This window comes from Alicyclobacillus sp. SP_1 (assembly GCF_024706985.1).
GTDB lineage: Bacteria > Bacillota > Bacilli > Alicyclobacillales > Alicyclobacillaceae > Alicyclobacillus_I.
On the sequence record NZ_JAMCCX010000008.1, the window covers coordinates 57,672 to 100,534 of the forward strand.

The following is a 42,863-nucleotide window of genomic DNA, read 5'->3' on the forward strand; positions in this document are numbered from 1 at the left end:
CTATCATCTCTACCGCATCTTGTGGCGCTTCGGTCTATCCCAATGGGCCTCGGTCGTCTGGACAAGCCTCTATCTCTTAAATCCGCTCATCCTTCTCTATTCTGCCAACGGAATGTCGGACGCCATTGAGTGTGCAATACTCTTGGCGATGGTCGATGGTTTGGTCGAATACCTGCAGACCGACCGACTCGGAGCGTTGGTTCGAAGTGCCACCTGGCTGGCAGCGGCGTTTATGGTGCGCTACGAATCCGTCCCGATTGGCGCGTGTCTGGGCATCGCTTTGGTGCTTTCCATATGGATTCGTACTAAAAATTGGTATCGGGCGGAAGCGATTGGGTTGGCTCTTTTGTTTCCAATTGTGATGGCGGGGATTATCTGGATGTTGCTTGGAGCGATGATTATGCACAATCCGTTCTACTTTTTGAATTCGCGCTACTCGAATGGCGCTCAAATCAGCACCGGATCGTACAATTTTCCGCAGGTCTTGGCCGCACGTCATCACCTTGGCGTCACTCTCTATCAAGTGTTCCGATTTATGGACAATTTTTGGGCGTATGCTCCGGCTGCTGTCACCGTCGCCGTCCTACAATTTCGGCGCCGCACCGACTCGATTGGCATCTCATTGCTCGCCGCTTCGTTCGGTGCCCCGTTGCTACAGATAGTGCTCCTGTATTCTCATCGGTCTGCCGATTGGCAACGCTTTTTTATCTACTACATTCCGTTTGGATTTTTGCTGTTCGCATACGTGATTTGGAAACTGCCGATAAGATGGCGCTCATGGTTTGCTTGGATGGGATGCTTTGCACTTGTGGCGAGCAATTACGCCGCTCTCGAAGCGATGAAGTCGCCCGTGTGGGGCAACGGAGATACGAGCGTGTATCAAGCGGTCTTTGATAGCCAGCGGGGGTCACTGAAGGATAACGCGAATTACATGACGCTCGAACAAGGTGAAGTAGAAGCTCATTATATCAATGCGCATCCGCATCTGGTGGTGTTAATCAGTACATTTGACAGCCCGCTGGTGATGCCGTTTATTCGGAGGCCGGGGCAAATCATTTTTTCTGGAGAACCCTCTTATGATTCGATATTGGAAAATCCGCTAGGTCGTGCCAATGCTATTTTGACCGTGCCGAATAGCCCCCATTCGCTCGGCGCGGATACGAGCATCAATCGGATGTATCCTGGACTTTGGGCAGGACATGTGTCTTGGACCAAGCTCATTCACCAGTGGAAAAATGGCGACCGCCTGTATGCGGTCTTAAAGGATGCACCGTAATCGACTGGAATAGTGATGGAGAGTGATGATGGTGGCTATCGGGATGAACCAGCCGTCGAGAACTGCGCTTGGGTCGAAGAGTGTTCGGGTTAGTGCGCTCTCTCGATGGTGGTGGATCACGTTTTGGGTGGTCGGCACCGCGCTGCCATTCGGGCCGTTTCTGACCTCCATGGTCAAGGCCGCCTTGGCGGATACGCCTTACGCCTATCTGATGTGGATCCCGATTTTCTCCTTCGCGTGGGCCGCTTTGTCTCTGCGCCATGTGCCATCCTATAGTGACGACCGAGAGTTGAACGCCATTGTTGGGGTCTTTATCACGGTGACTTCCGGAATCTTTCTCTACTATGGGAGCTATCATTGGGCCTTTCGTTATGTGGCTAACGGTGATGCCTTGCTTTTGTGGCCGCTATGGGGACTGGGACTGGCTTGGTTGTTCTTTGGAGTCGGCGTCACCCGATTTCTGTGGAAGCCTCTCGCCTATCTCATGCTTTGTTGGACTCCCCTTTATACGGAAGTCGTTCGCTGGACCAACCCACGGCTAGAGACGATGGACAACGCCTTGATGAGAGGATTGTTTGACCACTTTTCCTGGGTTCGACTAGGTTCCACTTATGGAAGCTACGATGTATTTGGGCATAGCAAGTGGTCCCTGTTGATTGTCTCCAGCCCTTGCAGCGGAGCCGACAGCTTTTTGGCGATGGTCGTCTGGCTGCCAGTTCTTCTGGTTGCCTTTAAGGCAACTTGGCAGCAGCGGACCCTTCTCATCGTGCTCGGCGCCGTCATGGCAATATGTCTGAACTGGATGCGGCTCATCGGTTTGGTTGCCGCGACGCACTGGTTTGGGCCTGGGATTACCTTCGGATGGATTCACCCGGTTCTGGGAGCTGTTTTGTTCGCCGTGGCTTTAACGATGCTCTTGCTCATTGGGCATCGCCTTGGATTAAAGCCTAAGTCGCCACAAAAGGACCAGCAGCATCTGAAGACGCCAGGGGTTATGCGCAGTGGATTTGGAGCACTGTCCATTGCGACATTGACGGGACTTCTCCTTCCACTGTACCTGCCGGACTCGGGAACCGTGGTTACGCCCATCCCAACGAAGACAGAGCAAATTTCCCGTTTGATGCCAGCGAATATGCCTGGGTATCAGCGGCAGGTGTTGCTGCGTCAAAATGAGAGTTCCTTGTTTGGAGCGGGATCTTACGGAGAAGCTTACTCTTACATGAGCCGAGATGGATACGCACTGCTCGCTGAAGAGTTTCGAAGTTATCAGCTGTCCGCTTTGCAAAGTTACGGTGTAGACCATTGCTTACTGTTTCACGGCAATACTATTTTGGCATCCCGTCAATACAGTCTTCGTCGCGGTATCACGGCGGACGCATTCATCATTTCTCTGCCGGTTGTGGGTAAAGCCGGGCGGCCTTCCTTGTACGTGGATCTGTCGTATATTTATGCGGTTCAAACCAACGGCAAAACCGCCTACTTGCGAGCGGAATTTGCGGGTTCTCTGGTGAATTCCAGTCAGCGTCAAGGTGATAGGCACAATGTGGCGTCGTTACTTCCAGTTGCCTTCTCAGAGACTGGAGGAGCGCGATGGTCGCGCTCGAACAGCCATTGGTCAGCATCCGTTCAGGCAAGGGAAGACAAATTTTTTACCTTCGTCCAGACGTTTGCTAAATTCACTTTGCCGAATCCTTCAGCGACCCAGTGAGCTTGAGTGCGATAATCCTTAAATTTGTGAAAGTATGTATGGACAGCTGAAAACTTTATGCTAAACTTACCATAGTAACTAATATATTTGTTAGTTAATAAGAACAAGTTTGTTTCCTGTAGAGAACAAAAAGTCCACGAATTGTGGAAGAGTATGGGGGAACGGCGATGAAAACATGGACAAGTGCATGGCTTTCACTCTTTACCGTGGGTGCGTTGCTCGGCGCGGCGGCGTTGTCAGCACCAAATGCTTTGGCCGCGACAGGACCGGGGACGGGTTCAACTACAACGACGAGCGGACCTCTGGGTAGTTCGCGGACGAATCCTGCTCCGGGTTCACCAAGTCCGTCAAGTCCAGGAGGCTCATCGAATTCTGGACGTTCACAAAATACTACAGGTGGCTCATCAACTCCATCAAAACCACCAGGTCCAGCGGGCACATCAGGTAAGGGGTCTGGCTCTAAACAAGACGGAAAGTCTTCCAACGACAATTCTGGTTCGAGTAAATCGAATCAATCCAAGACGGGTACACAAGGCAATCCAACCCAAGCCCCAGGTGGAGTTAAACCTTTGGATGCTCCAGAGGTTCCTTACGCGGCGATATTTCCACTGATGGCGGTACTTGCGTTTGGTATTTACCGTTGGCGAGTCCGCAAGGCTTAAGCAGAATAAGTAAAGGCACAGGTATTCGATGAAACGTCGGCCGTTTCTCTTCTTTGACGGAGTGAGGTGAGCAGACGAAGGATTAAGAAGTAGCTGAGATGCTTTTCTTCTCTTTCGGTTGAATTTCTTGCCCGACTCTGGCGCAGGGCAACAGACTTCAATGGAGGTCGAACTTGCGGCGGCGAGGAAATCTGTGATAACCTGTAGCATGAAAATAGAACATGTGGATACTACGGAGGAGCCTGTCGCCAGGTTCCTTTTTTGTCTTCTCTGACGATTCCATGCGCGCTTTACTTTGGTGTGGGTGTGCGAAACGAATGTGAAGTTTCAAAGCGGCTTGAATACGGCAAGACTGGTCAGGAGCGAAGACATTGAATTCACCCGCGTTTACGATGGCAGAACAGATGGTTGAAATGCTCTTCTTTGTCTTTTTAGGTGGTTCAGTGGCTAGTGTTCTAGCCGAGAAATCAAACGTGCCAGATGTCGTCTGGTTCTTGCTCGTGGGCATGCTTCTCGGGCCGTCTGTGCTTAGCGTTCTTCACGTGCCCACAGAGTCTTTGTTAAACCAGAGCGTTTTGCTGCTGGGCGCTTCCTTCATTCTGTTTCACGGCGGTACCATGACCAATTTGCACGTTTTGCGCCGTATGTGGGTGAGCGTGCTGCTTCTGTCCACCGTGGGTGTCTTGGTAACGGCGGCGGTTGTGGCGGTGGCAGTACATGCCCTGTTTGCCCTTTCCTTTTCGACTGCGTTTCTGCTCGGGGCTGTGGTTGCCTCGACGGACCCCGCGTCGCTCATCCCGATTTTTCAGCGCTACCGAATTCGGGAGCGAGTGGCTCAAGCTATCATTGCAGAATCGGCTTTTACGGATGCCACCGGGGCGATTGTCACGACGGTTGTCTTTGCGACTCTTGTTCCTATGGCTGTGGGTGTGCCGAAGAGTGTTTCGGCAGCAGGGGTGGCACTACAGAGCGCACATCCCTCTATTGGTGAAACTGTTAGCCAGACAGCGCATATCACCTCACTTTTTGTGTCAGCGGCCCAGTTGGCACTGGGCGGCATGGTTGTTGGTGTGGTTATCGGCGGACTAACCGCGCTATTGCTGTCCCGCAGTCGGTCAGGGAACGTGCGTAGATTTCCGTTCATCCCCACGTCCCTCGCTGTAGTTTGCTGCGTCCTGGCAAGTCTGACGCTTGCGAATGTACTGCACGCCAGTCTCTTTATGAGTGTGTTTGTGGCGGGACTCACGGTCGCCAATGGTAATAAAGGTGCCCTCGCCACATCGCCGCTGACCGTTCAATCGATGGAATCTTTTCTCGACGTTCTGAATCTGCCGTTACGAATTCTCATCTTCATTTTTTTAGGTAGTCAAGTACAGCTGATGATTCTCTGGAAGTATGGTTGGAAAATAGCGGTTGTGACGCTCGTTTTTCTGTTCTTAGCGCGACCTATGACGGTTGGGTGTTCTCTCTTGCCAGACCGCTTTGCCAGATGGCAAGCTCGCGAATTACTGTTTTTCTGCTGGACGCGGGAAACTGGAGTTTTAGCCGCCGCTTTGATTGGCATGGTCACGAGTTCGGCTGTCGTGCCACATCCCGCCCTGCTCAAGAGTGTGACGTTGGTTTTTATCCTCGTTACCCTGTTGCTTCAAGCCAGCACGGCCCCTACGCTGGCGAAATGGTTACATCTGCGGGAAGAATCGAGTGGGTGATTTGGGACAGGAGTCTACGGCCATGCCAGAGAATGTTATTCTATCAGGTAGCATCACCAACGACATTTCGCGGACAGACGAGCGCTCAAGTTCAACGAGCAGCAGACAAAGGCTTTGAAACGGGGAGTGACGAGGAGTGTTGGAAGAGTTCAAAAAGTTCATTGCGCGGGGAAATGTGGTCGATCTCGCCATCGGCATCATCGTGGGTGGTGCCTTTGGCAAGGTCGTCTCATCGCTTGTCAATGACATCGTCATGCCGCCGCTTGGCCTCTTACTCGGCAAAGTGGATTTTTCCGACCTTTACATTAATTTGTCGCGCACCCATTACGCCACGTTCGAAAAAGCACAAGCTGCAGGTGCGCCGACCATTAACTATGGAGCGTTTCTCGGCAATGTGGTGGACTTCTTTATTATCTCTATCTGCATTTTTCTGGTCATTCGCCAAGTCAATCGCTTCCATCGTCAAAAACCAGAAACTCACCGGCCAGTTGAGCCGGAGACGAAAAGTTGCCCATACTGCATGTCCAACATTCCTTCTGCTGCTACTCGTTGCCCGAATTGCACGTCTCATCTCATTCACATTCGCTCATAAATGACCATGGCGCACCAGTATGTCACCGGGCACCATGGTTATCTTTCGCATGATTAGAAAACGTTTTTGAGAGCTTTGGTGGTCAGAATACGGAGCGATCACCAAAAATAAAGAGGGTTGCTGAGGGCCGCTAGCAGGGTGTCATCGACTTCAGCAAAATGTCTCCACACTTCGGCGTAGAGAAAGCTCTGACCAAAGGTCGGAAACGTGTGCAGAACTTCGGTGGAATCTTCCGAAGATGTGGTACTCCAGACGATGCCGGGGGCACCGACCAAGCGGACTTCGTCTCCCGGCTGTAAGTTGCTTGCGCAGAGGGAGACCATCTTTTGATTGCTCTCCGAAGCCCGCTCCTCCGATGCACTGAGGCGGTCGCGCCATATACCGTATTGTTGGACACAAAATCGTTTCAAAGGGACCTATGGACCACCATCTGGGTCACGGTTTTGACCACGATACTTCTTTTGTCTTAGCCTGGCTGATTGCTATCTATCTGCGGTTCAACAAAGGAAGACTGGCGAAAATCGTCTCTTCTCTATACATCGTTCCGATGTTCATTCCGGTCGTCATTGCCTCGTATGCGCTGGTTGAGTTTTGGAATGACGGTGGCATTGGAACGGCTCTGGAAAGTCAAAGCTCGCATCGGCCTAACTTGGACAGATATGTATCACCCCTCCGAAGAATTATTGCGTGAATTAGAACCTGAGTATCTTTGTCTCATGTAGCGATTTCTGCAGCCAGCGTTCATTCAAGCCTGCGCTCAGGCAGAACGCGACGAACATCATACGCTCAACGAGACGCTCAATCGGCTTTGGCCGATTCGCGTCGAGCAGCCGGAATTGCGGCATCACTTTGCGTCCGACCACTTGTTTCATGGGGCGCGGTCCGTTCATACATTCGCCAATCGCGGCATCAACCTGTGCGTCTGGACGGTCGACGAAGTGTACGACATGAATGCAATGCTCCGCTGTGGAGTTCACGGTATCATTTCCAATCGCATCGACCGTCTCGTATCGCTCGTCAAATCCGCGTGTCCAGAGCGGCCCAATGGCACCTCTCTCTAGCCCTCCGAATCGAAACCTCCCTTCGCCTTGCGGTATACCCCAGTTTTCGGTGGGTATGATAATCCCACCAGAACTGGGGGTGATATTTTGACCGTAGCGCAGCAGGTGAAGACCACCGTGGCATCGCTCAAAAGTGCGCAAGCCAATCTTGAGACGTTTGCCCTCTCCACCCAAAATCAGCAGGCAAAGCAAATGTACACCGAGGCAGCAAAAACCGCGCAAACGCTGGTGGATACGCTCGAACAGCGCGTTTCCCAGATAGAACAAGAGGAGCCGACTTACGCCGGCTTTTAAGTTCGTGGTTGAATTCCGCACAAACGTGGTCTCGTCAGTATGGCCGAGGAGGGAGACACGTTCTCCCTCTCTGTCTGGAGGGTCAAGATGCCAGTCTGGTTAAATATTTTGCTGCGGGCACTCGTCTCGTTTTTGGCGGTCTTTTTATTCACCCGCCTGATTGGCAAACGACAATTGTCGCAAATTACGTTTTTTGAATATACGGTCGGTATTGCCATCGGGGACATGGCGGCCATCATTGCGGACGACATTCAGGATGTCTGGTACAAGGGCGTTTTGCCGATGTTCGTCTACACGGCGTTGCCCATTGGCCTAAGTATTTTAGCCATGAAGAGCAAAGTTGCCCGCAACATCGTTGAAGGGCGAGCGAGGGTTCTTGTCAAAGACGGAAAAATCATGGAAGACAACTTAAAAAAAGAGCGTATGTCGGTCGATGAACTGCTTGAACAATTGCGCTCCCGCGGCGCATTTCAGGCTGCAGACGTGGAGTTTGCACTGATGGAGTCGAATGGCCAGGTCAACGTTTTGTTGAAGTCGGAAAATCAGCCCCTGACCGCCAAAAGTATCGGGCGGCCGATGGCTCCTGTCACCGCACCGCAAGCGGTCATTATGGATGGCAGCATGGTCGATGAGGGTCTCGCGGCGCTCGGATTCAACCGCCGCTGGCTTCATGCGGAACTGGAGAAGCAAGGTGTAACGGTAGACAACGTCTTTCTCGGTCAGGTGGATGGCACAGGGCAGTTGTATGTCGATTTGTATGACGACAAGATTCAAGTTCCCGTTCCACAAACTCTAAAATTGACGTTTGTCACTTTAAAGAAAGTTCAAGCAGACCTCGAACTCTATGCTTTGTCCGTAGAAAATGTGGAGGCAAAACGCGATTATGCTCGCGGCGCCGTCATACTAAAGTCTTTATTGCGGCGCTTGCAACCGTTTCTCGATGGCGCTGGCAGTGGATTGTAAGATGTGCTTCGTTCAGACACAAGGAGGGAGAGCGCATGGCACAAGCCAACGCAAAAAAATTGACACCGATACAGCGGGAATATCAGGCTCTGGCCAAAGCCTATGAGCCGTCTCGCCCGTTGTTGCAAAATTTCATTCGGGCATTCGTGGTCGGCGGCGCGATTTCCGTTCTCGGCCAGGGCCTGGAAGACATGTTCATTCACTACTTTGGGTTTACACAAAAGACCGCAGGCAATCCAACCGTCGCCATTCTCATACTACTGGCAGCTCTTGCGACCGGGCTCGGGGTGTTCGACAAACTTGCCTCTTTTGCGGGTGCGGGAACGGCCGTTCCAGTCACTGGATTCGCCAATTCCATTGTTTCAACAGCCCTCGAGCACAAGAGTGAGGGGTATGTCCTCGGAGTCGGTGGGAATATGTTCAAATTGGCCGGATCCGTTCTCGTGTTTGGCGTCGTCGCCGCATTTTTCATCGGGATCATCCGCAGTTTACCAGGACTTGGAGGTTGACTTGTGCTCATTGGACACCAGAGTTGGAAGTTCTCCACCCGTCCTCAAATTCTCTCCACGGCTGTGGTTGGAGGGCCGTTTGAAGCACAAGGACCGTTGGCAGAGGATTTTGACATTCTCCATGGAGATTTATTGCTGCAACAGAAAAGTTGGGAACAAGCGGAGCAGATGCTCCTTCACGAGGCGTGCGACAAAGCTATCGAGAAAGCGCACCTGACCAAAGACCGCATTCAGTTCTTTCTCAGTGGCGACCTGATGAATCAAATCATCTCTTCGTCGTTTGCCGCGAGAACTTTGGCCAGCCCGTACCTCGGAATTTTCGGTGCTTGCTCCACTTCGATGGAAGGCTTGGCTTTGGCGGCACTGTTAGTGGACAAGCAGTGCGCGCGCTATGTGATGACGGCGACCGCGAGTCACAACGCGTCTGCTGAGAAGCAATATCGGTATCCTACAGAGTACGGGTCGCAAAAGCCACCTACAGCTCAGTGGACTGTGACTGCGGGGGGTGCGGCGGTCGTTGGAGCCGTCGAAGCAGCAGCGAACGAGGCGGTGGATGGTAGCGTGATCGACCCGATTGCGAAGGATGAGGAGACAAAAGGTCGACTGGCGGTCACCAGCGCCACGGTTGGGCGGGTGGTGGATATGGGCTTGACGGACCCGTTCAACATGGGTGCAGCGATGGCTCCGGCAGCTCTTGCGACCATCGAGGCGCACTTTCGAGATTTGGACGTGGGCGAAGAACATTATGATTTGGTGGTCACGGGCGATTTGGGGAAAGTGGGTGCCAAGATTCTCGGCGAACTGATGGTGCGGCATGGTATACACATCCCCGATGACCGATATGCGGACTGCGGTCTGCTTATTTACGGAGACAACCCTGCGGTCTGGTCGGGAGGCAGCGGTTGTGGTTGTTCCGCTTCAGTGACATACGGACACCTGTTTCGTGAACTACGGCGAGGGCGTTGGAAACGTATCTTGGTGGTGGCTACGGGGGCCCTGCTGTCGCCGCTATCCTTTCAGCAAGGGGAGAGTATCCCTTGCATTGCCCATGCGGTCGCTATCGAACGAGACGGAGATACGCCCTGACAAGCAGTCGGTGTGGAGCGGTTGCAGTGGCTTTTTGGCAGTGAGTATGGGAGCGAGGGGGCGGAGTTTACCATGATATACGTATGGGCTTTTCTGGTTGGTGGATTCATCTGTTTGATTGGCCAATTTCTGATGGATGTGATGAAGTTGACGCCGGCCCACACCGTGTCCACGCTGGTCGTTGCTGGCGCGATTCTTGGTGGTCTTGGCTGGTACGACAAAATCACGGAATTTGCAGGAGCCGGGGCCACGGTTCCGATTACGTCCTTTGGCAATGCACTGGTCAACGGAGCTCTGATGGAAGCGAAAACTCAGGGGTTGGTCGGTGTTTTGACGGGGATTTTCGAAGTCACGAGTGCTGGTATTTCTGCAGCGATTGTATTTGGTTTTTTAGCGGCGGTCGTCTTCAAACCGAAGGGGTGACATGCGCCCCTAGCGGCATGCTCAAGATGGGCGGTCTTCTTGCGGCCGTCGATCATCGTACTCTTCGCTTTTTTGCGAAGACGGCCTTGTTGGACGCTTCTACGACATCCATGTGCATCATAAAATTCTTCGAATTAGTTTCAACTAACTCTTGATGTTATATAAATCAAACTATATAATAGGCGACAGTAAAGTTGACTAGATGAGTCAACAATGCGCGGCGCTGGTCGCGCTAACAGGAGTCGTATCTTGGACCGAGCTCAGTCGCTCACCGAACCACTGACGATTCACCTATGAAGGAGTTGCAGAAATGGCTACTGATTCGACAAAATCTCCGATGCAACGAGCGGCGGGCGTAGGGTTAAAAGCATTTCTTCTTGCAATTGGCCCTGGACTGGTGGTCATGTTGGCAGATTCGGACGTGGGCAGCGTCATCACCGCTGCACAGAGTGGAGCGGAGTGGGGATACAAATTACTACTCTTACAATTTATTTTAATGCCCATTCTCTACATGGTTCAGGAACTCACCGTCCGCCTTGGGATTTTTACAAAGAAGGGACACGGGGAGTTAATTCGTGAGACGTTTGGGGGAGTGTGGTCGTACGTTTCACTGACAGGACTAGGGTTGTCCGCAGCCGGAGGACTGCTTACCGAATTTACGGGTTTTGCTGGTGTGTGCAGCCTTTTTGGCATTGGACGATGGGTGGGGGTTGTGCTCGGTATTGTCTTTTTGCTTCTCGTCGTTTACACCGGTGCTTACCGCAAAGTTGAGCGAATCGCCATTTTGGTCGGTCTGTTTGAACTTGTGTTTTTCGGCATTGCCATTGTCAGTCACCCGAATCTGCACGATATGATAACGAGTCTCGCAGACATGCCTATAGGTAACAACGGTTACTTGTTGCTGGTGTCTGCCAGCATTGGAGCGGTCATCATGCCGTTTATGATTTTTTATCAACAGTCGGCTGTGACCGATAAAGGCTTGGGGCCTGCCTCGTATAAACATGCCAAAATAGACACGGCCATCGGCGCCGTTTTGACACAGGCTATCATGGCGGCGGTTCTGATTGCGACTGCCGCGACGATTGGCCGCGTGCATCCGAATGTACCCCTTAACACAGTCGGTCAGTTGTCGACTGCGTTAACGCCGTTTCTCGGCCACCAGTTAGGGCGCGATGTCTATGCGTTTGGCATGATTGGAGCAGGCGCGGTAGCGGCTATCGTCGAATCGCTAGGGTTTGCTTGGGGCTTTGGTGAGGTTACCCGGGTCAAACATTCTCTGGAGCATCACGTCATGGAGGCACCTTGGTTTTACGGTGTTTTCACATTCATCGTGCTGGCCGCTGGAACGATGGTCATTGTCGTGCGCAATTTGGTCTCTCTCGACATTTTGGTGGAAGTCGTCAATGCGTTTTTGTTGCCGCTGGTGCTCGGCTTTTTGGTCGCTCTCGCCATCAAGGCTCTACCAGACGGCGTTCGTCTTCGCGGCTGGTACAAGTGGGTGGTGATTGTTGTCGTTGTTGTCACCGCGGGTCTCGGTGTCTACGGCGGGTTGACGGTCATCCCGGGGTTTCCCGGACTCTAATTCTTCGGACCCGCACCAAGACGTTCGTAGTACGATGAAGGGAATTCTGTTACATTCGTTATCGACGTCATTCCGGCATCAGGAGGGATGCAGATGAAGCTCGGCCACTGGTTGAATCGCGTGCAACAGGGGCGCCCGCTCGTCCACAACATCACAAATTTAGTCGTGATGAACACGGTTGCGAACACGCTACTCGCGGTCGGTGCCGCTCCAGTCATGGCGCATGCCGTGGAAGAGGTCGCGGACATGACGCGTATCTCTAAAGCGCTCTGTCTCAACATTGGCACCGTTGATGCAGATGTTGTCACAGCCATGCGGCTCGCTGGCTGTGAGGCCAATCGCTGTGGAGTGCCAGTGGTGTTCGATCCGGTCGGGACCGGCGCGACTCCCTTTCGCACAGACTCTGTCGAACGCTTGGTCGCTGAAGTACAGGTAGACATTTTGCGCGGCAATGCTGGCGAAATAGGGCAATTGGTTGGTTCTGGGGGTAGCGTGATCGGCGTGGATTCACACGGCACCAACGCAGACTTACCGGAAGCGATGCGACGATATGCGCTCGCGTTTGGAACGGTCTTGGTGGCAACGGGTGCGGTCGATATTGTCACGGATGGGGAGACAATTTGGAAGCTGTACAATGGCCATCCCATGTTGGCGAGGGTCACGGGGATGGGTTGCGCGCTGACTGGGCTTGTCGGGGCGTTTGTCGGCGTGGTCAGCCGAGGAGGTCAAGCGAATTTTGAAACAGCGGGAAATTGGCGTGCCTCCCAGGCCATTTTACCGTCGAATTCGGCGGCTACCCTGCGGGTGTATGCGGAGGCCGCGATGGCCGCCATCACTTGTCTCAACGTGGCCGCAGAACTGGCCGCGGAACGTGCCGACGGACCCGGGTCGTTTTATATCGCCTTGCTCGACGCACTCTATCAAATGACGCCTGCAACCATTGAGAGCCGACTGCGAAAGGAGCAGATGAAATGACGGACCATGGACGCCTGATATCTTCGCGTTCTTTGGCTGACCGATTGCGCGTTTACGTCGTGACGGATGGGCGCGAGGATGAGACCAGCTTGCTCGACGCAGTCGCGTCGGCGCTGGAAGGGGGCGCGACTACCGTGCAATTGCGTCAAAAAAATGCAGATGGTGGACGCCTCGTTGCGATTGGACGGGAAATTCGCAAAATCACCGCGCGCTTTGGAGCACTTTACGTCGTCAATGATCGCTTGGATGTAGCTCTGTTGACGGAGGCGGATGGATTGCACGTCGGTCAGACGGATATCTCCTGCCGCGATGCCCGGAGTCTTATGCCGCATGGGATTCTCGGGGTTTCGGTCGGCACCGTCGAAGAGGCGCTGGCCGCCATCCGCGACGGTGCCGATTACCTGGGTGTGGGGGCCATCTTTCCAACCGCCACGAAGCAAGATGCGGACCTCTGTGGATTGGACGGACTGGCCGCGATTCGCGCCGCCGTGACGGCCGACACAGCCGGCTCGAAGAGTCGAGAGCGAACTGCACTCGTGGCCATTGGCGGAATTACGGTGGACAATGCGATTCAAGTCCGCGCGGCGGGAGCCGACGGAGTGGCGGTCGTCTCTGCTGTGATGGGCGCCCGTAGCGCGGCCGATGCAGCTCGAAGGCTCATCGAGATGATGCAGGAGTCTATCGGTGTAGGAAGTCTTTCGTCAGGAAATACGCAGTGACTGAGAAAATTTGAGGCACCTCTCCGCTCCGTATCATCGCCCCAAACTCGTGAAAAGGTATCAGGTGCACCTCAAGCTCCTCGGTACTGTCTAAATGTTGTTCTTCCGTGCACACTGCCCGCTGGAACAAGTAAGTGCGGGAGCGATTGTTGGAAGTGGCTGGATTCGGGTAAAACTCGCCGAGCAGTATCGGTGATTCGAGAGAACGGTAACCCGTCTCTTCCGCCACCTCACGAACAATGGCTTCCCTCGGGTCTTCTCCGGGCTCCATCATCCCTCCTGGAATTTCCAGAAGAAAGTCCCCAATCCCATGCCGATATTGTTTCACCAACACTATCTCGTCCTTTTCCGTCAACACGACGGCATTCACCCAATCGGTGTATTCCTGAATATACGAGTCAATCTCCATACCGCTTGGAAGTCGGCAGTGGTCTCTTCTTGTGCGAATGTACGGGGCGTTTTCCACGACGTATTGACTCGATAGCACGGTCCATTTTTTCATCGCAAGGCTCCTTTAAGGTTCTCATCGTGACAAACTTTGCCGACGCCCGCCATTGCCCTTGCTGGGCGAAACAGGTCCTGTCCATAAGTTTATCACAGGACTTGTCGTCCTCAGTTGACGAATCTCTCTTATGTAGTAATATAGCAATATAGATATATTAATATATTCATATTGAGGTGACTGCCATGAAGTGCACCATCGCGTCTCCGTAAGGTGATCACGTTTCCTTCAATCGGTTCGTCCAGATGTGCTCAACAGAGTTGGGGGATTGAAATTGTTTGCATCCGGAGCTCTTGGCGTCGATGTTCTTTGCATGGCTGTTTTCTTACTGGCCTCACTGGTCGCGCTGTGTTGGCAAAAGGCAGTTTGGGTTGGTCATAGTGCCGGGATGCTGGCGTCGGCAGGACTTGCTGTTGCTGGTCTCTTCGGATTGCTCCAACCACAGTTGCATAAGACACAAGCGCAGCTCATGGTGCGCTCGAGTATCCATTCGTTCACGAGCATCGTCTATCGAACGAATCCTCTTTCCGACTTCTTTCTCTTGCTCATCGGCTCCGTCGGACTGTTGGTCTCGCTATACGGAGTTGGCTACGTGCGAGAGTATCGACAGGAGAAAGGAGCCGTTTCGGTTTCGTTATTGCTCGCGGGTGTGTTGGCGTTTTTGGCCAGTATGGCCTCGGTGGTCCTCGCTGGAGACGTGTTTACTTTTCTGGTTTCTTGGGAGTCCATGTCCATTTTGTCCTTTTTCCTCGTCATGTATGAGCACGAGCGCTCCGAAATACAGAGAGCAGGCTTCATCTACGTGGTGATGACTCACTTAGGCACTGTTTTTCTCACCGTGGGCTTCTTTGTCATGGCGCATTACGCCCATAGTTACCAATTCTCTGAGTTTTCCAAGTTGGACATGCCTACCACGGCAAAGAGCCTAGTGTTGTTGATGATGCTCGTAGGTTTTGGCACGAAAGCCGGGTTGATTCCCTTTCATATCTGGTTGCCGAGAGCTCACCCCGTAGCGCCCAGTCACGTCTCCGCACTGATGTCTGGAGTCATGATTAAAACGGCACTGTACGGTTTTTTAATGGTCGTCTTTTTATTCTTTGGGGTTGGCCAAATTCCGCTTTGGTGGGGGATGGTGGTCGCCGCAATCGGCGTGCCAAGCGCCGTGTTGGGAATTTTGTATGCTCTTCTCCAACATGAGCAAAAGCGGATGCTCGCTTACAGCAGCATCGAGAATATGGGGTTGTTGTTTATGGGAGTCGGCGTCTCCATGCTTCTCTTTTCGCTTCATCAACCAGACTTTGCAGCATTCGCTTTACTAGCCGTCTTGGTGCACAGTCTCAATCATGCGCTATTCAAGAGTTTGTCTTTTTTGTCGGCAGGCAGTGTCCTCGCGTCGACCCATACCCAGAACTTGAATCTGCTCGGAGGGCTGATGCGCAAAATGCCCTGGACGGCTGTCTTTGCACTGATTGCAGCTTTGTCCATTTCTTCCATGCCACCACTCAATGGGTTTGTCGGAGAGTGGATGTTGTTTCAGTCGTTTGTGATGCTTGCTATTATCCGAGCTTCTCTATGGGTACACATCGTTGCAATCTTGCTGCTCTTCGCCCTCACTGGCACGGGCGCCTTGGTGGCCATGGCCTTTGTTCGCTCCTTCGGAATGACCTTTCTCGGCATGCCACGTAGTGAAGCTGTTACAAACGCCAAAGAGGTGTCATGGACCATGCGCATTGGCATGGGAGCGCTGGCGCTGGCCTGCGTCCTCCTCGGAGTTTACCCATTTTGGCTGCTCAGGCTGCTGGAGCCGTCTATTCGCTTATTGACGTTGGTCGATCCGGTCGGTGTCTCACCAAGTATAGGCATGAACAACATCTCATGGTTGACCATGATACCTGCGCCGATTCACAGTACCATCGGGAACTTTGAGCCACTGTCTATCGTGCTCGCGCTGCTTGTCATGGCTTTGCTGTCGCTTTGGTTGTTTCGCCGTTATGGGAACAGGGCCAGTGGCAAGAAGGCACGAACGGTCGGTCCGGTTTGGTCGGGCGGCATGACGGTCGATGGGCGCATGGCGTACACCGCGAGTGGCTACAGTAAGCCGGTTCGAATCGCTTTTCAACAGCTCTTCCGCACTTCGCGGCAACTTTCCGTGACGGAAGGAGACGAACATTTCCCCAAACGGCTGCTCTATGTGCATCGTATCCCGCCGTTTGCGGAGACCTATCTGTATCGACCGCTGGTATCGGCACTGCTGGTGGCAGCCAATGTCATCCGCAAAGTCCAGAACGGGCAAGTACAAAGCTACATGGCCTACTTGTTTCTGACGCTACTGTTCGTTCTCTTTCTTGTGAGGTGACTTTGTGATGATGACCGCATTCGTCAACGTATTACAAGTTCTACTGTTGTTGGTCTTTGCGCCAGCCTTGCAGGGAGTCATTAAGAAGTGCAAGTCTTGGCTGCAAGGACGAACAGGTCCATCCGTATGGCAACCTTATCGGGATGCATGGAAGTATTTGCATAAGGACGAAATCGTTTCGGAGCACGCGTCCCCAATTTTCCTTATCACTCCATACATCGTTTTTGCGGCTACAGCTACCGCGGTCACTTTGGTGCCCGTTTTCCTCGACAGTAGCTTACTGGCGAGTACCAGTACGCTACTACTGGCCGTCTACTTGTTGGGATTGGCCCGCTTTTTCACGGCTCTGTCCGGCATCGACACGGGCAGTTCTTTCGGGGCAATGGCATCGAGTCGAGATATGTTTGTGTCTCTGCCCGCTGAGCCAGCGCTGTTTCTGACCTTGCTGGCGCTCGTTCTCTCCGATCACACGCTGAACATTGTGACCGTGACGGCTCACACCATCTTGCACCCTGGGATTCTTTTGTCGCCCGTCTTTTATCTTGTTCTTTTGGCGTTCTTCTTAGTTCTATTGACAGAAACCGGGCGGTTGCCAGTGGACAATCCGGACACGCATCTGGAGTTGACCATGATTCATGAAGGAATGCTCTTGGAGTACTCAGGAAAACGGCTCGCGCTCATGATGTGGAGCGCGGAGCTAAAACAGATCTTTCTCTATACCCTGTTTATCGATTTGTGCGTGCCGTGGGGAATGGCCGATGACCGCGCCACACCGCTTCGCCTCTTACTTGGAGTGGCGTTGTTTTTCATCAAACTATTGTTCGTCGGCCTCGTCGTGGCGTTCGTGGAAATGTCCTACGCCAAAATTCGACTGTTCCGAGTTCCACGATTGTTGGCGGCTGCCATGACTCTTTCGCTAATCGCGATTGTCGCTCAGTATTTGCTGTGAATATCGAATGGGTCGAGTTTGCATTCATTCTTTGAGAGAGAAGCGTGTGCGGTGGTTTCCTTACAGGTACTTTCGGTTGGCTTGATGCTCACCACGATTTCTTTGCTCTATTGGAAACGCATTGTGACTGCAATTCGCATTCTGGCACTCCAATCGTTTTTTCTCGGATTCATCGCTATCTGGATGGCTGCGAGGACAGGAACCTCCGACTTGTACGTCATTGCCGCCTTGACCATTTTGGTGAAGGGTCTCGGAATTCCCTGGGTACTGAACTACACATTGAAGAAGATTGATATCCACCGTGAGACAGAGAAGCTCATTGGACGAGAGTTGTCCTTGTTGGCAGGGGGAGCACTGCTGGTGGTGGCTTATGTCACCACATCAAAGTTGAAAATCTCTGGAATGGATGTGCCGCATGGTGTGCTGGCCATTTCGATTGCCATGTTGCTCATTGGATTGCTCATGATGATGACGCACAAAAAAGCCATCATGCAAGGTATTGGATTAGTGGTCATGGAGAATGGTCTGTTCCTTGCGGCTCTGTTGTTGACATACGGAATGCCGTTTTTAGTGGATATCGGCGTATTTCTGGATATTTTTGTTGCAGTCATCTTGATCAGCATGCTGACTTATCGCATGGACCGAGTTTTTCAAAGCACGAATACGGACCATTTACGCCGATTGCGAGGGTGAATTCTATTGAATCTCGTCGACTTATGGGTACCTAGTGTCGTACTGTTACCGATTGTTGTGGGTCTCACTTGTGTCTTTCTTCCCTGGCGTCGCGCCTTGGAGGTCGTGCATCTCGTAGGGGTGACGATGACGTGTGTTCTGCTGTTGTGGCTCGTAAGCCATGTTGTTCAGGCAGGAGCTATGACGACCGACCACCTCTTCTTCCACGTAGACGCTTTGAGTGCGGTTCTGCTGCTGATTTTGGCACTGGTCGGATGGACGGCAGGCCTCCACTCCATAGGTTACATTCGGCGCGAATGGTCCGAAAAGGCATTGAATATGCGTCAAATTCGTGCGTACTACGCGCTCTATCACGGATTTTTCGCGACGATGATCTTTGTTGTCGTCGTCAATAATCTCGGTTTGCTGTGGGTGGGTATGGAAGCCACCACAGTGGTATCTGCCTTTTTGGTCGCAATTTACCACAAAGCTGAGGCGATTGAAGCCACATGGAAATACTTGCTCCTTTGCAGTGCCGGAATTGCATTGGCTTTACTCGGGGTCATTCTTCTCTATGCCTCTTCGATTGTCCGCCTCGGCGTTCGCAGTCAAGGCTTGGATTGGACCGTCTTGTCCAATCCGAATTTACACTTGCAACCGCAACTGGTGCTCTTGTCTTTCGCATTTATCTTAGTTGGGTTTGGCACCAAAGTGGGACTTGCACCGATGCACTTTTGGTTGCCAGATGCTCATAGCCAGGCACCGTCACCCATCAGTGCATTACTATCTGGCGCACTGCTCAATTGTGCCATGTTTGCGCTGATTCGCTTCGCGGTGGTCGCAGAAGATACGTTGTCGGGACATTGGGTTCAACATCTCTTGATCGGATTCGGGCTATTGTCCGTCTTCGTTGCGTTCCCATTTCTTCTGGTACAGCGAGACTTTAAACGAATGCTCGCTTTCTCGACGGTGGAACACATGGGGATTATTGCGGTTGCAATGGGCATTGGAGGTCCGCTTGGTTATTCTGCTGCCCTGTTTCAGATGTTCAACCACTCGATGGGCAAATCCATGCTGTTCCTCGGGGCAGGGAATGTAGTTCAGCAGTATCGGACGAAGCAGATGGGGCGCATGGTCGGTGTGCTGCGGAGGATGCCGTTCACTGGAGTGGTGTTGCTCATCGGTCTGTTGACGGTGACGGGAGTGCCGCCTTTCAGCGTATTTACAAGCGAATTCACGATTTTTGTAGCGGGCTTTCAAAACCGGGACATTCTGCCTACGATTGTGCTCATGGCTTTGATTGCACTCGTGTTTGCAGCCATGCTCTATCATTTGCTGCGCATGGTGTTTGGTGAGCATGAGCGCGTGAAATCGCCTGAACTTCCACTGAGCCGCTGGTCAACCTGGCCGCTTCTCTTGCCTATGGTGTTGGTCGTGACGATGGGCGTCTATGCTCCGCAATCGTTCTCGGAACTCATTCAACATGCATCAGATATTCTAGCGCGTATTCCCTCATAAAGGAGCATGGGTAAGAATGAACGCAGACAAGGGGTTTCGTGGCATTCGAACGGTGGAGTCTGAACCATACCAATTACCAGGTGCCGTAACTGATATTCTTCTTCAGGGAGGTCGATTCCTGAATGCAGTGGCGACGGACGAACGGCATCGGAAAGACGTCGTGGCGTTTGTGCTGAGGTACTTCTTTGCCACCGAATGTGGCGCTACCGCCTCTTCTGCATACACCGCAGTCTCGGCGCGAATTCCAGCTGAACGTCCCTCGTATGCTTCCGTCACCTCCATCCTGCCAGCGGCAGCGTGGGCCGAACGTGAATCGCACGATCTCTTTGGACTGGTACCCGTAGGTCACCCAGACCTTCGTCCGTTGGTTTTGCACGAACATTGGCCACAAGGAGTATATCCGCTGCGAAAGGACTATCCACTGGAGAGAAGACAAACCTACGTGGATGCCTCCTGGACCTATCCTAAGGTGGACGGCGAAGGTGTTTTCGAAGTGCCTGTTGGGCCCATTCATGCCGGCATCATTGAACCCGGTCATTTTCGTTTTCAGGTGATGGGTGATTCGGTCCTTCACCTCGAACCAAAATTGTTCTATACCCATCGCGGGCTGGAAAAACGTGTGGAAGGACTGGATGTATCATCTGGTTTGCCGTTTGCCGAGCAAGTTTGTGGCGTCTGTAGTGTCTCTCACGCCATCTCCTACGCAACGGCTGCGGAAAGTCTCAGTGGTGTGACCATCCCCATTCGCGCCAGCTACTTGCGCGTTCTCGTGGCGGAACTTGAACGACTTTATAATCATGTGGGCGATCTCGGCAATATCTGCGCCGGTATTGGCTATGCATACGGAAGTACAGCGGGATCCGCCCTGAAAGAGCAACTTCTGCGAGCCAATGCGGCCTTGACCGGACACCGCTACCTGAAAGGGTCTGTCGCCTTGGGCGGGATGGCTGTCGATGTTACGGAGAGACAACTACTGGAACTCGAGCGAGCGCTCTCGCGGATAGAACCGCGGGTCGAAGACTTAGTGCAGGCTGTTGTTACCGATGATGTTGTTCAAAATCGCTTTCGCAAGACAGGCGTGCTGTCGGTGCAAAACGCATTGAACTTGGGGGTTGTTGGACCCGCCGCCAGGGCCAGCGGACTCCCGCTCGACGTACGCCGTGACCAACCGTATTTGGCCTACGACGCGTTGCAGTTTGAGGTGCCTGTTCAGGCTGAGGGAGATGTCTTTGCACGCTATTGGCAGCGTTTGTTAGAGGCGCGACAGTCATTTTCGCTGATTCGCCAGGTATTGAACAGGCTTCCAGAGGGGCCCGTGAAGGAGCCAATTGAAGACTATCCAAAAGAATCCTATGCCGTTGGGGTGACCGAGTCGCCACGAGGAGAAAATTTTCATTTTCTGGCGACCGATGAGGCGGGGCGCATCGCCAGATATCATGTGCGGTCTGCCACATATGCCAATTGGCCCGCCGTTGCAAAAGCCGTGCAAGGTAACATTGTTCCCGACTTTCCGCTCATTAACAAGAGCTTTGAGCTCTGCTATGCGTGCTGTGACCGGTGATGGGGCTGGGTGAACAGTCCGTTACGTGTGAACAGTCCGTTACGTGTAAAGGAGGAGACCGAAGATGCTGGGTCCATTGAGAAAGCGCTGGAACTTGGGTCATCTGACAGAAGCCGATGAGCATTTGGAGCGACGTTTGAAAGCCGCCAGTTGTCGCTTGTTTGGACGGTCATTGCACGTCCGTCATGTGGACTCTGGCTCGTGCAATGGCTGTGAATTTGAAGCCATGGCCCTGTTAAACCCACTGTACGACATGCAGCGTTTTGGCTTAGATTTCGTAGCATCACCCCGCCACGCGGATTTGCTTCTTGTCACCGGGGGGGTGACGCGAAATCTCGAGCAAGCGGTAGTGCGGACTTTCGAAGCAACGCCTCTTCCGAAGCTGTTGGTTGCGGTTGGTGCATGCGCCTTGGATGGAGGTATGATAGGGCCGACGTATGCCAATCGCGGAGGCGTGGACAAGCTCTTCCCGGTGACGGTCTATGTGCCCGGCTGTCCACCTTCGCCGATGGATATCTTGGATGGTATGGTCACCGCGGTTGAACGTGCCGAAGAATGGGATTCACAAAAAAGGACGTGATGTGACATGGCGCAGGAATTGCAGGCGTTCAAAGCGGATTTTTTCAAAGCGCTCGCAAACCCACTTCGCATACGCATCCTTGAGTTACTGCGAGATGGGGACAAGTACGTGCATGAAATTCAGGAACACATGGGCATTGAGAGTGCCGTCGTATCGCAGCAACTCGCCATTCTGCGCGCTAAGAATATCGTCATCGGAGTGAAAGAAGGCACGCGAGTGATGTACTCTGTGAAAGATCCACTTCTATTCGACCTGCTGGATGTGGCAAAACGCATCTTTCACAATAGTCTCAGCGATACTATCCAAATGTTGCAGGAGATGAACGACGAGGAGTTGGGACCGTGAGGAATCAGGTGGAGTGGCCTAGCGAATTCCCTCAGTTTTTATGGGGAACGGCAACTGCCAGTCATCAGGTGGAAGGCGGCAACCGAAATGACTGGACGTTGTGGGAGGATGCGGGACGCATTAAGCGTCAGGAAAAATCAGGCCAAGCCAGTGGGCATTGGGAAAGGGCAGAGTCAGACTTCTCGTTGTTTGCAGAACTCGGGGTTAACGCCTATCGATTTTCGGTCGAGTGGAGTCGCGTTGAACCGCGGCAAGGGGAATTCGACGTCGAGGCGCTGTCAAAATATCGACAGATGGTTCAACAAATGCGCGACCACGGTATGGAGCCGTGTTTGACATTGCATCATTTCACATTGCCGCAATGGTTTGCGATGGATGGAGGATTTTTGCAGCCGGACGGCCCGAGGATGTTCTTGCGCTACGTGCGGCGTGTGGTGGAAACGATGGGGTCTCTCGTCCGTCTCTATGTCACCATCAACGAGCCGATGGTCTATGCGGTCAACAGTTATCTTTACGGCGTATGGCCGCCAGGACAACATAACTTAGCTCGCACTCTGCGTGTCTCCAACCAGTTGATTGCTGCGCATAAAGGCGCATATCATCTCATTAAGACGGTTCAGCCTGGAGCGCTGGTTGGCCTTGCTCATCACATCAATCTATTCGAGCCATGGTCCACTTCCCCCGCAGACGTAGTTCTCGCACGGACACTCCATCACCTGTTTAATCGTCGCGTCATCCTCGCGGTGGGAGATCTCCAGGACTATTTAGGGATTAACTATTATACACGTTCCTTTGCCACGATTCGCCATCCTTTTACGCCGCAGTCGAGTCGGGGCGAGAATGGCTCGCGCGCTGAACTCGGTTTGACGGACATGGGGTGGGACATTTATCCGGAAGGGTTGGAGCAGGCTCTCTTGGAGGCACGAGCATTCAATCGGCCAATCCTTATTACAGAAAACGGAATTTCTACGCCGGATGATGCATTGCGCATTCGTTATTTGGACGCCCATTTAGATGCGATGCATCGCGCCATTGAAAAAGGGGTGAATGTCCGCGGGTATTTTTATTGGTCGGCGCTCGACAACTTTGAGTGGGATGAAGGCTTTGCGCCGCGCTTTGGACTGATTGAGGTGAACTATGACACGATGGAACGAGTGATGCGAAAAAGTGCTTATCACTACCGAGATCGGATATTACAGAGTGCAGCTAGAGGAATGAAGTAAGCGTTCATTGGGGTGGAGTACTTTTGGCGCACCCTGTCTCGAAGGAAGAGAGCAGTCGTCGTTTTTGTAAAAGTCTCTTGACAATTCGGTGATATGGCGTAGAATGTGAGAAACCGTAAGAAAGCGTTTTCTACTCGTTGTATCGCCGCCATCTCAACATAATCGAATTCTCGTATGTAGCATGTGGTTTCGAATCCATAGTCGAATTGCATTCAGCATGGTTGATGGTATCATCGCCAACTGTCCGCGCAGGGAAAGCGCTCGTCACGACACGCTGCTTAGTTTCTGAAAAAAGGCATTATGAGTGGTTTGAATGTTGTTTTCTCTAATGGCAGTAAGCATCCAAGATTCGGAATGTGCTGTGGCGGCAGTAGAAGTTGCGTTTGCCGCAAATGTAGCTCTTGTCGTTGGACTAATGTGGTTTCGAAACCATGTAAAAAATGAGAGTCAACTTTCTGCACGAGCGCGGTCCAAAGTGCGAGCTTGGTGCATCTTGAACAACAGGTTGGAGAGTATTTCAAAGAGGACTTCACGTTAAAGACTGAGCATCATTGGCTTTGTTTCTGAGTCTCTCCTTTCTTACGGTGGGTTGACTGGTTTGTGTCAGTATGTCGCGGTTACAAAGGCATAGGTTTGAAGACTGGTATGTTTTTCTACGCTTCGGGTTGTGTGAATGGTGGCAAAGTACAAGAAATAACAAGCATCATTTGGACTAGGGGGCTCATTTATGAACAAGACTACAAAATGGCTGGCAGTCGGTGCCACATCCATGGCCATGCTGGGTATGGTTGCTGGTTGCGGAACGTCGAGTACATCGAATACGTCGACCAGCAACACGAGCACGGGTGCCGCCACGAGTTCATCCAAACCCATTGACCTGACAGTCATGAGTTGGAACGTAGCAGCAAACACGCTGCAAGGCGATGCCAAGTTGTACGAGAAACTGCACCCTAACGTGCACATTCACGTCATTGTCGAGGATAGTACTACGAACACATACACCAAACTGAACACGGAATTAGCTGCAGGTTCGGGCGTTCCCGATATTATGAGCATTGAGTCGAGTATGGCGCCAAGTTTCATCAGCAAATTCCCGAATTCGTTCATGAACGTCACGAATCAGGTTGCTAATTTGAAGAGTGACTTTCCGTCACCTAAGTGGGCAGCCTTGACCTACGATGGAAAGATCTATGGAGTTCCTTGGGATATTGGCCCAACCATGGTGTTTTATCGCCGAGACATGTTCAAGGCGGCTGGCATTCAGGCGAAAGATATCAAGACTTGGAACGACTACATCCAGGCTGGACTCAAGTTGCAGAAACACTTTGGAGACAAAGTCAAGTTGACCGCTTGGGGCAGCGGATCGACCGGATTGTTTAAAGTAATGATGAACGAGCAAGGGAAGTTCATCTTTAACAAGGACGGACAAATCACTGTCAATGACAAGGCCGGCGTTCGTGCGTTGAAGGTGATGCAAGAGCTGTATCAAGATAAACTGATTTCTGTCGTGCCTTACGCCAATGCATGGGACGACACGATTCAGCAGTTCGTCAACAACGAGATTGCGACGGCACCTGCAGCCATTTGGTACGTGGGAACGATTGAACAGTCGGCGCCGAGCCAGGCCGGCAAGTGGGGTGTATTCCCGACGCCAGCGTTCACGGCCAATGGAAATCACGCGGCCAATTTGGGTGGCTCCAATTTGCTCATCTCGAAAAATACGCCACATCCAAAAACTGCATTCTCCTTTGCGAAATTCTGCATGACGAACACCAAAGCATTGAATATATCGATGAAATACGGCATTTTCCCGTCATATGAGCCGTATTACACAAACAATCCGCTGATTTCTAAGCCGTTGTCCTTCTTTGGCGGACAAAAAGTGTTCCAGATTGCGGCCAACGAAGTTCCGAATATTGCCCCAGCATACCATACCGCAGGGTTTGAGGCGGCGCACAGTATCCTTGTCAACGTATTCCAACAAGCGGTGCTACAAAATCAACCGGCGCAGCAGGCATTGGACAGTGCAGCGAAGCAGATTGCAAGTCAGACCGGACAAAAAATTGCCACAGGGTCTTGAGCATCGTGACACGGCTGATTCGCCTCTGACCCAATAACCAGCTTGCCGTGTAAGCAGACAGTGGTGGGGGCCCGCTCTCAGTGTGGACGTAAAGTTTCAGTGTTTGGTGAGAGGTGCTGTGGGTGCGTGCAATCCACTGGTCAATCCGTGTTTCGACCTATAAACAGGGATGGAACATGGCAGCCAAGAAGATTGCCCGCATCCGTGGCATGCGACTTCTAAAGGTTGGGAGAGGAATGGTATGGCGGTAGGTTCACCCCAGTCCCTGGACATCGACGTTCAGCCGAAGTCCGGCAATGTGCGGCAAATGGCTACGCCGTACCTTTTTTTGCTGCCGTTCTTGATTGTGTTTACGGTTTTTTTGGTGGGCCCAATCCTTTACGCAGCATTCGTCAGTCTGTCGAGTTGGCAGGGAGGGGCACTCGCCTTTCGAGGCTTGTTTCAGTATCAAAAGTTGTTTGCGGATACTGAATTTTGGCACTCCTTGTTGAATGTCGTCGTGATTCTTGTCATCCAAGTGCCAGTCATGCTTATCCTCGCCGCCATCTTCGCGTCTCTGTTAAACTCAAAGAGGCTCAAGTTTCGCGCCTTCTTTCAACTCGGATTTTTTGTGCCAATTCTCATCGACATCGTCGCATACTCCTTGGTCTTTTCGTTCTTACTTGAGAAGCACGGCATCATCAATTCGATTCTTGGCGTATTTGGTTTTCCGGCCATCAACTGGCTGCTTCATCCCATTGCCGCCAAGGTCGCCATTATGATCGCCCTAACGTGGCATTGGACGGGTTACAACGTGGTCATTCTCCTCGGCGGGATGCAAGGCATACCATCCGAGGTCTATGAAGCAGCGCGTGTCGATGGAGCGGGATCGATTCGGCAATGGTGGTCCATCACCTTGCCGCTGCTGGTACCCATCTTGGTTTTTGAGTCGGTGTTGTCGACCATCGGTACCTTGCAGTTATTCGTAGAACCGTACATTCTCACGTCGGGTGGTCCAGACAACGCGACGCTGACTCCGGTACTGTATCTGTACCAAGTGGCTTTCCAGCAATTCCACTTTGGATACGCATCGGCCGTCGCATTCATCTTGGCAATTCTCATTGCTATCTTGTCCTTTATTCAATTTCGCGTGGCACGGGGAGGTGCTGCAGCGTGATTCAACGTCGGATTGGAGATATCGTGTTACATTTGGTTGTCGTGCTCGGATTCATCGCGTCTGTCTATCCAATTTACTGGATGTTCATCTCAGCAACGCACACCAATGAGGAAATTCTCAGCGGACATCATCAGTTGTGGTTTGGTTCGGCGCTTGCCGCCAATTTTGCTGCTCTGCTCAGCAACACGGATGTAAACATCTTTCGAGCAATCGGTAACAGTTTGTTTATTTCCATTGTCTCGACAGCCATCGCGGTTGTCTTGTCGGCCATGGCGGGGTACGCTTTTGCTATCTACCGCTTTCGCGTGTCGAACTTTCTGTTCATCGTAGTGATTATCTCTTTGATGATCCCGGCGCAGGTCACGCTCATCCCGCTGTTTATTCTGATGAGTCACTTGCATCTTATCAATACCTGGTGGGCCATCATTTTGCCCGCGCTTGTGAATGTGTTTGGAGTATTTCTGATGCGTCAAGCATTTTCCGGGTTTCCTGAAGAACTGCTGGATGCTGCACGAATGGATGGATTGACGGAGGGGCGTATTTTTTGGCGGATTGTCATGCCGCTCATGCGGCCCACACTGTCCGCTCTCGCCATCATTGCCTTTTTGGCATCTTGGACTAATCTGCTCTGGCCTTTGGTCGTGCTGAATTCTGCTTCTGCGTACACCATCCCTGTGGCCCTCAGTACACTCGAAAATTCGATGACGGTTCCGAATTACGGGGAAGTGATGCTGGCGGCCAGTATAGCGACCATCCCGATGCTCGTCCTGTTTTTGTTCCTGCGCCGCAACTTCGTATCTGGAATTATGGCCGGGTTCAACCGTTGACGGACGCAGTCAGTTTGTCACAGAAAGTGGGTCCACATTACGATGACATCCAGACGAGAGGTAGCGAGGCAAGCTAAAGTGTCGCCGACGACGGTGTCACGGGTGACGAACGGAAATGGATATGTATCTCCTGAAGCGCGCCGCCGAGTCCTGGACGCAGTGCGCGAATTAAACTACTTTCCGAATAAGACGGCGCGCAGTCTGCGAATGCAATCATCGATGGAAATCGCCTGCATTACGCATAATATTGTCAATCCGTTCTACGGAGAGATGGTTCTAGGTATTGAAGAAGTCGCGGTTCGGCATGGCTACTCTCTGTCGATTTACATTGAGAATTTTGATGAGCGCGACTATCAGCGTATGTTTCACGAAAACTCTTATGAGGGTTTAATCGTGCTGTCTCCGGTGGAACTCAATCGTGTCCTGGGGCTGTCCGAGTTGAAAGAGGTTCTGCCGACTGTCGTCTACTGGGACTGGTCCGGAGAATCCCCTCTGTCGGCAGTGACTGTGGATTTGCGCACGGCCATGCGACAGTTGACGAACCATCTGATTGTGCGAGGGCATCGAGATATCGTGTTTCTCGGTCATGAGACCATGACGCCGGAAGAGAATCCGCGCTATCTGGGATATCTGGACGCGCATGCGGAGCGTGGTCTGTCGGTTTCCTCTGAAAATGTACAGTTGGTCGAAGGTTGGCATGACTCGTCGACCGATGGATATCAGTTTCTGCGCAAAGTTCTGCAACGCCATTCGCCGTTTACTGCCGTTGCCGCTTCCACGGACATGTTGGCTATTGGTGCGATGAAGGCGCTCGCCGAATTTGGACTTCGCGTCCCGGAGGATGTTTCAGTCGTTGGGTGCGACAACTTAGAGTTGTCTGCTCTGGTCACACCGTCTTTGACGACTGTCAACATACCACGGCGCGCCATCGGGCGAGCGCTGATGAACGCACTCCTGAACAAATTAGGGAACTCATCCGAGGCCTACGAGACACAATTTGATACGACATTGGTGCTTCGAGATTCTGTTCGAACGGTGCCACGTGTTGCAATGGAGGAGTGAACGTCATGTTGTACAGCGCACTTCGTCCCCGATTGGGGAACCGCAGAATTTACCTGCTTCAAGACGACTGGCATTTTGCCAAACTGCAACCGGTTCCAGAAGGAATGCTACCGATTGGCCCGCTTTCGACGGCTGAAAGAGAAGGAGACTACTCATGGGAATCCGTGCGGCTGCCGCACGTTCCGGATGAGTTACCCGCGATGGGAATTCCTGAAGACAGCGCTCGGGGAGTATATTTCTATCAAAAGTCATTTGACCTGACGTTGGCCGCTGAAGAACGCGCCTTTCTGATTTTTGAGGGTGCGATGACGGTGGCGGACGTAGAACTGAACGGAACTTTTTTAGGGAGACATCTTGGAGGCTATACGGCCTTTTCTTACGATATCACCGACGCTCTTTCATCTTCGTCGCGACAACACTTGATGGTGCGTCTAGACAGCCGCATTCAACCAGGGGTTCCACCAGAAGGAGGTCTGATGGATTATCGGATTTTTGGAGGTATCTACCGGAACGTCTATTTGATGGTCACTTCCGCCACGCATGTCAAGAATCTCGAATTGACCACACTTCATGAGAAAAACGGCGCAGTACACGTGCGTGCGGACGTGACGTTGACCACTCCAACTCAGTCCATCCATAGTGAAAATGAGCAATCTGCAAACCTCACAGCATTGTCTTCCTTCCCGTGTCGGATTGAATTGGATGTTTGCGACGAAAACGGTCGGGTGGTACATACGGAGACGCATTCGTTCGAAGTTGGGTCGCCCGAAGGACAGTCTTCCTGGGAATTTGTCGTGCGTGGCGTGCAGCTCTGGTCTGTGAGTCGTCCCACCATGTATAAAATCATTTTTCGATTAGTCGATGACCGCGATGTCATCTGTGACGATGGCGAGATTCCCTTCGGATTTCGCACCATTTCGATACATAATGGAAAAATCGCTGTCAATGGCCAAGCCATGTCACTCGTCGGCTTGAACCGACATCAGTCGTTCCCATTTCTCGGATATGCGGCCCCCGAGCGTCTGCAGCGCCGAGACGCTGAAGTACTTAAGTACGAACTGGGGCTGAACTATGTTCGCACGTCTCATTATCCGCAAGACCCGGCGTTTCTTGACGCTTGTGATGAGTTAGGGCTGTTGGTTTTTATGGAAATCCCCGGTTGGCAGTATGTCGGAGATGAAGATTGGCAAAGCGTCTCTATCCTCCACGTGCGAGAAATGATTGAGCGGCATCGGCATCATCCTTCTATTTTCATGTGGGGTGTTCGCATTAATGAATCGTTCGATCACGATGATTTCTATGCTCAGACCAATGCGACAGCTCGGAGGCTGGATGCGAGCAGACCAACTGGCGGTGTTCGCAACTTTCGAAACAGCACATTTTTGGAGGATGTTTTTACCTTCAACGATTTCTCCATGCAGTTGCTGCCAAGTGTCCATACCCCGCAGATGGTGACCGAATTCCTTGGTCATATGTATCCCACCAAGATGACGGACAATGAGAATCGTCTCATTCAGCACGCACGCTATCATGCACAAATCCTCAGTCAACTCGGCGAGAGAGAAGACCTTGCGGGAGCCTCCGGCTGGTGCGCGTTCGATTATCCGACGATGTCGTTTTTTGGCGGCGGGAACCAAATATGTCACCACGGCGTGATGGACCAATTTCGGTTGCCGAAGTTCGCCGCTGCAGTGTACAGGAGTCAAAAGTCACCACAGGACGAAATTGTGCTCGAACCAGGCACCTACTTGACCTTTGAGGCCGCCAATCACCCGCAGTTGCTGCAAGAACTGGAGTCGCTCGACCACATGGAAAGCGTGATTAAATCCGACGGATATGCGGCGCCAATCTACGTGTTTAGCAACTGCGACAGCTTGGAGGTTGTCTTCAATGGGCGCTCGCGCGGGCGGATTCATCCCGACAGAAGAAACTTCCCTGGTTTAGCACACCCGCCGTTTGTCGTTCACTTGCAAGCATACAAACTGTTTGGCACGTTAGAAATCCGTGGCTATCTTGGAGAGAAGATGGTCATAGAAAAAACAATTCAATCCCCGAGACCCATTTGCCAGTTGCAAGTACATGCCGACCATACTTCATTGGACGCGGACGGTGTCGATATGTCACGCATCTGGGTGGAAGCGGTCGACGCCAATGGAACTCGAGGCCCTTATGCCAATCGAGTGATTCATTGGACTTTAGAAACTGTAAATAAAGAAAGTGAAGTATGGAATGTAGAGAAGCAGGCTCAACCGTCGGATGCCCGATTGATTGGAGAAAACCCCTTAGCACTGGAAGCCGGACGAGCCGCACTTTACCTACGTGCGGGGACAAAGCCAGAGCGGTTGCGTATCACTGTTCAGTCACCGGGGCTCGCAGACGACTTTGTGGAGGTTGACGTCGTGAAGGCAAGAGAGGTTCCGAAACTCTGAGAACAGGGTCTGGTCCAGAGATTGAATGCAGCGCCTGAGGGTTTGCGCTTCTGCGCATGATGGACTAACAACATTGAGGGGACGGGGATAAGCGGCGTAACCCTTCTAACGAACAACCATAAGGGGCTTGAAAGTAGGGTGTCTTACCAAAGTGCCCTCTACTTTCAAGCTTTGTTCTTTGTTGTGCAATCGTTTGCGCGACAGCCACCTCTTCGAGATGACTTGTTAGCAGTGCTGCGAAGTTGCATAACGGCGGCACGTTACGAGTGACTTCGGAGTGAGTTATAAATCCTTGGTTATTTCCTGATTAAAATTCAATGTAAGCGCTCTTATTGTGGTTCAATTTGTAATTTATCAATATCGATGTCTTGATTGTTCGTAAAATTCTCGCAAAGGTATTGCGAGAGGAAAAAGATTAAGATATACTTTTTGAACAAACGTTTGCACAACGCGTCGGAGTGTGATGCAAACGCATTCACAAAGCATTTATCCGACATTTGTTGTGTGGCGATTCTAAATGAATGATAGGGGGCCATCCAATGAGATGGGGAAAGTCAGCTACTGCAGTGGCGTCGTTGGCGGTTATGGCTGGGTTGGTTGCTGGGTGCGGCAGTTCGACTGGGTCTAGCACCTCCTCGGCATCCACGAGCACGGGTACTGGGAGCCATACAGCTCCCGCGGTGTCTACAAATGTTCCGAAAGGCATCTCGCTGACCTTGTGGGTGTGGCAGGGCAAGCCTATCTACACTACGGTCGTACATTTGGCACAAAAGTGGGCAAAAGAGCATGGAGACACAGTGAAAATTGTCGATCAAAGTAAAAATCCTAACGGTTTCCAATTTTACGGAACGGCAGCGCGCACCGGAAAGGGACCGGATGTGTTGTTTGGGATTCCTCATGACAACAACGGTCTATTCGCCGAAGAAGGACTCATTTCTCCAGTTCCTAAGAACATCTTTCACGCGTCTCAGTATAATTCCACAGTAGTAAGCGCTCTCACCGTGAATGGAAAGGTATATTCTATTCCGGATTACGACCAGACTCTGGCACTGATGTACAACAAAAAAATGATTAAGACACCGCCAAAGACGTGGTCAGAGTTTGTGAAAGATGCCAACCAATATGGATTTATGTTCTCACAGCATAACTTGTACGACAACTACGGTTTCATTGGTGGCATGGGAGGGTACGTGTTTAAGGAATCGAACGGGTCTCTTAATCCGAATGACATTGGATTAAACAATGCAGGCGCCATCAAAGGATGGGAGCTACTTCACAACATGGATGCAAAGTACCATTGGATGAACCCGAGTACAACAGGAGCAATTGCGACTGCTAAATTTACTGCCGGACAACTCGGCATGACCATCAATGGACCATGGGAAATTGCAGACTTGAACAAAGCAAAAGGGCTTGACTATGGCATCGCTGATTTGCCGACATTGCCAAACGGCAAACACATGACACCATTTCTTGGTGTCATTACCACGATAGTCAATTCGCAGAGCAAATATCAGGCGGCAGATTGGAGCCTTGCCAAAGCGCTTGCGACACCTGCTGCACAGATGAAGTACTTCGAAGAAGAGCAGCAAATTCCTGTGTCGAAAAGTGTGCTTGCATCGCCTCAAATTCAGAACGATAAAGTCTTTAAAGCTTTCGCGGATGAGATTAAGTACGCGGTACCGATGCCTAATATCCCGCAAATGCAGTCGGTCTGGAGTGCGATGGCAGTCATCAAGGACATCATCAATGGCAAAGTAACACCGACAGCGGGTGCCAACGACTTCGTAGCCGACATCAAGAAAGGCGAAGAGGTGCAATCAGCATAAATTTGACTTGAGAATCGATTGACGGTCCGTTCCGTGACTATTCCTGAGCACTTGATGTCGGGGAGGGGCGACCTTCCCCGACCGCCATGGAGGTGAAATGGGTGTCCACGTACCCAGGGAATTCGGCAGGTGTATTTTTGAATGGGTCTCCTTTCAAGAAGAAGAAGACAAACAAGGTTGCCTATGCGTATATGTCCCCGGCAATTTTAGGTATCAGCATTCTCAGCATTGCTCCGATTCTCTACACGGTCTACATCGCTTTTACGAATTACAGCGCGATTCATTTTTTGAACTTCAAGTGGGTTGGCATTCAGAACTTCATTGCTCTCTTCGATCCGCACGATCCGCTCGAAAGTGTTTTTATCCCCACGCTGATCTGGACATTCATCTGGGCCATTCTGACCACGTTGTTGAACTATTTTGCGGGGTTGCTGCTTGCGGTCTTGCTTAACAATCGGCATATGAAAGAAGCGGCTGTTTACCGTGCAATTCTCATCATTCCCTGGGCCGTACCGTCGCTCATCAGCATTCTCGCCTGGCAGGGCTTGTTAAATCACGATTATGGACAAATCAACGCCTTGTTACACGTGTTTGGTATACCGCGCATCGACTGGCTAGGTTCTCCATTTTGGGCTAGGTTTGCTTGTATTATGGTTAATCTCTGGGCTGGATTTCCATATATGATGACGGTCTGTCTCGGCGCGTTGCAAGCAGTGCCCCAAGAAATATATGAATCAGCGTCTATTGACGGCGCGAGTCGGTGGCAGTCGATGCGTTACATTACTGTGCCTGAGGTTTGGAAAATCACACTGCCATTGGTGATTCCATCGTTTGCATTCAACTTTAACAATTTCAACGCAGTGTACCTCCTCACGGGTGGAGGACCTCCACGGCCGACCAATCCGTTTGCGGGCTACACAGACATTCTAGCGTCAGCCGCTTACAAGATGACTCTGACGTTTGACAAATACGACTGGGCTGCGGCCATTTCAATCGTTCTCTTTGTAATTGTTGGTTTTTTGACTTGGGTCAACATGAAATACACGCGCGCCTTTGAGGAGGTGGACTGACTATGAGCACCAATGCTGGACAAGTGACGCTTCCCTTCGATGACTTAAATGCGAAGCAGTTGAAAATGCGCAAAATGACTTCAAATGAACGAGTGATGCTTTGGGTCTCTAGGATTGTCGTGTGGTTTATCATCCTCCTGACCATCATTCCGATGTGGTTTGTCGCGGAAGCCTCGTTCAATCCAACCAATTCGTACTTCTCCTTAAGCATTATTCCGTCTCACCCGTCCTTCTACAACTACTCCTACCTGTTTCACCATACTCAATTTATGCTTTGGGTTCGGAATAGTTTAATTGTTGGACTTGGCATTGGGTTTGGTCAAGTGCTCATCACCGCCGGCTCCGCATTCGCATTTTCGCGCATGCGTTTTTGGGGTCGAAAATACGGGTTGATGACGCTCATCATCCTGCAGATGTTTCCGAACTTCTTGGCGTTGCCGGCAATTTACATTGGTCTCTCCAAATTGAACGCTATCAATGACCTGTGGTCGTATATGCTGGTTTTGCTGGGGGGTAGCGCCTTTAACATCTGGCTTTTAAAGCGCTATTTTGACACCGTTCCAAAGGAGTTGGATGAAGCCGCACTGATGGATGGTGCAAATTCCTGGCAGCGCTTCACACGCATTATTCTGCCACTGTCTTTGCCGATGCTCGTGGTCATTTTCATCTTTACGCTGATGGGAGCGTTTGGTGAGTACATTCTGGCAGGGACAATTCTGCAAACACCGGGTAACTATACACTAGGACTCGGCATGTATGGCCTCATCAGCGGACAGTATGCCAAAAATTGGGGTGAATTTGCTGCGGCAGCATTGCTTTCAGCCATTCCGTTGACTGTCATTTTCGGCTTACTGCAAAGGTTCATTGCGAGGGGGCTTGTAGCGGGATCGGTCAAAGGATAAATTCAAGTCGTCAAAAGATAGGACTCGGAACGATTTTGCAAAGTGGGGTGAAACTGGACGATGACGACGATTCGAGATGTGGCCGAACGAGCCCGGGTTTCGCCTTCAACGGTGTCTCGCGTGATGTCGGATTCTCCGCGTATTTCGGAGGAGACGAAAGAACGCGTTCGCAGTGCGATTCGAGATTTGAACTATCATCCGAACGTGGTGGCGCAAGGACTGGTCAAGCGGACGAGCGGCTCTATCGCCATTATCCACTCTGGTATCTCCGAGTTCTTTGAGAACGCCTTTTTCAGCGAAGTGCTCGGTGGTATTGATTCTGTGCTGCGCCACGAAGATAGCGACCTGTTGCTGTCAGCAGCGTCCAACGACGAAATAGCTACACTTGAGCGTGTCATTCGCAGCGGACGAGCAGCAGGGGTCATTTTGCTGAGGAGCCGGGTGTCCGATCCGCTGATTGACCGCGTGCATCAATTGAAAGTGCCAGCCGTGCTACTCGGGCGTCCCATGGACGGTGCAGCGAATGTCTCCTACGTGGACAACGATAATGTTCAAGCGGCTTACGAGGCGACCACGCATTTGTTGAAGTTGGGGCATCGGGAGATTGGGTTTCTCGGCGGATCGGACGAACTAGTGGTGACCGTTGACCGCATGAAAGGATACCGCAATGCCTTGATGGATTTTGGACTGCAGGTGGACGCGCGCCTTTGCGTGCCGAGTTTCTTCCTGGAACGTGGAGGATACTTGGGAATGATGCGCCTACTGGCGCTGTCGACCCGACCGACCGCCATCGTAGCCTCTGATGATATTTTAGCCATTGGTGCCATGCGGGCTGCAGTGGAACTTGGATACCGCATTCCGGATGATATCGCCATTGTTGGATTTAACAACATTGGATTGACAGATTTGGTCAACCCGCCTCTGTCGACCATCGATGTTCAGATGTCTGAGCTCGGACGAGCGGCTGCAGCGATGTTGCTGCGGCAGATTCGCACCCCATCGGTGGGTAGCGAGCACGCCATTCTGCCTCACCGATTGGTCATCCGCAAGTCGTGCGGGGCAAAGTTAGAAAATTCCTTGGCAGAGGAGTGCTAGAGATGCCACCGAAACATAGACGAAGCACCGTCGTTATGGGTTCGCAGGTCGCTAGGAGATATCCTCTCTACTGTCATCACGCTCGGGAACCGTATGCTTCGGCGCTCACATCGACGTCGGCACGTATCGTTCTTTGGCTGGAGGCTGGATTTGCCGAACACGTCACGATTCATTACGGGGACCGCTATCAAGCGGAACTTCCCGAGGCGGCCGCCATGGAGCGAGTTGGGAGTGCACAAGGGTACGACATCTATCGAGCTATCGTTCCCTGTCGGACGCATCGCCTCCAATACGCGTTTTGTACGCATCGAGGGGCGGATCATCCCGAATGGTGGCTGGGTGAGTCCAGAGCGACCTGCGGTGAACGGCCGCGCTCGGGTCTGTTCCAGCTGCCGTATCTGTGCGAGCGGGACGTATTCGTAGTTCCAGACTGGGTGAATTCCTCCGTCTGTTATCAGGTGTTTCCTGACCGATTTCATCGAGTTGAGCAAAGCCAGCCTGTTACAACGGTCGCAGCACAGCATGACCGAGAGCACGACAGCGGACATCCACTGGGATGGTCCGACTGGTCGAGCAAGCCGGGGCCTAAAAGTCGCTTCGGAGGCAATCTCGCTGGACTTCTTGAAAAACTTCCTTATTTGCAGGAACTTGGCGTCAATCTCTTGTACCTCACGCCGATTTTTCGGTCTCCGTCCAACCACAAATATGATACGACTGACTATTATGAGATCGATCCCGATTTTGGAGACAAGGCCCTCTTCCGGTCGGTCGTTCAGGAGGCGCATGAACGCGGCATACGCGTCGTGATGGACGCGGTCTTCAATCACTGTGGGGAGGAGTTTGGCCGCTTTCAAGATGTCGTTCGTCACGGCGAAGACTCTCCATATTTTGATTGGTTTTTCATTCATGGCAAGAAGGTGGAATTCGAGAAGGTCAATTACGAGACCTTTGCCAACCGGACGCGGAACATGCCCAAACTAAATGTTGCCAATCCAGATGTGGAGCGTTATTTGCTGGATGTAGCGCGCTACTGGATGGACGAATGCGATATCGATGGCTGGAGGCTGGATGTGGCCAACGAGATCGACCACGTGTTTTGGAAAAAATTTCGCCGTGTGGTCAAGGCCGCAAAACCCGACGCTCTGATCATTGGAGAAGTATGGCACGACAGTTTGCCATGGTTGAATGGCGACGAATTCGACGGTGTGATGAATTATGTCTTTCGGGACGCGGTCTTGGACTGTCTCGTCGAGAAGACGCTGTCGCCGGGGGAATTCGCTGGTCGTATGAGCGCGCTGCTCGTCCAATATCCCGAGGCTGCCACACGCTCTATGTTCAATCTGCTCGGCAGTCACGACACCGCCAGGGTGCGCACGATTGCGAAGGGGGATGTGGATGCAGTGGTCCGCGCCATGGCGTTTCAATTCACATTTCCCGGCATCCCTATGATTTACTACGGCGATGAAGTTGGAATGTTGGGTGGACCAGACCCCGACTGTCGTCGGGGCATGGTTTTTGAGCCAAGCAAACAACATATGCGTCTGCTCGAAGCGGTGCGTTGTCTCGCAAGACTACGGCGGTCCGAAAGAGCACTGCACGGTCCGCATGTGCAGTTTTTGTGTAGCACGGCATCTCACTTGCGTTTTCGGCGCACATCACTGGATGGATTGTCGGCGATAGAAGTCGTTTTCCATCTTGGGAAGCGAGGGTCTCGTCCATTGCCTTTGAGTGTACCGGCAGACCGAGTGGTCTGGTCCAGTTCCGAGGCTGCGCAAGATGTCGGCCAGCTTCCGGCGGGAGCAGTGGCGATAGTCCGTGTGTAGCGCATGTACGGGCCTCCTAGTGCACAGGTGGAGACTTAAAATAGATAGTTTTGGAGCGTGAAGAGATTGCTATCGAGTGAAACGATTCGCCCAGACCGAGCACAGCCGTCGCCAAGCGAAGCGATTTGGTCTGGGATTGGCCAGGTGACGGATGTGGTCGAGACCGCAACTTATCTGCGATGCGTGGGCGAGCGGGGACGTTGGCTGTTCCAAGCAGTCGCGAACGGTGTTCTCCGTCTGAGGTTGACTCAGACGGAACAGGATGACTTGGACAGCACTGCGGCACTGGTTCCCGACGCGATGAGACCAGAGCCATTTTGTCTTCAACACAGTTCGGAGTTTATTGAGGCGTCCGCTGACGGCATTTTTTTGACAGTCCCGCGGGATGGTAGTGGCCTCACGGTGGCGCCGAGAGAGGGTGATGCTCCTTTTTTTCAAATAGAGCAAATGCTCCTAAACGAGTTAGGTGAAAAAACGGTGCGCATCCGCTCGCATCCTAAAGACCGACTCTTTGGACTCGGAGAGAAGCCCGGGCCATTGAACAAACAAGGCGAGCGCTACACCATGTGGAACTCCGATGTGTACGCTCCGCATGTACCGGAGATGGAGTCGCTGTATGTCTCCATCCCATTTGTTCTTCACATGCACCATGAAACTGGGGTGGTCTATGGGTTGTTCCTTGACTGCCCCGGGAAGAGTGTGTGGGATGCAAGGGTACACCCGGGGACCTACGAAGTGACTGTGACAACTGGGGACTTCGATGCGTACCTATTTTCCGGGGATTCTGTAAAAGAAGTTATTTCGCGATACACGACGCTGACAGGCCGCATGCCCATGCCCCCGGTCTGGGCTCTCGGTTACCATCAATCGCGCTACGGATATCAGAGTGCGGAAGATGTCCTCGCGGTGGCAGAGACCATGCGAGAGAAGCACATTCCCTGTGATGCCATTCATTTGGACATTCACTACATGCGAGGTTACCGTTCATTTACGTTTGATGAAGACCGCTTTTCTAACCCTAGGTCACTCGTGTGTGAGATGACATCGCGCGGTATTCACTTAGTTCCGATTGTCGATCCCGGTGTTAAAGTAGACGATACTTTCTCGATATATCATCAGGGTTTGGCGGAGGATTGTTTTTGCAAATATCGAGATGGAACCGTCTTTTTCGGGGACGTTTGGCCTGAAGAGAGTGTCTTTCCTGATTTCACGAACGCTCGCGTCCGTGATTGGTGGGCTGGATTGCAACATTTTTATACCGACCTTGGGATAGAAGGAATCTGGAACGACATGAATGAGCCAGCCGTCTTTAATGAGACAAAGACGATGGATGTCGAAGTCATGCATCAAAATGATGGTCATCCCAAAACTCACGGAGAACTTCACAACCTCTACGGGTTGTACAATGCTCGCGCGACCTATGAAGGTCTCGTTAGTCAGTTGGGGGACAAGCGGCCATTTGTGCTGACCCGAGCGGGATATGCCGGGGTTCAGCGCTACGCCGCAGTATGGACGGGGGACAACCGCTCGTTTTGGGAACATATGGAGATGTCGATTTCCATGTTGCTCAACATGGGTCTGTCTGGCATCCCGTTTGCTGGTGCAGATGTTGGCGGATTTGCCCACCATGCGACAGGAGAGTTACTGGCTCGTTGGACACAAATGGGAGCGTTTCTCCCGTTTTTTAGAAATCATAGTGCGCTCGATTCCGTTCGTCAGGAACCATGGCAATTTGGACCGGAAGTTGAAGCGATTTGTCGGCATAGCATTGAGCGGCGCTATCGCTTGATTCCCTATCTCTATGCAGTATTCCGTGAGGCAGCAGAAACAGGCGTGCCTATTGTCCGCCCACTGTTCTTGGAATTCCCGCATGATTCTGCCACACACCAACTTTCTGACCAGTTCTTAGTGGGACCGTCCGTTCTCGTTGCGCCTGTTCTCCGTCCAGGTGTCAGAAAGCGGTTGGTCTATCTCCCGGCAGGTGATTGGTATGCACTCGATGGTCAACATGTCGGTCGGTTCCGAGGCGAACAGTATCATCTGGTCGACGCGCCCCTGGAATCCATTCCGGTTTTTGTACAGGCGGGGAGTGTGCTTCCGGAACATGAACTGCAGCAGCATCTTCAATTTTCTAGCGTGAAGTCGATGACTCTAGTTGTCTATGGGGCTCCATCACACGTTGTGCCGCCTGAGAAATGTACGTCAAATGGTCAGGCATCTACTTCCTTCACATCACGAGAAGGTGATCTCGGAGCAATGTCGTCCACTCGAACTTCGAGAATTTATGAAGATGATGGAGAGACGTTCGCGTACCAGAGCGGATCGTACAATGATTTGCGCATTACCGTGACTTCTGGCGTTGATGCGGTGAGTGCGGAGGATAAGCGAGTCTCGGCACAGTCCCGCGCATTAAGAAGTACAGACATTGAGGTTGGTAGTGATAAAGTCCAGAACCTTTGTGTCTCGTTCCGCTATGAGCATCAAGGTTACACGCCGTCGTACCGCTTTCGTACCTACCGATTCGAGGGACTAAGTGACACACATTCCCTATACGTGAATCACTCCACTTTCCCTTTAATGTATCAATCGAAAGAGGAGTTCGAGCAAACCGAGTGTGGTTGGACTATTCTCGGGGGAGAGCAAGTAAAGGATGTCGCCAGTCAGGAGTCGCGTTCTTCTGATCGCCTCGTACACGATGTGCTGTTGGTCAAGGTCCCCGTGAATATTTTGGCCGGAGAGTTTCACATTGGTGGTCGTGTTTCGAAGGAAATACCTGGTCGATAACAAGGTCTGCGACTCGCCGATGAATTTGTCCAGAGATTGATTTTTTGTATGTTAAACTGGCAACAGGGGGACTCGCAGAGAGACTGGCGGGTCCCGCATTATTATGAAGGAATCCGGTACAGTCATGACAACGTTGGGTGGACTCATCAGTGCGACCGCAGTGTCAGAAGGAGTTGTGGGGTTTGGGGCATCGGAGTAAAGAGCTAGTTCATCTTGGTTTCATCGGCGCGGGCAACATCGGCAAGGTGCATATGGAAGCGTTCCAAGCATTACAAGGGGTCGAATTGACGGCTGTCACGGATGCGATTCGACCGCTGGCAGAGGCTAGCCAAAAACAGTTTAACATTCTCCGCGTTTACGACACAGCGGCCGAATTATTGAAGGACTCTTCTATGGATGCCGTGGTTATTGGAGTTCCCAATCATCTTCATGCGCCTCTGGCAGTGGCAGCACTGGAAGCGGGGAAGAATGTTTTGTTAGAAAAACCGATGGCACTTGACGCTGGAGAAGCGAAGGCCATCGTGAGGGCGGAACGCGAATCGGGCAAGAGGTTGATGATGGGTCATCAAATGCGATGGTCCTCGCCAGCAATGGAAGTCAAACGGCAGGTCGATGCCGGAAGCCTAGGGAGAATCTACACCGCTAAAGCTGGTTGGATACGGCGCAAGGGGATTCCAGGCTGGGGGACCTGGTTTACCCGTAAAGGGGAGGCTGGTGGGGGACCGCTCATCGACATTGGAGTACATATGCTTGACCTAGCGCTTTTTTTGATGGGCAATCCTAAGCCGGTGTCTGTGGTTGGTGTCACGTATGCCGAATTTGGACCGGATCGCAAAGGGATTGGCAGTTGGGGCAAACCGAATTGGGATGGCTATTTTGATGTGGAGGATTTGGCAACGGCGTTGATTAAGATGGAGGACGGAAGCAGTCTGACTCTCGAAGTCAGCTGGGCGGTTCATGCACAGACCGATTCCTTGCCGTTCGTACAATTGATGGGGCGGGACGCTGGCGTTTCGCTACGCGGAGAGGAAGGAATATTTCACGCCGAGATGTTTGGGAAATCTGTAGACGTTCCGATGTTCTTGGCAGAGCCGGAAGGTGCAGACCGAATGCGCCTCAGCGAACATTTTTTGGACTGTGTACGAGAGGGTCGGGAGCCAGTGTCGTCTGCGCTTTCGGGCTTGACGAATCAACTCATTTTGGATGCCATCTATGAATCTTCAAAAACTGGGCGCCAGATAGAATTGGACTGGTCTTTGTAAATTTCAAGGGTAACGTTGCTTCAGGGCCTTGGAACCTGGGGATGCTTCATTTTTACAAGAATGATGCAAGTGCATAAGACAAGGATGGGAGGGCTATTTGAAGCTCTCGGAATCGCCCATCGGTGTCGTCAGATTGGTATACTGAAGGTAGACACAGGATGGGAGCGTGAGGGTAGATGAAATACCGTCGACTCGGGCGCAGTGGACTCGAGGTTTCTGTACTCGGACTTGGTACGAACGCTTTCGGTGGTCGGGCAGACAAAGAAACATCGATTCAAATTGTGCATCGGGCTCTGGATGTTGGGTTGAATTTTATCGACACAGCCAATGTCTACACAGGAACGCAGTCGGAGACGATTCTCGGAGAGGCGTTGGTAGGTCGGAGACACGAGGCGGTGCTGGCGACAAAAGGAAGCATGCCGCGCGGAGCTGGGCCCAATCAGCGGGGTTCGTCAAGAGCTCATTTGACGAGGGAGCTTGAAGGGAGTTTACAGCGACTTCGGACGGATTATGTCGACCTTTACCAAATTCACTCGTTTGACCCGCACACACCCTTGGATGAAACTCTTCGTACGTTAGATGACTTTATCTGCAGCGGAAAAGTACGTTACATAGGTGCGTCCAATTATGCTGCGTGGGAACTCATGAAGTCGTTGTCCATCAGCGAGCGGAATCATTGGAATCGATTTGTCTCGGTGCAGCCTGGGTATTCGCTCGCCGATCGCTGGGTGGAGCATGAATTAATGCCTATGTGCGTGTCAGAAGGCGTAGGTATCATTCCTTACTTTCCACTCGCTGGCGGCATTTTGACAGGTAAGTATGCTGGGGGAAAAGAGACTGTGCCGAGTGGTTCCCGTGCAGAAAAAGATCCTAACTTTGCCAACCGTCTAGACCCTGCTCGACTCAAACTTGGGGAAAACGTTGCGGCGCTCGCGGCTTCCCACGGGTGGACAACGACGGCACTGTCACTCGCGTGGTTGATGCATCAACCGGCTGTGACCACGGTCATCGTGGGCGCCACGCGCACCAGTCAATTGGAAGACAACTTGGCAGCGGCGGAATTAGACTTGTCTCCAGAAGTTCTTCGAGAACTGCATGAGATGAGCCGGGAATTTCTCTATTCACCTCCGTTTGCCACGTTCCGTTTGAGCTAATCTTTGTTTCGGTAAGGTTGTTCTGCAGATTGTTAAAGAATTTGCCTGGGCGTTCGAGGCGTTCGAGGCGTTCGAGGCGTTCGAGGCGTTCGAGGCGTTCGAGGCGTTCGAGGCGTTCGAGGCGT

The 42,863-nt window shown here is 52.0% G+C and carries 38 protein-coding genes (1 of these 38 only partly in view); 35 read left to right on the top strand and 3 right to left on the bottom strand.

Annotated features, from left to right (window positions below; translation table 11 throughout):
- The 5 genes from M4I36_RS00910 to mscL form a co-directional block, all read left to right on the top strand.
- A protein-coding gene (locus tag M4I36_RS00910) for a glycosyltransferase family 39 protein (protein WP_258109776.1) crosses the window boundary here: on the top strand, positions 1 to 1,276 show its 3' portion. The gene continues 374 nt to the left of window position 1, outside the view; 1,276 of the gene's 1,650 nt are visible here — the last part of the coding sequence; the start codon falls outside the window, past its left edge; the stop codon is at positions 1,274 to 1,276.
- A gap of 43 nt (positions 1,277 to 1,319) precedes the next feature.
- A complete protein-coding gene (locus M4I36_RS00915) occupies positions 1,320 to 2,984 on the top strand; it encodes an exosortase/archaeosortase family protein (protein WP_258109733.1) in 1,665 nt (554 codons plus the stop codon).
- Positions 2,985 to 3,151: 167 nt separating this feature from the next.
- Positions 3,152 to 3,646: a hypothetical protein gene (locus M4I36_RS00920; protein ID WP_258109734.1), complete on the top strand. Its 495-nt coding sequence runs from the start codon at positions 3,152 to 3,154 to the stop codon at positions 3,644 to 3,646.
- A gap of 371 nt (positions 3,647 to 4,017) precedes the next feature.
- Positions 4,018 to 5,355 (top strand): cation:proton antiporter, encoded by a 1,338-nt coding sequence (locus tag M4I36_RS00925; RefSeq protein WP_258109735.1) that lies wholly within the window; start codon positions 4,018 to 4,020, stop codon positions 5,353 to 5,355.
- A gap of 136 nt (positions 5,356 to 5,491) precedes the next feature.
- Complete coding sequence (gene mscL, locus M4I36_RS00930; protein WP_258109736.1) at positions 5,492 to 5,947, top strand: large-conductance mechanosensitive channel protein MscL; 456 nt, start codon at positions 5,492 to 5,494, stop codon at positions 5,945 to 5,947.
- A gap of 98 nt (positions 5,948 to 6,045) precedes the next feature.
- Here mscL and M4I36_RS00935 read toward each other — a convergent pair whose 3' ends face one another.
- On the bottom strand, positions 6,046 to 6,357 hold the full coding sequence (locus M4I36_RS00935; protein WP_258109737.1) for a hypothetical protein: 312 nt from the start codon (positions 6,355 to 6,357) through the stop codon (positions 6,046 to 6,048).
- A gap of 8 nt (positions 6,358 to 6,365) precedes the next feature.
- Between M4I36_RS00935 and M4I36_RS00940 the strand changes: the two genes are divergently transcribed.
- Positions 6,366 to 6,638, top strand: coding sequence for a hypothetical protein (locus tag M4I36_RS00940; protein ID WP_258109738.1), 273 nt, complete (start codon positions 6,366 to 6,368; stop codon positions 6,636 to 6,638).
- Position 6,639: 1 nt separating this feature from the next.
- On the opposite strand, the gene M4I36_RS16965 is transcribed toward M4I36_RS00940, so the two are convergent.
- The gene (locus M4I36_RS16965; RefSeq protein ID WP_258109739.1) at positions 6,640 to 6,924 is read right to left on the bottom strand and encodes a hypothetical protein; all 285 of its coding nucleotides are present in this window, start codon (positions 6,922 to 6,924) and stop codon (positions 6,640 to 6,642) included.
- A gap of 171 nt (positions 6,925 to 7,095) precedes the next feature.
- Between M4I36_RS16965 and M4I36_RS00950 the strand changes: the two genes are divergently transcribed.
- From M4I36_RS00950 to thiE, 8 genes are all read left to right on the top strand, one after another.
- Positions 7,096 to 7,302 (top strand): DUF1657 domain-containing protein, encoded by a 207-nt coding sequence (locus tag M4I36_RS00950; RefSeq protein ID WP_258109740.1) that lies wholly within the window; start codon positions 7,096 to 7,098, stop codon positions 7,300 to 7,302.
- A gap of 87 nt (positions 7,303 to 7,389) precedes the next feature.
- The gene (locus M4I36_RS00955; RefSeq protein ID WP_258109741.1) at positions 7,390 to 8,265 is read left to right on the top strand and encodes a DUF421 domain-containing protein; all 876 of its coding nucleotides are present in this window, start codon (positions 7,390 to 7,392) and stop codon (positions 8,263 to 8,265) included.
- A 35-nt stretch (positions 8,266 to 8,300) separates the two neighbouring features.
- Complete coding sequence (gene spoVAC / locus M4I36_RS00960; RefSeq protein WP_258109742.1) at positions 8,301 to 8,774, top strand: stage V sporulation protein AC; 474 nt, start codon at positions 8,301 to 8,303, stop codon at positions 8,772 to 8,774.
- A gap of 3 nt (positions 8,775 to 8,777) precedes the next feature.
- Positions 8,778 to 9,860 (top strand): stage V sporulation protein AD, encoded by a 1,083-nt coding sequence (locus M4I36_RS00965; RefSeq protein ID WP_258109743.1) that lies wholly within the window; start codon positions 8,778 to 8,780, stop codon positions 9,858 to 9,860.
- 72 nt (positions 9,861 to 9,932) lie between these two features.
- A complete protein-coding gene (gene spoVAE / locus M4I36_RS00970; protein ID WP_258109744.1) occupies positions 9,933 to 10,283 on the top strand; it encodes a stage V sporulation protein AE in 351 nt (116 codons plus the stop codon).
- 310 nt (positions 10,284 to 10,593) lie between these two features.
- Entirely contained in the window at positions 10,594 to 11,865 is a 1,272-nt protein-coding gene (locus M4I36_RS00975; RefSeq protein WP_258109745.1) for an NRAMP family divalent metal transporter, read from the top strand.
- Positions 11,866 to 11,958: 93 nt separating this feature from the next.
- Entirely contained in the window at positions 11,959 to 12,840 is an 882-nt protein-coding gene (gene thiM, locus M4I36_RS00980) for a hydroxyethylthiazole kinase (RefSeq protein WP_258109746.1), read from the top strand.
- On the top strand, positions 12,837 to 13,559 hold the full coding sequence (gene thiE / locus M4I36_RS00985) for a thiamine phosphate synthase (protein ID WP_258109748.1): 723 nt from the start codon (positions 12,837 to 12,839) through the stop codon (positions 13,557 to 13,559). Before thiM ends, thiE begins: the two co-directional genes overlap by 4 nt.
- Here thiE and M4I36_RS00990 read toward each other — a convergent pair.
- The gene (locus M4I36_RS00990) at positions 13,519 to 14,061 is read right to left on the bottom strand and encodes an NUDIX hydrolase (RefSeq protein ID WP_258109749.1); all 543 of its coding nucleotides are present in this window, start codon (positions 14,059 to 14,061) and stop codon (positions 13,519 to 13,521) included. The genes thiE and M4I36_RS00990 overlap by 41 nt on opposite strands.
- Before the next feature lie 274 nt (positions 14,062 to 14,335).
- Between M4I36_RS00990 and M4I36_RS00995 the strand changes: the two genes are divergently transcribed.
- The 21 genes from M4I36_RS00995 (at position 14,336) to M4I36_RS01095 (ending at position 42,738) form a co-directional block, all read left to right on the top strand.
- Complete coding sequence (locus tag M4I36_RS00995; protein ID WP_258109750.1) at positions 14,336 to 16,417, top strand: proton-conducting transporter transmembrane domain-containing protein; 2,082 nt, start codon at positions 14,336 to 14,338, stop codon at positions 16,415 to 16,417.
- Positions 16,418 to 16,424: 7 nt separating this feature from the next.
- Positions 16,425 to 17,366, top strand: coding sequence for a respiratory chain complex I subunit 1 family protein (locus M4I36_RS01000; protein ID WP_258109751.1), 942 nt, complete (start codon positions 16,425 to 16,427; stop codon positions 17,364 to 17,366).
- Positions 17,367 to 17,417: 51 nt separating this feature from the next.
- Positions 17,418 to 18,059: a hydrogenase gene (locus M4I36_RS01005; RefSeq protein WP_258109752.1), complete on the top strand. Its 642-nt coding sequence runs from the start codon at positions 17,418 to 17,420 to the stop codon at positions 18,057 to 18,059.
- Positions 18,060 to 18,065: 6 nt separating this feature from the next.
- Positions 18,066 to 19,556: a hydrogenase 4 subunit F gene (locus M4I36_RS01010; protein ID WP_258109753.1), complete on the top strand. Its 1,491-nt coding sequence runs from the start codon at positions 18,066 to 18,068 to the stop codon at positions 19,554 to 19,556.
- Between the two features lie 16 nt (positions 19,557 to 19,572).
- Positions 19,573 to 21,117 (top strand): hydrogenase large subunit, encoded by a 1,545-nt coding sequence (locus tag M4I36_RS01015; protein WP_258109754.1) that lies wholly within the window; start codon positions 19,573 to 19,575, stop codon positions 21,115 to 21,117.
- A 64-nt stretch (positions 21,118 to 21,181) separates the two neighbouring features.
- Entirely contained in the window at positions 21,182 to 21,697 is a 516-nt protein-coding gene (locus tag M4I36_RS01020) for an NADH-quinone oxidoreductase subunit B family protein (RefSeq protein ID WP_258109755.1), read from the top strand.
- A gap of 6 nt (positions 21,698 to 21,703) precedes the next feature.
- Positions 21,704 to 22,042 (top strand): ArsR/SmtB family transcription factor, encoded by a 339-nt coding sequence (locus tag M4I36_RS01025; RefSeq protein ID WP_258109756.1) that lies wholly within the window; start codon positions 21,704 to 21,706, stop codon positions 22,040 to 22,042.
- Positions 22,039 to 23,265, top strand: a complete 1,227-nt coding sequence (locus M4I36_RS01030) for a glycoside hydrolase family 1 protein (protein WP_258109757.1) — start codon at positions 22,039 to 22,041, stop codon at positions 23,263 to 23,265. The genes M4I36_RS01025 and M4I36_RS01030 overlap by 4 nt, the downstream gene beginning before the upstream one ends.
- 727 nt (positions 23,266 to 23,992) lie before the next feature.
- The gene (locus M4I36_RS01035; RefSeq protein WP_258109758.1) at positions 23,993 to 25,345 is read left to right on the top strand and encodes an ABC transporter substrate-binding protein; all 1,353 of its coding nucleotides are present in this window, start codon (positions 23,993 to 23,995) and stop codon (positions 25,343 to 25,345) included.
- A 241-nt stretch (positions 25,346 to 25,586) separates the two neighbouring features.
- Positions 25,587 to 26,501 carry a carbohydrate ABC transporter permease gene (locus tag M4I36_RS01040; RefSeq protein ID WP_258109759.1) on the top strand — a complete coding sequence of 305 codons (915 nt, stop codon included), beginning with the start codon at positions 25,587 to 25,589 and terminating at the stop codon, positions 26,499 to 26,501.
- A complete protein-coding gene (locus tag M4I36_RS01045) occupies positions 26,498 to 27,328 on the top strand; it encodes a carbohydrate ABC transporter permease (RefSeq protein ID WP_258109760.1) in 831 nt (276 codons plus the stop codon). Before M4I36_RS01040 ends, M4I36_RS01045 begins: the two co-directional genes overlap by 4 nt.
- 42 nt (positions 27,329 to 27,370) lie before the next feature.
- Positions 27,371 to 28,390, top strand: coding sequence for a LacI family DNA-binding transcriptional regulator (locus M4I36_RS01050; protein WP_258109761.1), 1,020 nt, complete (start codon positions 27,371 to 27,373; stop codon positions 28,388 to 28,390).
- A 5-nt stretch (positions 28,391 to 28,395) separates the two neighbouring features.
- Positions 28,396 to 30,819, top strand: a complete 2,424-nt coding sequence (locus M4I36_RS01055; protein ID WP_258109762.1) for a glycoside hydrolase family 2 protein — start codon at positions 28,396 to 28,398, stop codon at positions 30,817 to 30,819.
- Positions 30,820 to 31,358: 539 nt separating this feature from the next.
- Positions 31,359 to 32,648, top strand: a complete 1,290-nt coding sequence (locus M4I36_RS01060; protein ID WP_258109763.1) for a sugar ABC transporter substrate-binding protein — start codon at positions 31,359 to 31,361, stop codon at positions 32,646 to 32,648.
- A 101-nt stretch (positions 32,649 to 32,749) separates the two neighbouring features.
- Complete coding sequence (locus M4I36_RS01065) at positions 32,750 to 33,718, top strand: carbohydrate ABC transporter permease (RefSeq protein ID WP_258109764.1); 969 nt, start codon at positions 32,750 to 32,752, stop codon at positions 33,716 to 33,718.
- Positions 33,719 to 33,720: 2 nt separating this feature from the next.
- A complete protein-coding gene (locus M4I36_RS01070) occupies positions 33,721 to 34,620 on the top strand; it encodes a sugar ABC transporter permease (RefSeq protein WP_258109766.1) in 900 nt (299 codons plus the stop codon).
- Between the two features lie 60 nt (positions 34,621 to 34,680).
- On the top strand, positions 34,681 to 35,715 hold the full coding sequence (locus M4I36_RS01075) for a LacI family DNA-binding transcriptional regulator (protein ID WP_258109767.1): 1,035 nt from the start codon (positions 34,681 to 34,683) through the stop codon (positions 35,713 to 35,715).
- Positions 35,716 to 35,717: 2 nt separating this feature from the next.
- On the top strand, positions 35,718 to 37,538 hold the full coding sequence (locus tag M4I36_RS01080) for a glycoside hydrolase family 13 protein (protein ID WP_258109769.1): 1,821 nt from the start codon (positions 35,718 to 35,720) through the stop codon (positions 37,536 to 37,538).
- A gap of 66 nt (positions 37,539 to 37,604) precedes the next feature.
- Positions 37,605 to 40,322, top strand: coding sequence for a glycoside hydrolase family 31 protein (locus tag M4I36_RS01085; RefSeq protein WP_258109770.1), 2,718 nt, complete (start codon positions 37,605 to 37,607; stop codon positions 40,320 to 40,322).
- 182 nt (positions 40,323 to 40,504) lie between these two features.
- Entirely contained in the window at positions 40,505 to 41,584 is a 1,080-nt protein-coding gene (locus M4I36_RS01090) for a Gfo/Idh/MocA family protein (protein ID WP_258109771.1), read from the top strand.
- A 176-nt stretch (positions 41,585 to 41,760) separates the two neighbouring features.
- Positions 41,761 to 42,738, top strand: a complete 978-nt coding sequence (locus M4I36_RS01095) for an aldo/keto reductase (RefSeq protein WP_258109772.1) — start codon at positions 41,761 to 41,763, stop codon at positions 42,736 to 42,738.
- Positions 42,739 to 42,863 lie beyond the last annotated feature (125 nt).

Coding starts and splice junctions, on each gene's coding strand:
- M4I36_RS00915 (WP_258109733.1), top strand. CDS start 1,320: ATGAACCAGCCGTCGAGAACTGCGCTTGGGTCGAAGAGTGTTCGGGTT.
- M4I36_RS00920 (WP_258109734.1), top strand. CDS start 3,152: ATGAAAACATGGACAAGTGCATGGCTTTCACTCTTTACCGTGGGTGCG.
- M4I36_RS00940 (WP_258109738.1), top strand. CDS start 6,366: ATGGACCACCATCTGGGTCACGGTTTTGACCACGATACTTCTTTTGTC.
- M4I36_RS00955 (WP_258109741.1), top strand. CDS start 7,390: ATGCCAGTCTGGTTAAATATTTTGCTGCGGGCACTCGTCTCGTTTTTG.
- spoVAC (WP_258109742.1), top strand. CDS start 8,301: ATGGCACAAGCCAACGCAAAAAAATTGACACCGATACAGCGGGAATAT.
- spoVAE (WP_258109744.1), top strand. CDS start 9,933: ATGATATACGTATGGGCTTTTCTGGTTGGTGGATTCATCTGTTTGATT.
- M4I36_RS00975 (WP_258109745.1), top strand. CDS start 10,594: ATGGCTACTGATTCGACAAAATCTCCGATGCAACGAGCGGCGGGCGTA.
- thiM (WP_258109746.1), top strand. CDS start 11,959: ATGAAGCTCGGCCACTGGTTGAATCGCGTGCAACAGGGGCGCCCGCTC.
- thiE (WP_258109748.1), top strand. CDS start 12,837: ATGACGGACCATGGACGCCTGATATCTTCGCGTTCTTTGGCTGACCGA.
- M4I36_RS00990 (WP_258109749.1), bottom strand. CDS start 14,061: ATGAAAAAATGGACCGTGCTATCGAGTCAATACGTCGTGGAAAACGCC.
- M4I36_RS01000 (WP_258109751.1), top strand. CDS start 16,425: ATGATGACCGCATTCGTCAACGTATTACAAGTTCTACTGTTGTTGGTC.
- M4I36_RS01015 (WP_258109754.1), top strand. CDS start 19,573: ATGAACGCAGACAAGGGGTTTCGTGGCATTCGAACGGTGGAGTCTGAA.
- M4I36_RS01020 (WP_258109755.1), top strand. CDS start 21,182: ATGCTGGGTCCATTGAGAAAGCGCTGGAACTTGGGTCATCTGACAGAA.
- M4I36_RS01025 (WP_258109756.1), top strand. CDS start 21,704: ATGGCGCAGGAATTGCAGGCGTTCAAAGCGGATTTTTTCAAAGCGCTC.
- M4I36_RS01035 (WP_258109758.1), top strand. CDS start 23,993: ATGAACAAGACTACAAAATGGCTGGCAGTCGGTGCCACATCCATGGCC.
- M4I36_RS01040 (WP_258109759.1), top strand. CDS start 25,587: ATGGCGGTAGGTTCACCCCAGTCCCTGGACATCGACGTTCAGCCGAAG.
- M4I36_RS01050 (WP_258109761.1), top strand. CDS start 27,371: ATGACATCCAGACGAGAGGTAGCGAGGCAAGCTAAAGTGTCGCCGACG.
- M4I36_RS01055 (WP_258109762.1), top strand. CDS start 28,396: ATGTTGTACAGCGCACTTCGTCCCCGATTGGGGAACCGCAGAATTTAC.
- M4I36_RS01060 (WP_258109763.1), top strand. CDS start 31,359: ATGAGATGGGGAAAGTCAGCTACTGCAGTGGCGTCGTTGGCGGTTATG.
- M4I36_RS01070 (WP_258109766.1), top strand. CDS start 33,721: ATGAGCACCAATGCTGGACAAGTGACGCTTCCCTTCGATGACTTAAAT.
- M4I36_RS01075 (WP_258109767.1), top strand. CDS start 34,681: ATGACGACGATTCGAGATGTGGCCGAACGAGCCCGGGTTTCGCCTTCA.
- M4I36_RS01080 (WP_258109769.1), top strand. CDS start 35,718: ATGCCACCGAAACATAGACGAAGCACCGTCGTTATGGGTTCGCAGGTC.
- M4I36_RS01095 (WP_258109772.1), top strand. CDS start 41,761: ATGAAATACCGTCGACTCGGGCGCAGTGGACTCGAGGTTTCTGTACTC.